This is a genomic window from Streptomyces sp. CBMA291, assembly GCF_014596525.1.
Lineage (GTDB): Bacteria > Actinomycetota > Actinomycetes > Streptomycetales > Streptomycetaceae > Streptomyces.
In genome coordinates, this window is sequence record NZ_MSJP01000041.1 from 1 (window position 1) to 57,527 (window position 57,527).

Below are 57,527 nucleotides of genomic sequence, written 5' to 3' on the forward strand. Positions count from 1 at the left end.
GCCGGGCCTGGTGCCGAGCAGCGCGGCGCGTGCCGCCTCGGCCGGCGGGACCCCCGAGGCGGTCAGACGGCACATCTCCCGGACCACCGCCACGTCCTGCGGGCTCCACCGCCGGTGACGGCCGCTCTCCCTGGCGGCCGGACCGATGCCGTAGCGCCGGTCCCAGGAACGCAGGGTCGTGGGGGCGACACCGAGGCTGCGGGCCACCGCCCCGCTGGTGAGACCGGGTACGGGTTCGGGCATGCCGCCACGCTACGCCGATTCGACGCACGATCGGTGCGATTGGTGCCGACCCGACGGCGGGACGGACCCTGGAAACGCCCCGCGCGGCACGCCGCGCCAGCCGACCGGGCCTCCCCGGCCAGGCCAGAGGAGCCGTTCCCCCATGACCGCGACCATCGCCGCCACCCCGCCCCCGCTCTCGTCCCCACCCCCCGGGGAACGGGCCGAACACGACCTCGCCGCCGGATTCGTCCGAGGCGACGAGAGCTGTCTCACGGTCGTGTACGTCCGGTGGGCAGGCCTCGTGCGCACCCTGGCCGCCCGCGCCCTCGGCGACCCGGGGGAAGCCGAGGACGTCACCCAGCAGGTCTTCCTCGCCGCCTGGCGCGGCCGGGCAGGCTACCGGCCCGAGCGCGGCCCGCTCCCCGGCTGGCTCGTCGGCATCGCCCGCCGCAAGACCGCCGACGCGCTCGCCGCCCGCACCCGGCGACGGGACCTTCTCGCCGCCGTCGGGGCCGGACTGTCCGGGGGCGGCGCCCAGGACCCGGGCCCCGAAGACGTCCTCGACCGGCTCGTCGTCATCCGTGAGCTGGCGAAACTCTCCGCCGCCCAGCGCGAGGTGCTCGCCCTTGCCTTCTACGGGGACCTCACCCAGGTCCAGATCGCCGAGCGCACCGGACTGCCCCTCGGCACCGTGAAGAGCCACACCCGGCGGGGCCTCGACCGGATGAGCCGCTCCCTGCGCGAAGCCGACCGCACACGACGCCCACCGACTGGTCAGCCCCTTCCGGCAGGCCCGTCCCTTCCGGCCGGGCCGCTCGCCCCCGGGACCGCGCCTCCCGAGGGCCCGGCCGGGGCGAACCCCGCACGGGGATGAACCCGGCACGGGCTGCGCGCCCCCCTTCGGCCGCCGCCGTCCTCGCCGCCGGGCAACCGGAAGCACCGGCCCCACCCACAGGGCCGAACCCGGAAGCACCGGCCCCGCACACCGGGCCGAGCCCATAGGCGAGACCCCCGCGCGCGGAGGCGGACCGGCGGGAAGGCCCGCGCCCCCAGGGACCCACCCGGGCCCGAAAGCCCCGTAACCAGGGCCGTCACCCGGTCGAGGCTCCGTAACGAACGCGCGCCGAAGGCCCGTTCATCGCACCACGTGAGGGAGACTGCATTCGTGCGTGGACATCTGCCGGACGAGAACCCCGGTTTCGTGGGACGCCGAACGGAACTGGAGCGTGTGTCCGCCGCGTTGGCGGAGCACCGCCTCGTCACCGTGACCGGCGTCGGGGGAGTCGGCAAGACCAGACTCGCGCTGCGCGCCGCCCACCGCGCCGCCGACCGGCACCCCGACGGCGCCTGGTGGGCCGACCTCGGCCAACTCGACGGCGAACGGCTCCTCGTCCCCCTCGTCGCCGACGCCGTCGACCTCGCCGACCACGCCACCGGCACGGCCGCCGCCGGACTCCGCCGCAGACTCGCCGACACCCGGCTGCTCCTCGTCCTCGACTCCTGCGAGCACCTCGCCGAACCCTGCGCCCGGCTCGTCGCCGAACTCCTCGCCGCCGCCCCCGGCCTCACCGTCCTCGCCACCAGCCGTCGGCCACTCGGCATCGAAGGCGAGCGGATCATCGCCCTCGACCCGCTGCCACCCGCCGGACGCGACGCCCTGGAACTGCTCCGCGAGGCCTCGGGCGAGCGGTTCCCCGCCGCCGGGCCCGCGAGTGAGATCTGCGTCCGCCTCGAAGGCATCCCGCTGGCCCTCGAACTGGCCGCCGCGCAGATCCGCCTCCAAGGCGCCGAAGCCGTCAGGGAACAGCTCGGCACCCGCATCGACGCCCCCGCCTCCGCCCGCTTCGACCTGCTCGCCCACCCCGAGCGGGTCTGGCCGAGCCGTCACCAGACCCTGCGCGCCGCCATCGGCTGGAGCCATGAGCTGAGCAGCCCGCTGGAACGACTCCTGTGGGCCCGCCTCTCCGTCTTCCGGGGCCCCTTCGACCTCGCGTCGGCGACCGCCGTCTGCGTCGGCGGCCCCCTCGACGACACGACCCTTCCGGCCGCGCTCGACGGTCTCGTCCGCGCCTCCGTCGTCCGTCCGCCCGACGCGGCGGGCCGCCACCGGATGCTCGACACCATCCGCGCGTACGGGGCGACCTGGCTGGACCACACCGGCGGGACCGGCGCCGTCGCCGACCGGCACGCTGCCCATTTCCGGGGGCTCGCCCGCCGGGCGGAGACCGCGTGGCACGGCCCCCGCCAACTGCGCTGGTACCGCACCGTCGACGCCCACCACACCGATCTGCGCACCGCCCTCGACCGGCTCCTTCGCACCGACCCCGACGCCGCACTCGACCTCGTCGGCTCGGTCGCCTTCGCCTGGTCCTGCCGGGGCCGCCTCCACGAGTCCCGCGACGGCCTCGAACAGGCCCTCCTGCTCAGCACCGCACGCGGCCGTCCCCGGGCCCGCGCCCTGTGGGCCCTCGGCATCACCCTCGTCCTCCAGGGCGAGGGGGAGAAGGCCCGGGAGATCAGCGAACGATGCGCCCGCGAGGCCCGCTACGCGGAATGGACGGAACACCTCGAAGGGACCGGCCGGCCCACCGTACGCACCGGAAGCACGGAGACCGGGGAGCCTTCCGGAAGGCACGGAGACGCCTCCGCTGGATACGGGGACGGCCCCGGGCGGTACGGGAGCACGCCCGAGCACCACCCCGGCGCGTACCCCGGCGTGGATTCCGGCGCGCACCCCGGCGTGGGCTCCGGTGTGAACCCCGGCGTGGACCCCGGCACGGACCCTGACGCGCACCGGGGCCGCGTGGACGGGTTCCGGGGCCGTCCCGACACCCACCCCGGCGAACTCCGGGAGCACCCCGACCGGCCCGGTCACCCCGACGGACCCGGTCACCCCCACGGACACGACGGCCCGGAACAGGACCACGGCCCGGACCTGCCGCAGTCTCGCCCCGACCTTCCCCAGCCCCGGGACCGCCCGAACCGGCCCCGTGACCCCGCCGGCCTCCACCGCCCCCCTCGCTCCCACCGCCCCGGTGAGCTGACGCTCGACGCCGCCGCCCTCACCGGGCTGCTCGCCCTGACCACCGGCCGCCCCACGGCCGCGCACCTCGTCGTCGGGCACGTCCTCGACTCCGCAGAAGCTCCCGCCGGAGCCCCCGAGGGAGCCCCCACCGGCCCCACGACGCGGCCGGACCACGTCTCCATCGCCACCATCGCCCCCACCGAAGCACCGGACACCGCCCCCGACGCCCCCACCGAAGCACCGGACGTCGCCCCCGACACCGAACACGCCCCCCCCGTCTCCGCCGCCCGGCTGCGCTGTCTGCTCGTCCGGGTCTTCGCCCTCACCGGTCTCGGCCGGGTCGCCGAGGCACGGGAGGAGGCCCTCGCCCTGCGCGCGCTGTGCGAGGAGCTGGACGAGCACTGGACCCGTACCGCCCTGGAGTACCACCTCGCCCTCACCGGTCTCCTGGAGGGCGACCCGGTGGGAGCGGCGGGCCACGCGCGGGCCATGCTCGAAGGGACCCGGGGTCTCGGCGCGATCCTCGGCGTCGCCCTCGGCCTCGACGTCCTCGCGACCGCCCTCGCGGCGGCGGGCGACGGTGCCCGAGCCGCCGACGTCTCCGGCACCGGGGAGGCGTACTGGCGCTCCACCGGCCAGCCCCGGCGCGGACTGCCCGGTCTGCGGGCGCTGCACGAGAAGTACACCGACACCGCCCGCGCCGCCCTCGGCGCACCCGCCTACGAGGAGATCTTCGGCCGCGCCCTCTCCGGCCTCCCGCAGGACGGCCTCGACCGGGCGCTGCGCGGCCCCCGGCCGCCCTGACCCCGAGGTGCCGGGCCCCCGGCCCCGGCGCACCATGAGGACATGGACGGATCGCCGATCGGCCTGGGCGACATCAGCGCACCAGGACGCCTGGCGGGCCCCGAGGAAGGCGTCACCGCCCAGGAACTGGGACTGGCCACCCGCAACCACGGACTGCCCCTGGAAGCCCTGCGGTACGAGGTCACGCCGCCTGGCCTCCACTACGTCCTCGTCCACTACGACATCCCCGCCACCGACCCCGACACCTGGCGGCTCACCGTCGGCGGCCGGACCCTGCGCACGCTCACCCTGGACCTGGCCGCCCTGCGCGCCCGCCCCGCCGTCACCCGCCGGGTCACCCTGGAGTGCGCGGGGAACGGCAGGGCGCACCTCGCCCCGCGCCCCGTCAGCCAGCCCTGGCTGGTCGAGGCGGTCGGCACCGCCGACTGGACCGGCGTACCCCTCGCCGCGCTCCTCACGGAGGCGGGGACGGCCGAGGAAGCCGTCGAGGCCGTGTTCACGGGCGCGGACCACGGGGTGGAGCGGGGCGTCGAGCAGGACTACCGGCGGAGCCTCCCGCTGACCACGGCGGCCGACCCGGCCCGGGACGTGCTCGTCGCGTACGAGATGAACGGGGCGCCGCTGCCCCCGCAGCACGGCAGCCCGCTACGGCTCGTCGTCCCCGGCTGGTACGGCATGGCCCACGTGAAGTGGCTCCACGACATCACGCTCTCCGCCACCCCGTACGAGGGCTTCCAGCAGAGCGCCGCCTACCGGGTCCGGCGGGCCGCCGCCGAACCGGGCGAACCGGTGACCCTGATGGCACCCCGCGCCCTGATGGCGCCGCCCGGCTTCCCCGACTTCATGTCCAGGACCCGGGTCGTCCGCCCGGGGCCCGTACCGCTCGCCGGGCGCGCCTGGTCCGGGCACGGGCCGGTCGTACGCGTCGAGGTCAGCGAGGACGGCGGGGCGGTCTGGACCGACGCCGAGCTGGTACGGGACCCCGCGCACCCCTGGGCCTGGGCGTCCTGGCACACCACCTGGACGGCGACCCCGGGCCTGCGCCACCTGACCGTACGGGCCACCGACGCGGCGGGTCACACGCAGCCCCTCGCGGCGCCCTGGAACCGCGGCGGCTTCGTCAACAACCTGGTCCAGCGCGTCGAGGTCCTCTGCCTCCCGTCTCCGCAGGCCCCCACCCCCACAGCGGCCACGGGGCCCCGGCCGGGCCCCTGACCAGCGCCGGAGTCGGGCCGGAGCCGTAGGGAAGCCGGGCGGGGCGGTCCGGGGCGGGGCGACGGGCGCGGGCCCCGGTGCGTACAGTCGTCCTTCGGGAGCGACCCCGACGCGCGGACCGACCACGCGCGGTCCACCCCCACGCGCGGTCCCACCCCGACGTGCTGACCGACCCCGACGAGGAGAACCCCGTGACCGACCCGGCGTCCACCGCCCTCCAGCAGCAGATCGCCCGGGAACTCCAGGTGTCCGGGACCTTCGACCCGAAGGCGGAGATCGAGCGCCGGGTGGCCTTCCTCACCGAGCGGCTGACCACCACGGGACTGCGCTCCCTCGTCCTCGGCATCAGCGGCGGCGTCGACTCCACCACCGCCGGGCGGCTCTGCCAGCTCGCCGTCGAGCGCGCCCGCGCCGCCGGTCACGACGCCACCTTCCACGCGATGCGCCTGCCGTACGGCGTCCAGGCGGACGAGGCCGACGCGCAGAACGCCCTGGCCTTCATCCAGGCCGACGAAGTGCTCACCGTGGACGTGAAGGCGGCGAGCGACGAGGCCCTGAACGCCTGCCTGGCGGGCGGGGTGGTCTTCCGGGACGCGCACCACCGGGACTTCGTGCAGGGCAACATCAAGGCCCGGCAGCGGATGATCGCCCAGTACGCGGTGGCCGGCGCCCACGACGGGCTCGTCGTCGGCACCGACCACGCGGCCGAGGCGGTCTCCGGCTTCTTCACCAAGTTCGGCGACGGCGCCGCCGACGTCGTCCCGCTCACCGGTCTCACCAAGCGCCGGGTCCGCGCCGTCGCCGCCGAGCTGGGCGCCCCCGCCGACCTGGTGTGGAAGGTCCCCACCGCCGACTTGGAGGACCTGGACCCGGGCAAGCCCGACGAGGACGCGCTCGGCGTCACCTACGACGACATCGACGACTTCCTTGAGGGCAAGCCGGTCGGGGAGGCGGCGTTCGCCTCGATCGTGCGCCGCTACGAGCTGACCGCGCACAAGCGGCAACTGCCGATCGCGCCCTGACCGCTCCCGCGAGGACCGGGGAGGGGGCCGCCCGAACGGCCCCCTCCACATGCGCCCCGCCCCCGTACCGCCTCGAATGGTGAGGTGACCGCGCCGCCCGGGGACTGCCTCGCCCGCAACGAGTGGATCTGCGGCGCCTACCTCTCCACCCGGCGCGGAATCCTCGCCGACGCCGTCGTCGAACACGTCCAGCTGACCGTCGTCTCCGTCGCCCTCGGGCTGCTGCTCGCGCTGCCCCTCGCGATCGCCGCCCGCCGTTGGCGCCGGGTCGCCGGGCCCGTCCTCGGGATCACGACCCTCCTCTACACGATCCCGGCGCTCGCGATGTTCTCGCTGCTCCTGCCGGTGTACGGGCTCTCCGCCACCCTGGTCGTCGCCGGGCTCGTCCTCTACTCGCTCACCCTCCTCGTCCGCAATCTCCTCGCCGGACTCCGGGCAGTCCCCGAGGAGACCCGGCAGGCGGCGCGCGGTCTCGGCTACGGGCCGGTCCGGCTGCTGCTCGCCGTCGAACTGCCGCTCGCGCTGCCTGCGGGGATGGCCGGGCTCCGGATCGCCACCGTCTCCGCCGTCTCGCTCGTCACCCTCGGCGCCATCGTCGGCCACGGTGGTCTCGGCAACCTCATCTGGTCCGGGATGAACACCTACTTCAAGGCCCAGGTCCTCACCGCCTCGGTGCTCTGCGTCCTCATCGCCGTCGCCGCCGATCTGCTCCTGCTCGGCGCGCGGCGGCTGCTCACCCCCTGGGAGCGGGGGCGGAGCGCGTGACGACCCTCGCCGCCACCTGGTCCTGGCTCACCACGGCCGCGCACTGGTCGGGCGAGGACGGCGTCTGGCACCGGCTCGGCGAACACCTCTACCTCACCGGCGTCAGCCTGGTGATCGGCTGTGCGCTCGCCCTGCCCGTCGGGCTCGTCCTCGGCCACCTCGGCAGGGGCGGCACGCTCGCCGTGAACCTCTCCAACGCGGGCCGCGCCGTCCCCACCTTCGCGGTGCTCGTCCTGCTCCTGCTCAGCCCGATCGGAACGCATGGGTCCTGGCCGACGGTCATCGCCCTCGTCCTGTTCGCCGTACCACCGCTGCTGACCAACGCCTATGTGGGGATGCGGGGCGTCGACGCCGATGTCGTCCGGGCCGCCCGGGGCATGGGCATGACGGGCGCTCAGACCCTCGCCCGGGTGGAACTCCCGCTGGCGCTGCCGCTGGTCCTCACCGGAGTGCGGATGGCCGCCGTCCAACTGGTCGCCACCGCCACCGTGGCGGCCCTCGCCGGAGGCGGCGGGCTCGGCCGGATCATCACCGCCGGGTTCAACCTGGCCTCCACCCCGCAGGTCGTCGCGGGCGCCGTGCTCGTCGCCGCCCTCGCCCTCCTGGTGGAAGGCCTCTTCGAAGCCGTCCGCCGACTCGCCTCCGGCGGGGCGCGGGGGAGCGGCGCGTGAACCGGCGCGTGCGTGTGAACAGGTACGTGCGCGCGGACCGCCCCCGCCGCAGCGCCCGTCCCCTCCGCCCCCTCGGCGTCCTCCTCCTGCTCCTGGCCCTCGGTCTCGGCAGCTGCGTCGCCGGTCCTTCCCTCGAAGAGCGGGGCGCGGTGACCACCGAGCCCGGCGACAGCAGGCACCTGACCGTCGGCTCGGCCGGATTCACCGAGAGCGACCTGCTCGCGCAGTTGTACGCGCTGCTGCTCCGGGACGCCGGATACCGTACGAGGATCCTCTCCGTCACCAACCGCGAGCTGTACGAGCCCGCCCTGGAACGCGGCCAGATCGACGTCGTGCCGGAGTACGCGGCGACCTTCGCCGACTGGCTGAACGCCAAGGTCCACGGGGCGGACGCGCCGACCGTCGGCTCTCCCGACCTGGCCGCCACCATGACGGTCCTCCGCGCGCTCGCCGCCCCGCGCGGTCTCACCGTCCTCGACCCCGGGCGGGCGGTGGACCAGAACGCCTACGCGGTGACCGCCGCCTTCGCCGCCGAGCACCGGCTGAAGACCCTCAGCGACCTGGGCGCCACCGGGCTCCCCGTACGGCTCGCGGCGGGCGACGAGTGCGTCAGACGCCCCTACTGCGCCCCCGGGCTGCGGAAGGTCTACGGGATCGACGTGACCGCCGTCGACCCCAGGGGAGTCGGCACCGTCCCGGCCAAGCAAGCCGTCCGGGACGGGACGGACGACCTGCTGCTGACCACGACGACCGATGCCACGCTCGACGCCTTCGGTCTCGTCCTGCTCGCCGACGACAAACGGCTTCAGAACGCCGACTACGTGGTCCCCGTCGTGAACCGGGCGCGCGCCGGGGGCGCACGGATCGTCCGCGCGCTCGCCCGGCTCAACCGGGTCCTGACGACGGAGGACCTGGCCGCCCTGGACACCCAGGTGGACGTCCGACGGCTCCTCCCGGAGGACGTGGCCCGCGCCTATCTCCAGGCCAAGGGGCTCATCGGGGGTTCCTGAGGGGTGACGGGGGATCAGCCGCCGGAACGGCACCGTCACCCCGCCGGAACGGTACCGGTCACCCCGCCGAAACGGTCCCCCTCGTTCCGGCTCTTGCGGGCTCTTCCGAGGCCCTGCTATCCATCCGACAGGAAGGTTTCCTTCCGGTCCCGTCGGGCCCGGCTCCCGGGTCCGGCCGCTCGTTTCGTCGCCCCGTGGAGACTCCATGACCTCGGCACGATCCGTACGCGCGGCGACCCGCCGCCCCGGCCTCACCGGCACCGTCCTCGCCGCCCTCCTCCTCGGCCTCACCACCGCCCCCTCGGCCGTGAACGCCACCCCTTCCGGGGCGGGCGCCGCCCCCGCCACCCCCGTCTCCGTCAACGGCCGGCTCACGGTCTGCGGCACGAAGCTCTGCAACCGGCACGGTCGGCCGATCCAACTGCGCGGCATGTCCTCGCACGGCACCCAGTGGTACGCCCAGTGCCTCACCGACGGCTCCCTCGACGCGCTCGCGCACGACTGGAAGGCCGACGTCCTGCGGGTCTCCACATACGTCCAGGAGGACGGCTACGAGACCGACCCGCGCAAGTACACCGACCTCGCCCACTCCCTCATCGAGCAGGCGACCGCGCGCGGGATGTACGTCATTGTCGACTGGCACATGCTCGACCCGGGCGACCCCCGCCACAACCTCGCCCGCGCCAAGACCTTCTTCACCGAGATCGCCGACCGCCACAAGAACAGGACCAACCTCCTCTACGAGATCGCCAACGAGCCCAACGGCGTCTCCTGGTCCACGATCAAGGGCTACGCCGAACAGCTCATCCCGGTGATCCGCGCCAAGGACCCGCACACCCCGGTCCTCGTCGGCACGCGCGCGTGGTCCTCGTTCGGCGTCTCGGAAGGCGCGACCGAGACGGAGGTCGTCTCCAAGCCGGTGAACGCCCCCAACGTCATGTACACCTTCCACTTCTACGCGGCCTCGCACCGCGACGAGTACCTGCGGACCCTCTCCCGCGCCGCCGACAAGCTGCCGGTCTTCGTCACCGAGTTCGGCACCCAGAACCACGCGGGCGAAGGCGGAAACGACTTCACCACGGCGCAGAAGTACCTGGACCTGATGGCCGAGAAGAAGATCGGCTGGGTCAACTGGAACTACTCCGACGACGAGCGCAGCGGCGCGGTCTTCAAGACCGGCACCTGCGACCGGGGCGGCCCCTGGACCGGCACCGGCCCCCTCAAGCCCGCCGGAGTCTGGGTCCGCGACCGGATCAGGACCCCGGACGACTTCCCCACGTCCTGATCCGACCGACCGGCCTCCCGCCCCGACCGGCCTCATGATCCTCCCGGCCTCCCGGCCTCCCGGCCTCCCGGCCCGCGAGGCCGCCACCCCCGATTGGCCTTACCTCCCCTCCCGCCCCTGACCTGGTCCGATCGGCCCGGCCCGGTCCCGGTGCGCCCCCGCCGTGTGATCCACTGTCCTCGCGGGGGCGTAGCGAACAGGAGCAGCGACAGCGTGACCACCTACCGGCAGCCGGGACTCGTCCTCACCGACCACCGCTTCCCCGTCCCCCTCGACCACGACCGCCCCGAAGGCGAGCGGATCGAGGTCTTCGGCCGTGAGGTCGTCGCGAGCCGGCACGCCGGAGCGAGCCGCGAGAAACTGCCCTGGCTGGTCTACCTGGAGGGCGGTCCCGGCTTCGGCGCCCGCCGCTTCATCGGCCCGCAGGCCTGGCTCGGCCGGGCCGTGGAGGAGTTCCGCGTCCTCCTGCTCGACCAGCGCGGCACCGGCCGCTCCACCCCCGCCAACCGCCAGACCCTGCCGCTCCGGGGCACCCCCGCCGAACAGGCCGACTATCTGACCCGCTTCCGCGCCGACTCCATCGTGCGGGACTGCGAAGTCATCCGCCGCAAGCTCACCGGCGGCGCCCCCTGGACCGTCCTCGGCCAGAGCTTCGGCGGCTTCTGCGCCACCCACTACCTCTCCGCCGCCCCCGAAGGCCTCGAACGCGTCCTCATCACCGGCGGACTGCCCTCCCTCGACGCCACCGCCGACGAGGTCTACCGCGCGGCCTACCCCCGTATCCGGCGCAAGAACGAGGCCCACTACGCCCGCTACCCCCAGGACTCGGGACGGGTCCGCGCGATCCTCGCCCACCTCCTGGAACACGAGGTCACCCTCCCCGGCGGCGGTCTCCTCACCCCCGAGGCCTTCCAGTCCCTCGGCATCCTCCTCGGCTCCGGCGAGGGCACCCACCAGCTCCATCTGCTCCTGGAAGGCGCCTTCGTCCCCACCCCGGGCGGCCGTCTGCTGGCCGACGCCTTCCTCGAACAGGTCCAGGCCCAGCTGTCGTACGCCGGACATCCCCTGTACGCCGTCCTCCACGAGGCGATCTACGCCCAGGGGCAGGGCCCGACCGACTGGGCCGCCGAGCGGGTCCGCGCCGAGTACCCCGAGTTCGACGTCCGCGCCGCGCTCGCCGAGGACCGCCCGCCGCTCTTCACCGGCGAGACCGTCCACCCCTGGCACTTCACCACCGACCCCGCCCTTCGCCCGCTGCGCGAGACGGCCCGGCTGCTCGCCGCCCGCACCGACTGGACCCCGCTCTACGACCCCGAGCGGCTCGCCGTCAACGAGGTGCCGGTCGCCGCCGCCGTCTACCACGACGACATGTACGTGGACACCGCCCACTCCCTCGACACCGCCCGCGCCGTACGCGGTCTGCGCACCTGGGTCACGGACGAGTTCGAGCACGACGGGGTGCGGGCCGGTGGCCCCAGGGTCCTGGACCGGCTGCTCGCACTCTCCCGGGACGAAATCTGACGGGACGAAATCTGACGGGACGAGGTCGGGCGGGGCGAGGTCCGGGTCCACCGGCTCCCCGGCGCGGCGGCCCGTATCCTGCGGGCATGACCGCTGGACAGGACCCCGAGGCCGCCGAAGACCCCGAGGCCACCGCGCCCGCCGAGGACACCGGCCTCGCGGAGATGCCGGGCGACTGGCGGCGCGCGCTCGCCGTCGTCGCCCACCCCGACGACCTGGAGTACGGCTGTTCGGCGGCCGTCGCCGCCTGGACGGACGCCGGGAAGGACGTCGTCTACCTCCTGGCCTCCCGGGGCGAGGCCGGGATCGACACCCTCGCGCCGGACGCCTGCGGCCCGCTGCGGGAGGAAGAGCAGCGGGCCGGTGCCGCCGCCGTCGGCGTGGACACGGTCGAGTTCCTCGACCACCGCGACGGGGTGATCGAGTACGGGATCGGGCTGCGCCGGGACATCGCGGCCGCGATCCGCCGCCACCGCCCGGAACTCGTGGTCACCCTCAACCACCGGGACACCTGGGGCGACGGCCCCGGCGCCCCCTGGAACACCCCGGATCACGTGGCCGTCGGCCGCGCCACCCTCGACGCTGCGGCCGATGCGGGCAACCGCTGGATCTTCCCCGAACTGGCCGACCGGGGCCTCACGCCCTGGAACGGGGTGCGGTGGGTCGCCGTCGCGGCCTCCGCGCACCCCACCCACGCCGTCGACGCGACCCCCGGTCTCGAACGGGCCGTCCGCTCGCTGCTCTGCCACCGCGCCTACATCGAGGCCCTGACGGACGAGGACCCGGAGCGGTACGTCCGCTCCTTCCTCACCTCCGCCACGGGCCGCGCCGCCGACCGCTTCGGCGGTCGGCCCGCCGTGACCTTCGAGCTGTTCACCCGCTGACCCGCCGGCCCGCCGGGGCCCGCGAACGACCCCGGCTCACCCGTTCGGCTCAGCCCCTCGGCGCGGGCTTCAGCACCGCGAACGGCGCGCCGAAGGGGTCGGTCAGCGCGGCGATGCGCCCGACGTCCGGGACGTCCGCCGCGGGCATCAGGACCGAGCCGCCGTTGCCCCGTACGGAGTCCACGAAGGCGTCGGCGTCCGCGACCGCGAAGTAGGGGATCCACTGCGCGGGTTCGGCCGGGCCCTGAAGCTCGGTGGCGCCGCCGAAGGAGGCGTCCTGCTGGTCGCCCTCGGCGGTGGAGAGCACCCGGTACGTCATGCCGCCCCCGCCCAGCTCCGCCCACCGCCAGCCGAACAGGTCCCGGTAGAAGCCGAGCGTGGCCTCCGGGTCGGCCGTGTGCAGCTCCACCCAGACCAGGGTGTTCGTCGCCGAGGTCCGTTCGAGGCCCCGGGTGGTGCCGGGCTGCCAGATCGCGAAGCGGGCACCGGCCGGGTCGGTGAGCGCGGCCATCCGCCCGGCGTCCATGACATCGGAGGCCGGTGCGCGCACGGCGCCGCCCGCGGCCTCCGTCGCCCGCTGGGTCGCGTCCGCGTCCGGTGTGCCGAAGTACACCGTCCAGGCGCTGGAGGCGCCCTCCTCGGTGAGCGGTCCGAGCGCGGCGACGGTCAGTCCGTCCTGTCGGAAGAAGCCGTACCCCCCGGCCTCGGGGCCCGCCGAGTGGAACTCCCAGCCGAGGACGGCGCCGTAGAAGGCCGCCGAGGCTCCGGTGTCGGGACTGCCGAGATCGAGCCAGACGGGCGAGCCCTTGACGAACTGTGTGCCGAGCATGAGTTCTGTCCTTCCGTGGCCGGGGCCGTGGTGTGGAGGAGGAGCGGCGGGGGAGGGTGCGAGCCGGAGCCGGAGCCGGAGCCGGGGCGCGGTGCGCGTGACCGGGCCGGGTGGCCGTGGCCGCAGCCGTGGCCCGCCAGTGCGCCGGGCGCGCACGCCCAGCACGTTCACCCGCGCGTACGCCGGCACCAGCACCCCGGCCTGTGACCGGTCCCAGGCCTCGACCCGTATCCAGGCCTCGGCCCGTACCCGGTCCGGCCCGTACCGTCTCTCCCGCCACCCTCACCGATGCCCGCCCTCCGGGGCGGGCGGCCACGGCCGCAGGGGGCGGGGGTTCATCCGACCGGCCGACCGGCCACCGCCTCCTCCAGAGCGCCGAGCAGCAGTTCGTTGTTGATCGCCACCCCCGCCCGGTAGCCCCGGCTGACCGCGTTGACCACCTGTTCCTGCGGTCCGGTGACGTTTCCGGCGGCCCACACCCCGGGCACGCTCGTCCGCCCCGTCTCGTCCACCGCCACGAACGCGCCGAAGGGGGTGGTGCGCAGCTCCGCGCCGAGCTGCCGGAGCACCGCGTCCCGGGGCGCGAGCCGGGTGGCGGCGGCGAAGACCACCGAGCGGTCCACGGTCCTGCCGTCGGCGAGCCGGACCCCGGTCAGCCGGTCGTCCGTCACCGCGAGCCCCGTCACCTCGCCCCGCTCGATCCGGACGCCCGCCGCGTCGAGCAGCGCCTCCTCGTGGCCGGTCGGCTCCCGGGCGGTGTGGGTGAAGAGGACGACGTCCTTCGACCAGTTCGCCACCATCAGCGTCTGGTGGGCGGGCGACTCGGCGTGGGCGATCACCCCGAAGGCCTGGTCGCGGACCTCCCAGCCGTGGCAGTACGGGCAGTGCAGCACGTCACGGCCCCAGCGTCCGGCGAGCCCTTCGATCGCGGGCAGTTCGTCGACGAGTCCGGTGGTGACGACGAGACGGCGGGCGCGGAGGGTGCCGCCGTCGGCGAGGGCGAGGACGAAGCCGCCGTTTCCGTCGGGCTCCGCGCCCGTCACCTCGCCGTCCCGCAGCCCGACCCCGTACGCGGCGACCTCGGCGCGTCCGGCGGCCAGGTACGCGGCCGGGCTCATGCCGTCCCGGGAAAGGACGCCCTGCATGTGGGCGGCGGGGGCGTTGCGCGGACGGCCGGAGTCGACGACCAGGGTCCGGCGCCGCGAACGGCCCAGGACCAGGGCGGCGCTGAGTCCGGCGGCACCCCCTCCGATCACCACGGCGTCGTACGGGTCGGTGTCCTCACGGTGTGCGTTCATGCCGGGAGAGTGCTCCGAAAGTCGCGCTACCGGCAAGCAATCTTGCCTTTTCTGCAAGAATGGGGGCATGGCCGAAGACGAACGCATCGATGCCGTCCTGAACGAGGTCGGTCCCCGCCTCCGCCGGGTCCGCCGCGACCGGGGGGTGACCCTCGCCGAACTCTCCGCCGACACCGGGATCTCCGTGAGCACCCTCTCCCGGCTGGAGTCCGGGCAGCGCAAGCCCAGCCTCGAACTGCTCCTCCCGCTCGCCCGCGCCCATCAGGTCCCGCTCGACGAGCTGGTCGGCGCGCCCGCCACCGGCGACCCCCGGGTGCGGGCCAAGCCGATCGTGCGCGGCGCCCGCACGATGTTCCCGCTCACCCGCCAGCCCGGCGGTCTCCAGGCGTACAAAGTGATCCAGGAGGTGACACAGGGGGAGCCGGACCCTCGGGTGCACGAGGGGTACGAGTGGCTGTACGTGCTCTCCGGCAGGCTCCGGCTCGTCCTCGGCGACCACGATGTGATCCTCGGGGCGGGGGAGGCGGCCGAGTTCGACACCCGGGTCCCGCACTGGTTCGGCCCGACGGCGGAAGGCCCGGTGGAGTTCCTGAGCCTCTTCGGCCCCCAGGGCGAACGGATGCACGTACGGGCCCGCCCGAAGAAGTCGGGGTGACCGGGCGCGAGAAGCCTCCCCACCCGTGCGTGGCGGCTCCCTCACCCGGGCGTGGTGGGTCCCTTCGCCCGGCGCGAGAGGCCCCGTCCGTCCCGGCGTAAGAAGTCCGGCCAAGTCGTTCCCCTTCAGGCAAGCGACCGCTTAGTATGCCACCGACCGCTCGGTACGGAGGAGGCTTCCGGATGCAGGCTTGGCGTGTGTACGAGAACGGGGAACCGCGCGCGGTGATGCGCCGTGAGGAGGTGGCCCCGCCCGCCCCCGGCGAAGGCCGGACCCTCCTCAGAGTGCGCGCCGCCAACGTCAACTTCCCCGACGCGCTGCTCTGCCGGGGCCACTACCAGGTCCGCCCGCCGCTGCCCTTCACCCCCGGCGTGGAGGTCTGCGCGGAGACCGAGGACGGGCGACGGGTCCTCACCACCACCGCCCTCCCGCACGGCGGCTTCGCGGAGTACGCCCTCGCCGACACCGCCGGACTGCTCCCCGCCCCCGAGGCGCTGGACGACGCCGAGGCCGCCGCCCTGCACATCGGCTACCAGACCGGCTGGTTCGGACTGCACCGCCGCGCCGCCCTCAAGGAGGGCGAGACCCTGCTCGTCCACGCGGCGGCCGGCGGCGTCGGCAGCGCGGCCGTCCAGCTCGGCAAGGCCGCGGGCGCCACCGTCATCGGGGTCGTCGGCGGCCCCGCCAAGGCGACCGTCGCCCGCGCGCTCGGCTGCGACGTGGTCGTCGACCGGCACACCGAGGACGTCGTCGCCGCCGTCAAGGCGGCCACCGGCGGACGCGGCGCCGACGTCGTCTACGACCCGGTCGGCGGCGAGGCCTACCAGCAGTCCGCCAAGTGCGTCGCCTTCGAGGGCCGGATCGTGGTCGTCGGCTTCGCGAGCGGCACCGTCCCCGCCCCCGCGCTCAACCACGCCCTGGTGAAGAACTACGCGGTCCTCGGACTCCACTGGGGCCTCTACGCGGCCAAGGACCCGGCCGCGGTACTCCACTGCCACGAGACCCTCACCGACTACGCCGCCAAGGGTCTGATCAAGCCGCTCGTCGCCGAGCGCGTCCCCTTCGCGGGCGCGGCGGACGCCGTCCAGCGCGTCGCCGACGGCACCACCACCGGCCGCCTCGTCGTCCTCCCGGAAGGAGCCCGCGCATGACCGGCGCCGAGGAACTCCGCACCCGCACCCGGGCCCTGCTCGCCGCGCACCCGCCCGCCACCACGGACCGCACCGACTTCCTGCGCGCCCGCTTCGACGCCGGACTCGCCTGGGTGCACTACCCCGAGGGCCTCGGCGGACTCGACGCGCCCCGCGCGCTCCAGAGCGTCGTCGACGCCGAACTGACGGCGGCGGGCGCCCCCGACAACGACCCGCGCAAGATCGGCATCGGTCTCGGCATGGCCGCCCCGACCCTGCTCGCCCACGGCTCCGACGAGGTCAGGCGCCGCTTCCTCCGGCCGCTCTGGGTGGGGGAGGAGGTGTGGTGCCAGCTCTTCAGCGAACCAGGCGCGGGCTCCGACCTCGCCGCGCTCGCCACCCGGGCCGTCCGCGACGGCGACGACTGGGTGATCGACGGTCAGAAGGTGTGGACCTCCAGCGCGCACCTCGCCCGCTGGGCCATCCTGATCGCCCGTACCGACCCGGAGGCGCCCAAGCACCGGGGCGTCACCTACTTCGTCTGCGACATGACCGCCCCCGGCGTCGAGGTCCGGCCGCTGCGCCAGATCACCGGCGAGGCCGAGTTCAACGAGGTCTTCCTCACCGGCGTCCGCATCCCCGACGCACACCGGCTCGGCGAGGTCGGCGACGGCTGGCGGGTCGCGCAGACCACCCTGATGAACGAACGGGTCTCCATCGGCGGCGCCCGGATCCCGCGCGAGGGCGGCATGATCGGAAAGGCCGCCGCCACCTGGCGCGAGCGCCCCGAGCTGCGCACCCACGACCTGCACCGGCGGCTCCTCGGGCTCTGGGTCGACGCCGAGGTGGCCCGGCTCGCCGCCGAGCGGCTGCGTCAGCAGCTCGTCGCGGGGCTGCCGGGCCCCGAGGGCAGCGCGATGAAGCTGTTCTTCGCCCGGCTCAACCAGGACATCAGCGGTCTGGAGGTCGACCTCCTCGGCGACGAGGGCCTGCTGTACGGGGAGTGGGAGACGAGCCGCCCCGAACTCGTCGACTTCACCGGCCGCGACGCGGGCTACCGCTATCTGCGCTCCAAGGGCAACTCGATCGAGGGCGGTACGAGCGAGGTGCTGCTCAACATCGTGGCCGAGCGGGTCCTCGGCCTGCCCCCGGAACCCCGCACCGACAAGGACGTCCCCTGGAAGGACCTCACCCGATGACCGAGCAGACGGAGCAGACGGAGCAGACGGAGTTGGCGGGGCAGTCGGAGCTGACCGAGCAGGCGTTGCTGGCGGGGCTGACCGAGCGGACGTTGCTGGCGGGGCAGGTGGGGCAGGTGGCGCGACCCGCCCCGGCCGCCCTCGCCGCCCTCGCCGCCCCCGCCGAGGCCGATCGGCCGCTGGACCTGCTCCACTCCGAGACCGAGGAGGAGCTGCGGGCGGCGGTCCGCGCCCTGCTCGCCGACAAGGCGGGACACCGGGTGGTCCTGGACCGGACGGAGGCGGAGCACCCGTACGTCCCCGGCCTGTGGAAGGCGCTCGCCACCGACATCGGCGCCGCCGGGCTGCTGGTCCCCGAGCGGCTCGGCGGCCAGGGCGCGAGCCACCGCGAGGCCGCCGTCGTCCTGGAGGAGCTGGGCCGGGCGGTGACCCCGCTGCCGTATCTGACGAGCGCGGTCATCGCCACGGAGACCCTGCTCGCGCTCGTGGAGGACAGCGAGAGCGACGAGAACGACGAAGCCCGGGAGAACGCCGAAGCCCACGAGGACGGTGAAGACCGTGTGACCGGCGTGACCCGCGTGACCGCCGAGACCGCCGAAGCCCGCGAGTCCGGCGGGAACCCCGCACACGCCGGCGGTACGGCGGCGGTCGTCGCGCTGCTCGCGGACCTGGCGGCCGGTCACACGGTCGCGGTCCTCGCCGTCCCGCTGGGGACGGCGCCGGACCGGGAGCCGGTGCCCGCCCCCTCGGTCGCCGGGGTCGCCGACGCGATCGCCGCCGACGTCTTCCTCGTCCCACGCGCCGACGGGCTGTACGCCGTACCGGCGGGGGAGGCGCGGATCGAGCCGTGCAGCTCCCTGGACCTCACGCGGCCGCTCGCCGTGGTGACCCCCGGGGACGGCGGCACCCGGCTCGCGGGGCCCGGGGCGGCTCGCGCCGCCGTCCGGCGCGGACTGCTCGCCGGGGCCGGGCTCCTCGCCTCCGAACAGCTCGGTCTCGCCGAGTGGTGCCTTGAGGAGACCGTCCGCTACACCCGCGAACGCCACCAGTTCAACCGGCCGGTCGGCTCCTTCCAGGCCCTCAAGCACCGGATGGCCCGGCTCTGGCTTGACCTCGTCGGGGCACGGGCGGCGGCCCGCGCCGCCGCCGACGCCCTCGCCACCGGGAACCCGGACGCCCCGCTCCTGGTCGCGGTGGCCCAGGCGTACTGCGCGAAGACCGCCGTACGGGCCGCAGAGGAGTGCGTCCAGCTGCACGGCGGCATCGGGATGACCTGGGAACACCCCGCCCATCTGGCCCTCAAACGGGCCAAGTCCGCCGGGATCGCCCTGGGCTCGACCGGCCGCCACCAGGACACCGTCGCCGCCCTGACGGGCCTGGAGCCGCCCCGGTAAGGGCCCCCTATGTTCGCACTCCCTTACATACTGTTTAATTGCAATCTGTTCGCAATAACAGTTGATCTCCAAAAGGGGTGTGGACACGATGACCGCCCGATCCTTCCGCCGCGCCGCCGTCGCGATACCCGCGACGGCCGTCGCGCTCACCGCCGCGGCCTGCTCGAACCCGGGCGCGGCCGGTGGAACCGGCGGCGCCCGGGACTCCGCGGTCGTCGGCATCGCCTACGAGCCCGACACCCTCAGCCCCCTCCTCGGCTACGGCAAGGACGGCAACTCCAAGATCTTCGACGGGCTCCTCGGCCTCGACGCCGACATGAAGCTCACCCCGGCGCTCGCGACCGCCCTGCCCCGCGTGAGCGACGGCGGTCTCACCTACACCTACACCCTCCGCCACGGCGTGACCTTCAGCGACGGCGTCCCCTTCACCGCCAAGGACGTCGTCTACACCTACCGGACGATCCTCGATCCGAAGACCAACAACGCCTCCCGCACCGAACTCGACGCCCTCAAGAGCGTCGACGCGGTCGGCGACGACACCGTGGTCTTCCGGCTCAAGTACCCCTACGCCCCCTTCGCCCAGCGCACCGTCCAGGCCATCGCGCCCGAGCACGTCGCCGCCAAGCAGGACGTCAACACCGGCGCCTTCACCACCAAGCCCATCGGCACCGGCCCCTACGTCCTCACCGGCTGGTCCAAGGGCGAGAAGCTCACCTTCAAGGCCAACCCCACGTACTGGAACGGCGCGCCCCAGGTGAAGAAGTTCACCATGGCGGTCATCAAGGACGACGACGTCCGCGCCACCCGGCTGCGCGCCGGAGACCTCGACGGCGCCATCCTGCCGCCCAACCTCGCCGCCGGGTTCAAGGACGACAAGGCCAAGAAGACCTGGACCGCGAAGACCTACGACTACCGCACGGTCACGCTCCCCACCCACAACCCGGTCGCGGGCGACACCGCCGTCCGCCGCGCCCTCGACCTCGCCGTCGACCGGCAGGCCATGGTCGACAAGATCCTCGAAGGGGCCGGAAAGCCCGCCTACGGGCCCGTCCCCACCGACAGCCCCTGGTTCGCGAAGGGCACCGAACGCCGTCACGACCTCGACGGCGCGCGGAAGATCCTCGACGAGGCCGGCTGGAAGCCCGGTCCCGACGGCGTCCGCGTCAAGGACGGCGTCCGCGCCGCCTTCCCGCTCTGGTACCTCTCCGGCGACAAGCTCCGCCAGGACCACGCCCTCGCCTACGCCTCCGACGCCAAGAAGGCCGGCATCGAGATCACCGCCCAGGCGGGCACCTGGGAGGTCATCGAACCCCGGATGAAGACCGATGCCGTCCTCGCGGGCGGCGGCACGCCCGGCGACCCCGACTTCGACCAGTACCTGCTGCTGAAGTCCACCCTCGCCGGAGACGGCTTCAACAACATGGCCTGGTACGCCGACCCGACGGTCGACCGCGCCCTGGAGGACGGCCGCCGCACCGACGACCCGGCCGCCCGCCGCGCCGCGTACGACACGATCCAGCGCGAACTGGCCAAGAACCCCGCCTACACCTTCCTCACCCACATCGACCACCTCTACGTCGTGAACGACGCCTGGGACGGACTCTCCACCCAGACCGAACCCCACGACCACGGTCTGGCCTCCGGCCCCTGGTGGAACGTCGAGAGCTGGAAGCCGAAGAACACCGGAGCGGCACAGAAGTGAAGCGCCGCCTCCCCTGGGGGGCCATGGCCCGGATGACGGGACGGCGCGCCCTGGCCGCCGTCCCCGTCCTGCTCGCCGTCACCCTCGCGGTGTTCGCCGTCGCCGAGGCCTCCCCCTTCGACCCCGTCAAGGCCTACGCGGGCACGGCGGGACTCACCGCCTCCCAGGAGAACCTGGACCAGATCCGCGCCAACCTCGGCGTCGACCGGCCCCTCCTCACCCGCTGGTGGGACTGGCTCACCGCCGCCCTCACCGGCGACTTCGGAGACTCCGCCGTCATGCGCCGCCCCGTCGCCGAGGTCATCGGCGAACGGCTCGGCTGGTCCGTCCTCCTCGCCGTCACCGCCTTCCTCGTCGCCATCGCGCTCGGCACCTTCCTCGGCGTCCTCGCCGGACGCCGCAGGGGCGGCCTCGTCGACCGGGCCGTCAGCTCCGTCGCGTACACCCTGGAAGCCGCCCCCGCCTTCTGGCTCGGCCTCCTCGCCATCTGGTTCTTCGCCCTGCGGCTCGGCGCCCTGCCGGCCGGCGGCCTCACCGACACCGCGAGCGACACCGTCACCGCCGACCAGGTCGCCCGGCACCTCGTCCTGCCCGCGCTCGTCCTCGGCGTCTCCCAGCTGCCCTGGTTCTTCCTCTACGTCCGCCAGGGCGTCGGCGACGCCCTCGACGAGGACCCCGTACGCGGCGCCCGCGCCCGGGGACTGAGCGAACGCACCGTCCTCACCGGCCACGCGCTCCGCTCCGGGATGCTGCCCATGCTCACGCTCGTCGGCTCCCGCGTCCCCGAACTCATCACCGGAGCCCTCCTCGTGGAGACCGTCTTCAGCTGGCCCGGCATCGCCGCCGCCACCGTCCAGGCGGCGACCTCCGTCGACTTCCCGCTGCTCGCGGCGCTCACCGTCCTTGCCACCGCCGCCGTCCTCCTCGGCAACCTCCTCTCCGACCTGCTGTACGGTCTCGCCGACCCGAGGGTGGGCTTCGATGGCTGACCCGCGCACCCACCGGCTCCGGCTGTGGAGTTCCGCCCTCGTCGTCGGCGCGGTCCTCCTCGCCGTCCTCCTCGTCCCCCCGCTGGTCCACCTCGACGAACAGGCCGTCGACCTCTCCCGCAAGCTCCTCCCGCCCTCCTGGGACCACCCCTTCGGCACCGACGACCTCGGCCGCGACCTGCTCCTGCGCTGTGTCTACGGGCTGCGGATCTCCCTGCTCGTCGGCCTCGTCGCGGCGCTGGTCGCCACCGTCGTCGGCACGGCCGTCGGCGCGGCGGCCGGAGCGCTCGGCGGCTGGACCGACCGCTGCCTGATGCGGCTCGTGGACGCCTTCTCCTCCGTGCCCCACCTGCTCCTCGGCATCTTCGTGGTCGCCCTCTTCCGGCCCGGCGTCTGGCCCGTCATCGCCTCCGTCGCCGTCACCCACTGGCTCTCCACCGCCCGGATCGTGCGCTCCGAGGTCCTCTCCCTGCGCACCCGGCCGTTCATCGACGCCGCCGTCTCCGGCGGCGCCACCCGGTGGCGTGTCGCCGTCCGGCATCTGCTCCCCGCCGTCCTGCCGCAGGCCGGACTCGCCGCCGTCCTGATGATCCCGCACGCCATGTGGCACGAGTCCGCGCTCTCCTTCCTCGGCCTCGGACTCCCCAGCCATCAGGCCAGCCTCGGCAACCTGGTGCAGAACGCGCGCTCCTCGCTCCTCGCCGGACACGGCTGGCCCACGCTCTTCCCCGGCCTCCTGCTCATCGTGCCGACCCTCGCCATCGCCGGACTCGCCGGAGTCTGGCGCGACCGGCTCAACCCGCGCCGCCGATCGGAGCTGATGCTGTGAACGGCCCCACCAGCCCCACCGGCCCTGTGAACGGCACCGGTCCTGTGAACTCCACCGGCATCACCGGCTCTGTGAACCGCACCGGCCCCGCGGAACCTGTGAACCGCACCAGTCCGGCGGATCGCGCGCGCCACGAGGAAGGCCCCGCCCACGCGGGCGACCTCCTGCGCGCCCTCGACGCCGTCTCCGCCGAACGCGCCGAGGACGCCGTCCTCAGCGTCCGCGACCTCACCGTCCGCTTCCGGCTGCGCGGCGGCCGGAGCGTCGCCGCCGTCACCGGCGCCGACTTCGACCTCGGCGCGGGGGAGTGCCTCGCCCTCGTCGGCGAGAGCGGCTGCGGCAAGTCCGTCCTCGCCTCCGCCCTCCTCGGCCTGCTCCCCGGCAACGCCGAGGCCTCCGGCACCGCCCGGCTCACCGGCACCGACGGCACCCCGGACGTCGACCTGCTCGCCGCCGACGAGAAGACCCTCGCCCGCACCGTACGAGGCCGCCGCGTCGGCCTCGTACCGCAGAGCCCCGCCGCCCACCTCACCCCCGTCCGCACCGTACGGTCCCAGCTGGAGGAGACCGTCCGCGCCCTCACCGGCACCGCCCGGCGCGCCCGCCGCGCCGCCGCAGAGGAAGCCGCCGACCGCGCCGCCTTCCCCGCCGGACACCTCGACCGGTACCCGCACGAACTCTCCGGCGGCCTCGCCCAGCGCGCCGCCACCGCCCTCGCCCTCATCGGCGACGCGCCCCTGCTGATCGCCGACGAACCCACCACCGGACTCGACCGCGACCTCGTCGAACGCACCGCCGACGAACTGCGCCGCCACGCCGACGACGGCCGCGCCCTGCTCCTCATCACCCACGATCTGACCGCCGCCGCCCGCATCGCCGACCGCGTCGCCGTCATGTACGCGGGCCGCATCGTCGAGATCGCCCCCGCCCACCGCTTCTTCGGTGCCCCCGGCCCCCGCCACCCCTACGCCCGCGGCCTCCTCGACGCGCTCCCCGACCGGGCGTTCACCCCCATCCCCGGCATGCCCCCCGAACTCTCCGCACTGCCCGAAGGCTGCGCCTTCGCCGCCCGCTGCCCCCGCGCCGACGACCGGTGCGCCGTCTTTCCGGAGCCCGTCGCGGGCGTCGCCTGCCACCACCCGGAGCGCCCCCGTGCTTGAACTCGACTCCATCACCGCCGGATACGAGCGCCGTGCCCCCGTCTTCCGGGGCGCCTCCCTCACCCTCGCCCCCGGCGAGTCCGTCGGCCTCCTCGGCCCCAGCGGCTGCGGCAAGTCCACCCTCGCCCGGGTCGCCGCCCTCCTGCACCGCCCCGACGCCGGCCGGCTCGTCCTCGACGGCACCGAGGTCACGGCCTGGCGCCACCGCGCCCCCCGCGCCCTGCGCACCGCCGTCGGCGTCGTCTTCCAGCAGCCCCGCACCGCCGCCGACCCCCGTCTCACCCTCGCCGACCTCCTCGTCGAACCGCTGCGCGCCACCGGCAGACGCGCCGAGGCGGCCGGGCGCCTCGCCGCACTCGCCCCCGCCGTCGGCCTCACCCCCGACCTGCTCTCCCGCCGCCCGCACGAGGTCAGCGACGGACAGCTGCAACGCGCCTGCCTGGGCCGCGCCCTGGCCCTGCGCCCCCGCTGGCTGATCTGCGACGAGATGACCGCCATGCTCGACGCCTCCACCACCGCGGCCCTCGTCGCCGCCGTCGAGAGCTACCGGGCCGAGACCGGCGCGGGACTCCTCGCCGTCGGCCACGACCGCGTCCTGCTGAACCGCTGGTGCGACCGTACGGTCGAATGGCAGGACTGCCTGCCCGTCAAGGCCCCCTGACCCCGCCGCCCGGCCCGCCGGGCATCCCGCCCGGTACCCCTCGCCAGTTGGCCCCCGCGACACCCCCGCACCGGCATCCGGGCACCCATGGCGAGCCCCGTACCGCTCGCCGATCCGCAGCCGACAGCGGGCGCGCGGACCGGTCGTCGCGCGGCCCCGCGAGGCCCTCGCCGACCGTGCCCGCCCGAATCTCACTCGTATGGCCGCCCCGCCTGGCGCCCGCGCACGGCCTGTGTTCCGCCACACTGTCCGCCGAAAGCCGCGATTCCGGCGCGGCGCGAGGAGGACACGAGGCCGATGGTCATCTCCCTTTCCGTCGTGGTGCTGCTGCTCATCCTGGTCACGATCTGCATGCGGGGCGGCGGGCTCAAGCTGAGCCACGCCATCCTCTCCGCACTCCTCGGCTTCTTCCTCGCCGGGACCAGCCTGGCCCCCACCATCCACAACAGCGTCGCCGCCACCGCCGACGTCGTCTCCGGCATCAGGCCGTGACCCCCGCCCGCCGTGTTCAGACCAGTTCGGGCAGCTCGCCCACGGTGGTCCGCATGTCGATCACGGCGAAGGGCGCGCCCTGCGGGTCGAGCAGCGCCGCGAACCGGCCGAACGGGCTGTCCATCGGCCCGAACACCTTCCGCCCGCCGAGGCTCTCGGCCGCCTCGACGGCCTTGTCGCAGTTGTCGACGGCGAAGTACAGCTGCACGTACGACGGCACCTCCGGCGGGAAGTCCTCCGGCGACATCACCATCCGGCCCAGCACCGGCTGGGGACCACCGAGGTCGAACAGGCGGTAGTCCATGTGCTCGTCCTTGATCTTCTTGGAGCCGTAGCCGAAGACCGTCGTGAAGAACGCGTCGGACTTGGCCGGCTCCCGGGTGAAGATCTCGGCCCAGGCGTACGAACCGTCCTCGCCCTCCAGCTCGAAACCCTCGTGCCGCCCCGCCTGCCAGACGCCGAAGGCCACGCCCGCCGGGTCCTGGGCGATGCACATCGAGCCGAAGTCGCCGACCTGGAGCGGCTCCATCAGGATGGTCCCGCCCGCGCTCCGGATCTTCTCCGCCGTAGCGGCGACGTCCGGCGAGGCCAGATAGAGACACCAGGCCGACCGTGTCGCCCCCTCCTGACCCGGCATCGGGGGCACGACGGCGGCCACGGCCTTGCCGTTCCGGAACGCCTGCGTGTAGTTGCCGTATTCGGTGGAGGACTCGCCGAAGGTCCAGCCGAGCACGTCCCCGTAGAACGTCTTGGCGCCTTCGAGGTCGGTGTACATCGCGTCGGTCCAGACCGGTGTGCCTTCGGGTCGTGCGGCCATGACGGTGATCCCACTTCCGGTTCGATGACGTGGTCCTGGGAACCACGCTAATCACACCGCCCCCGGCGCGCTCGGTGACGGCACGCGCCCCTCTCGGTACGTACGGGGTCCGGCCCGCCCGGCTCAGTCCAGCGGCTCGGCGGGGACCACGGCGACCGGACAGTGCGCCTCCCGCAGCACCTCGTGGGCGACCGAACCCAGCAGCAGGGACCCCAGCCGGTGCCGACGGTGACGGCCCACCACCACGAGACCGGCCTCCCGCGAGCCCTCCACGAGCCGCCCCGCCGCGTGCCCCGGCACCACCACCGGGTCCACCTCGACGTCCGGCCGGCGCTTCGCGAACGGCGTCAGCCGTCCGGCCTGCTCCCGCTCCGCCTCCCGCAGCAGCTCCTGCGAGCCCTCGTCCGGGGGAAGCGGCGGCGGCACCTGAAGCGCGGGGGAGGGGGCGGCGAGCAGCGCGCCCATCTGCGGCGGGAAGCGGAAGGCGGTCATCGCCCGCAGCGGTACGCCCCGGTGGTGCGCCGCCTCGAAGGCGAAGGCGATCACCTCGTCCGGGGTCTCGTCGGTCTGGAGGCCGAGCAGTACCCGGCCCGCTCCGGCCCCGCCCTCCAGGGCCGCCGCACGCGCCTCGTGCGGCACGACGACGAGCGGACAGGGCGCGCTCGCGGCCAGTGTCCGCCCGGTCGAACCGAGCAGCAGGGTCGCGAAGCCGCCGTGCCCCCGGGAACCGGTCACCAGGAGCCGGGCGCCGCGCGCCTGCGAGGCGAGGGCGTCGGCCACGGTCCCGTAGGGGGACTCGTACCGCACGGGCACCCGGTGCCCGCGCTCGTCGACGATGATCCGTACGGCGTTCAGCACCGGGTCCGGCGGGCCGAGGGCCGTGCCGGACCGCACATGGGTCACGACCAGCGGCGATCCCAGGTGCTCGGCGGTGCTCAGGGCCCATTCGAGGGCGCGCAGACTGTGCTGGGACCCGTCCACGCCGACGACGACCGGCTGCTCGGGCGCGGTGCTCGTGTCATTCATGGGGAGATGACTCCCGCGCGCGCCCGCGCGCCACACCGGTCAGGACCGGCGGGGACCGGTCCGGAGGAAGGACGTCAGGCGCTCTCGCCGTGCGCGGCACGCTCCGCGTCGCGCTCCTTGATGCGCAGGGTCTCCTTGCGGACCTCCGACTGGGTGTTGCGCTCCTTGCGCAGCCACTCGGGGAACTCCTCCTTGAGCGCTTCGATCTGCTCGGTGGTGAGCGGCTCGGTGATGCCACCGCGCGCGAGACCGGCGATGGACACGCCCAGCTTCTGCGCGACCACCGGGCGGGGGTGCGGGCCGTTCTTGCGCAGCTCCTGGAGCCAGGCGGGCGGGTTCGACTGGAGCTCGTTCAGCTCGGTGCGCGAGACGACACCCTCCTGGAACTCCGCGGGGGTGGCCTCAAGGTACACACCCAGCTTCTTCGCCGCGGTGGCGGGCTTCATCGTCTGGGTGCTCTGGTGCGACGTCATGGGACAAGGGTATCGAGCATGCGGACGAACTCCGACCACGAAGGCCGCCGGCGTACGGGCGGACCCCGGCGGGGACGGCTCCGGGCCTCGCGGGCGGGCTCCGGTCCTGAGGGCACCCGGCACGCGAGCGGGCTCCGGTCACGAGGCCGTCAGGCGTGCGTGCGGGATCCGGTGTGGCGAAGGCCGTCGGCTTGCGGGCGGGCTCCCGGTCGCGAGGGCCACCGTTTGTGGACGGGGTCCCGGTCGCGAGGGCCACCGTTTGCGGGCGGGATCCCGCCGCGAGGGCCACTGCTTGTGGACGGGGTCCCGCCGTGACGGCTACCGGTAACCTGGCGGGGTGACAGGCTCGGACGTTCCCTCCTCAGACCTCGCCTCGGATTCCCCCTCCGGCGCCCCTTCCTTCCGGCTGGCGTACGTGCCCGGGGTGACGCCCGCGAAGTGGGTGCGGGTCTGGCGCGAGCGCCTGCCCGACGTGCCCCTCGGCCTCGTCCAGGTGACACCCGCCGAGGCCTTCGGCGCGCTGCGGGAAGGCACGGCGGACGCCGGTCTGGTCCGGCTTCCCGTCGACGGCGACGACCTCAGCGCGATCCCGCTCTACACGGAGACCACGGTCGTGGTCGTCCCCAAGGACCACACGCTGACCGCCGCCGAGGAGGTCACGGTGGAGGACCTCGCCGAGGAACTGGTCCTGCACCCGCTCGACGACACCCTGGGCTGGGAGCGACCGCCGGGCCTGGCGGCGAACGAGCGCCCGGAGACCACCGCCGACGCCATCGAGCTGGTCGCGGCGGGAGTGGGCCTGCTCGCCCTCCCGCAGTCCCTCGCCCGGCTGCACCACCGCAAGGACCTCACCTACCGGACGCTCGTCGACGTCCCCCAGTCGCGGGTGGCCCTCTCCTGGCCGACCACCGACGAGGCGCCCGACCTGGTGGAGGAGTTCATCGGGATCGTGCGCGGCCGTACGGTGAACAGCACCCGGGGCCGCCGCGCCGAGGCTCTGAAGGGCCAGAAGCAGCCGAAGGACCAGAAGGGCGGCGACCGCAAGCAGGCCAAGCCCGCCCGCTCGGGGAAGACCGGTGGCGGCGCCCGGACGGGGGGCCGCCCGGCGGCCCGCAAGAGCGGAGGCTCCGGTGGCGGCTCCGGCAGGGGCCGTACCGGCGGGAAGCCGCGCCGGTAGTCCTGAGGGCGGGACCCGCCGGAAGGGGATCCGCCGGAGGGCGGCCCGTCGGAAGGCGGTCCGTCGGAATGGGATCCGTCGGAATGGGATCCGTTTGGAACGGTGTCCGGGGTCTCGGGCCTGGTGTCCGGGTCTGACGTCCAGTGCCTGGTGTCCGGGGTCTGAGGCCCGGGGCCGTTCGAGGGCGGGCCTCCCCGCGATCGCCCCGCCCCACTCGGCCGCTCGGCCCCGCCCGCTCCGGCATTCGCCCGCTCCGGCATTCGCCCGCTCCGGTATTCGTCCGCTCAGCCGCCCGTCCGCCACCTGCTCGTGCGGGCCGCCGCTCTCAGTTCCGGGACCGTGGCCAGCTTGACCCGGGGGCGGCCCGTCGCCCGGCCCCGGGCGCGTTCGGTCCGTTCGATGGCCGCGAGGCCGCGCGCGTCGACCAGCGGCCCGCTGCGGCTCCGCAGCAGCGCGCGGAACGCGCGGGAGGTGCCCGAAGGCGTCGGGAGGGTCCCCGCGATCGCGTCCGCGAGCAGTGTGCCCACCGTCTCCTCGGCGCAGGTCCGGTTGGCGCCGATGCCTCCGGTGGGGCCGCGTTTGATCCAGCCGACGACATAGCTCCCGGGCATCCCGGTGATCCGGCCGCCCTCGTGCGGCACCGTTCCGGTGGTCTCGTCGAAGGGCAGTCCGGGCAGCGGGATCCCCCGGTAGCCGATGGCGCGGACGAGCAGGCCCGTCCCGATCCCCGTACCGGAGGGGGTGCCCGCCCCGGTGACCTCGACCGCGCGGACGGAGTCTTCGCCGAGCACTCCGGTGGGGGCCGAGTGGAAGCGCAGGACGATCCGGCGCCGGTCCGCCGGGGGAGGCGCGGTCCAGTCCACCGTCTCCCGGGCGAGTCCGGCGAGCAGCGCCGCCTTCTCCCCGGTACGGGCGGCGTCGACGGCCGCACCGGTGCGCGGGTCGTGGGCGTCGACGACGAGGTCCACGCCCGGCAGGTGCTTCAGGGCGAGGAGTTCGGAGGTCGTGTACGCCGCGTGTCCGGGGCCCCGGCGGGCCAGCAGGACGACCTCGCGGACCGGACGCCCGCGCAGCGCCGCGAGGGCGTGGTCGGCGATGTCCGTACGGGCGAGTTCCGCCGGGTCGGAGAGCAGGACGCGGGCGATGTCGAGGGCCACGTTCCCGTTGCCGACGACGACCACCCGTTCGGCGGCGGGCGGCAGCCGGACGGCGTCCGGGCCCGTCTCGGGGTGCGCGTTGTACCAGGAGACCAGGGAGGCGGCGGAGACACTGCCCGGCAGGTCCTCGCCGGGGATGCCGAGCCGCCGTTCGGCGGGCGCGCCGACCGCGTAGACCACGGCGTCGTGGTGGGCGGACAGCTCCGCAGGGGTGACGTCCCTGCCGACCTCGACGCCGAGCCGGAGCTTCACCCGGGGGTGGGAGTGGAAGCGGGCCAGGCTCTCCCCGGCGCCCTTGGTGGCGGGGTGGTCGGGCGCCACGCCGTACCGGAGGAGACCGCCGGCCACCGGCAGCCGGTCGATCAGCGTCACCTCGGATTCCGTGTGCAGGAGCAGGTCCTCGGCGGCGTACATGCCGGCCGGTCCCGTGCCGACGACGGCGACCCGCAGCGGGGCGAAGTCGGCGGGCAGCGAGCGGGGGAAGGAGGGCGCGCCCCAGGGATGGAACAGGGGCGAGGCGACCGGGGGCGCGGCGGGCCGGTCGGCGTAGTGGGCGGCGTTGATCTCCTCGTAGTCGCCGAGTGGTCCGGTGAGCCGGTCGGCCGGGAGGATCGCGTCGACCGGGCAGGCGTCGGCGCAGGCGCCGCAGTCGATGCAGGCGCGGGGGTCGACGTAGAGCATCTCGGTGGTGCCGAAGTCGGGTTCCGCGGGCGTCGGGTGGATGCAGTCGACCGGGCAGACGGCCACGCAGGTGGCGTCGGAGCAGCAGGTCTGGGTGATGACGTAGGTCATGGCGGCGGCTCGGCTCTGCTCGTCGGGGCGTCAGGGCTCGTCTGGTCCGGACCGCTCTGGGGGTAGACCGGTCCGGACTGGTCTGCGGGGTCAGACGAGATGGGCGCGCTGGTAGAAGAAGAGCGCGGGGCGGGTCAGCATGCCGACGTCGGAGAGGAACTCCATCAGTCCGGCGCAGCTGGCGCGCAGCCGTGACTTGTAGTGCTCGTTGGCGGCGGCTTCGCGGCGGGCGCGCTCGGGGTCGAGCCCGGCGCGCGTGTACACCTCGGGGTTCACCAGGCTGGTGATGATGTAGTACGCGGCGATGGCGACGACGAGCGCCTGGACGTGGCGGCGGGCGCGGCTCGCGCGGGCGAGGCGACGGCGGGTCTCGTCCCGGGCGAACTTCATGTGCCGGGATTCCTCGACGACATGGATGTTGTTGATGGTGCGGACGAAGGGCACCACCCGCTCGTCGCGCATCCAGTCGCGCTGCATGACGTCGAGGACCTCCTCGGCGACGAGGATTCCCGCGTACGCGGCTTCGCCGAAGCCGACGGTCTTCATGAAGCGGCCGAGTTCGAGGACGGAGCGACGGGGCCGGTAGGCGGGCGCGCCGAGCTTCCGCGAGCCCCGGGCGAACATGATCGAGTGGCGGCACTCGTCGGCGATCTCGGTGAGGGCCCACTGGAACCGGGGGTCGGTGTGGTCCAGGAGGTAGATGTCACGGAGGACCATCTGCTGGAGGATCATCTCGAACCAGATGCCGGTGCTCGCGACCGAGGCGGACTCCTGCCGGGTCAGCTCCTTGCGCTGCTCCTCGGTCATCTCGTGCCAGTACGCGGTGCCGTAGAGGCTGTTCCACTCGGGGCTCTGCCCGTGGAAGTCCTTGTCGAGCGGGGTGTCCCAGTCGACCTCGACGGCGGGGTCGTACGAGAGCCTGGCGGCCGATCGGAGCAGCCGCGCCGCGACGTCGTCCTGGTCCTGGTCGTCCGGGCGAGCGGTGCTGCTGGCCATGGTGCGGCTCCTGGGGCGCGGGTGGCTGCTCCGGCTCTTGCTAGACAGTTCGTCTAACAAGCTTGCTGGACGGAACGTACAACAAGGGGGTGGCGCGGGCCTAGACCCCGGCGAGGACTTGTCGAGCGACCGTCCATGCCGCCTGCGCACCGGGTCGTCCCGCGCGCGATCTCGACCGTCCGGGGAAAGTTACCAATGGAACGGTAAATTTCGAGAGGGACGAAAATATCGGGATACTGGGGGTATGGGAAGCTCACGAGGTTCGTACCGCACGGGGCGCGAGCGCGCGGCACGCATCCTCGACGCCGCACACGTCCTGTTCATCGAGAACGGATACCGGGCGACGTCACTGCGCGACGTCGCCGCGGCGTCCGGCATCTCGCACCCCGCGCTGCTGCGCCACTTCGGCTCCCGCGAGGAGATCCTCACGGCCCTGGTCGAACGGCTTGAGGCCGCGCACGGCGACTGGCCCCTGCGGCAGAGCGACGGCACCGCCCTCACGGCCGCCGCGATCGCCCGGCACAACGAGACGGTCCCCGGCTGGATCGAGCTGTTCACGGCCCTGCTCGGGGAGGCGACCAGCCCCGAGCACCCCGGGCACGACCTCATGTGCCGCCGCCGCGACACCGGCAACGAACTCGCCGCACGCCATCTGCTGCCAAGGGGAGTCGACGCCCGCTCCGCCGAACTCGCGGTCCTGCGCCTCGGCGCGCTCTGGGACGGTTTGCAGATACTTTCGCTCTACTTCCCCGGCGAGATCGACATCCCCGGCCAACTGGCCGCCTACGAAGCGGAAGTGGCCCGCGAGGGCATCCCGAAGGCCCCGGCCGCCCCGGTGAAGGCCGGTGAGCCGAGGACCGGTGGGCCCGGGGGCCCTGCCCCCGTCCCCGAATCCGCCCCGCCCGTGACCGGCAACCGCCGCCGCGCCCTCGAAGCCGCCGCGCGCCGCTACGCCCGGCAGGGCTACTACGAGGCGTCGATACAGTCGATCGCCGACGACGCCGGGCTGACGAAGGCGGCCCTGGTCCATGTCGCCCGGACCAAGCGCGACCTGCTCGACGCCGTCCTCGCCGAGGTCGTCGACGCCCCGAGGCCGGAGGGCGGGAACCCTGCCCTGTGGCTCCGCACCCTGCCGCAGCGCCCCCGTTGGGTCACCGCCGCGCGTGTGGTCCTGCTGTGCGAGGCGACCGTCCCCGCGCATCCGGCCCACGCCTTCATGTCCAGGCGCCTCGCCGAGGCCCGACGGAGCGTCGTCTCCGCCCTGGTCGGGGCGGGCCGCCCCCCGGTCCTGGCGGCGCCCGAAGCGGACCGGGCCGTCGCCATGGCCCTGGGAATCGTCATCGCCTGGCTCTACGACCCGGACCGCTTCGACCCCCGGACGCTCGTCGACGGGATCGTCCCCCGCCCCCGGCAGACCACCACCTGACCGGACGCCGCCCCGGACGGACCGTCACCCGGAGCGGGGTCCGCCCCGGGCGACGGTGTGATCGGTCCGGGCGGGCTAGAAGGCAAGCCTCCAGGCGCCGATCGCGGCCGGCACGCTGCTCACGGCCTTCAACGCGTCGACCGAGCCCTCACCGAAGAAACCGTTCTTCGTGGTGGTGCCCTTGCAGCGGGTGTCCGAAGGGCACGCCCGGTCGGTGGCCTGGAGGGCGAGTCGGTCCCGGATCTGCGCCGGGGTAAACGTCGGGTTGACGCTCGCGATCAGCGCGGCGACCCCCGTGACGTGCGGGGAGGCCATCGACGTACCGCTCATGGTGCCGTACTTGCCGCCCGGGAGCGTGGAGTAGACGCCGGTGGCGCCGTCGCCGCCCGGGGCCGCGATGTCGATCACGCCGTTGCCGAAGTTCGAGTACGAGGCCTTCGCGCCGCCGCTGGCCTGCGCGGCGACCGTCACCACGCCCGGCAGCTCCGTCGGGATGTCGACGCAGGCGTTGGTCAGGGTCCGGGTGACCGGCGTCGAGTCGTTGGGGCTCTCGGAGTCGGTCGTCTTGTTCGCCAGGTCGTAGTTGGCGTTTCCGGCGGCCGCCACCTGGAGCGAGCCCTTGCCCTCGGCGTACTGCTGCGCCCTGCGGACGCCCTCGATGATGGCCGCCTGGTCCACGTTGTCCGGGCAGTTGAACTGCCACGGGTCCGTGTAGTAGCTGTTGTTGGTGACCTTGAAGCCGTGGTCGCCGGCCCACACGAAGCCGCAGATCGTGTTCTCCGCGAAGAACAGGGTGCTGCCCGGCTCGGCGATGCGGACCGAGGAGATCCGTACGCCCGGCGCGACGCCGACGACGCCCTTGCCGTTCTTCGCCGCCGCGATCGTCCCCGCGACGTGCGTCCCGTGGGTGGCCACGTCACGCCAGGCCCCGGTGCGGGTGTCCGCCTTGCCGTAGGCGCAGGAGGCCGAGTCGGCGGCGTTGAAGTTGGGGGCGATGTCCTGGTGCCGGTCGTCCACGCCCGTGTCGAGGACGCCGACCTTCACCGCGGCGGAACCGGTGGTGACGGCCCAGGCCTGGTCGGCCTTGATCTGCGTCATGTCCCAGCGGTTGGACTCGGTGAGCGTCGTCGTCGACTGCGTCGGGTTCGCCGGGAGCGCGGGGTTGTAGGCGTCGGCGGGAACGTCGGAGGTACGGGTGGCCCCGACCTGCTGCACTCCGCCGACCGCGCGCAGGGCGGAGGCGAACGTCGCCGAGGCCGAGTGCGCCACGATCACGCCGATGGCGTCGTACGTGGCGAAGACCGAGCCGCCGTTGGCCGCCACGGCGCCGCTGACGGCGGACGTGCCGCCGGGCGCGGTGACGACCAGATACGCGCGGGTACCGGCGGCCCAGGCGGCGGGCACGGGCGCCGCGTTCACCGGTGTCGTCTGTTGGGGTGCCGTCCGTACGGGGGCGGCGCCCGTGGTCGGCGCCGCCGGGACCGCGACGGGCGCGGTGTCCGAAGGCGTGGCCTGGGCGAATCCCGTGGGCGCGGCGAGTGCCACGATCGTCCCGAGGGTCGCGGCGGCCAGGACGGACGTTCTCGACCTGCTGGATATGAGGGAAAGCAAGGCGTCCTCCGTCGACCCGGCGACACGGGTGGCGCCCACCGGGCCCTGTGGTGTGTGGGGTGGACGCAAGATCCCAGACCGGGCGCCCGGAGGGAAGGGGTCGGTACGAATTCCGTTCCCGCGGTGGTCCGCGGGGGCTTCCGCACCCCGCGTCGAGGAGCCCGCCGCGATGTGCTCTGCTTCGGTGATCGACTGCCGACCGAAGGGGACCACCCGATGAAGTTGCCCGGCCCGCTGCGTGTGCTCAACGAGGGGCTCGCGTTCTTCCTGGAGCTCGCGGCGCTCGCCGTCCTCGCCTGGTGGGGGTGGCGCAGCTCGGACGCCCTGTTCGTACGGCTGCCGCTCGCGGTGGCGGCGCCGCTCGCCGCTGCCCTCGTCTGGGGTCTCTTCGCGGCGCCGAAGGCACGGATCCGGCTGCCCCTGGCGGGCGTTCTGGCGGTGAAGGCGCTGGTGTTCGGCGCCGCCGCACTGGCCCTGCTGGCCCTGGGAAGGCCCGGCTGGTCCCTGGCCTGCGCCATCGTCGCGGTGCTGAACACGTATCTTGCGACGGGGGACCGGCGGGCCCGCACGACGGTCTGAGACCGGGCCGGAGGCCGGGGAGCGCCAGGGGCGGACCAGGGGCCGGGTAGTACCGGGGCCGGACCGGGGCGGCCGGAGCGCTCGGGAGGCGGGCCCGTATCGCCTCAGGGGCGGGGCCAGGGGCGGCCTTCGAGACGTTCGACGTCCCGGTTGAAGCGTTCGAGGTAGGCGGCGAACACGGCCACGTCCTCGGGGGACCAGTGCTCGACTACGCGCTCGACCCCGGCGATGTTCGCGGCGCGGTCGGCTTCGAGGCGTCGCTCGCCCTCCTCCGTGATGCGGAACTTGCGGGCGATACCGCCGTCCGGGTCGGGGATGCGCTCGACGATCCCGGCGCGCAGCATCGCCGCCGTCTGCCGGTTGAGGGTCGAGGCGTCGAGGGCGAAGGCCTCGCTGAGCTGCCCGATGGACATGGGGCCGTCGATGAGGATGCGGCTCAGCAGGAGATAGGCGCTGCGGTCGAGGTGGCCGCCGGAGGCCCGGGGGCGGGGCGCGTGGAGATGCGCGTGCCGACTGAGCAGCATGCTCTCGAACTCGACCAGCCGGGTGGGCCGGCTCATGGCCGTCTCGCCCGGCTGGTCGGCGGGGCTCCCGCCCGGTTTCTCCACGGGGCTGTCCACAGGCTTGTCCACGGGGTTGTCCATAGAGGCATTCTCTCCTGCGATGATCCTTTATGCACCATACACAACTTGTGTATCCATCCATCGATGTGCATTATGCATATAGTCATTGTGAAAGTACTCAAGGGAGAACACGTGGACGTCACCAAGCCCGATGCCCGACCCGGAGGCGTCGTAGGCGTCCTCGCCCTCGCGGGAATCGTGGCCGCACTCATGCAGACCCTGGTGGTGCCGCTCATCGGCGACCTGCCCAGGCTGCTCGACACCACCGCGTCCAACGCGTCCTGGGTGATCACCGCCACCCTGCTCGCTGGCGCCGTCGCCACCCCCGTCGCCGGCCGTCTCGGCGACACCCTCGGCAAGCGGCGCGTCCTGCTCGCCTCCGTGATCCCGCTGGTCCTCGGTTCCGTGGTCTGCGCGCTCTCCTCCTCCGTCGTCCCGATGATCGTCGGGCGCGGACTCCAGGGCATCGGCATGGGTGTCGTACCGCTCGGCATCAGCCTGCTGCGCGACGTCCTCCCGCCGCAGAAGGTCGGCGGCTCCATCGCTCTCATGAGCGCCTCCATGGGCGTCGGCGGCGCCCTCGGCCTGCCCTTCGCCGCCGCCGTCGCCGAGAACGCCAGCTGGCGCGTGCTCTTCTGGGTCGCCGCCGCTCTGAGCGCCCTCGTCGGCGTCCTCATCTGGCGCGTCATCCCCGCCGGTCGCCGTACCCCCACCACCGGACGCTTCGACTACGTCGGCGCCTTCGGCCTCGGCATCGGCCTCGTCTCGCTGCTGCTCGCCGTCTCCAAGGGCGCCGCCTGGGGCTGGGGCAGCGCCACCACCCTCGGCCTCTTCGCCGTCGCCGTCGTCGTCCTGATCGGCTGGGGAATCTCGGAGCTTCGCACCGCCGAACCCCTCGTCGACCTGCGCGTCACCGCCCGCCCCGTCGTCCTCATGACCAACCTGGCGTCGATCCTCGTCGGCTTCGCCATGTACGCCCAGTCCCTGGTCGTCCCCCAGCTCTTCCAGCTGCCCGAGGCCACCGGCTACGGCCTCGGCCAGTCGATGATGGCCATGGGCCTGTGGATGGCCCCGGCGGGCCTGATGATGATGGTCCTCGCCCCGCTCGGCGCCAGGCTCTCCGCCGCCCGCGGCCCCAAGGTGACGCTCGCCCTCGGCTCCCTGGTCATCGCCATCGGATACGGCTCCGCGTTCGCCCTCATGGGCTCCACCTGGGGCCTCCTGGGCGTCACCCTCATCTGCAACACCGGCGTCGGTCTCGCCTACGGGGCCATGCCCGCCCTCATCATGGGCGCCGTCCCGGTGGAGGAGACCGCCTCCGCCAACAGCTTCAACACCCTGATGCGGTCCATCGGCACCTCGGTCTCCGCCGCCGTCATCGGCGTCGTCCTGGCCCAGATGACCACCGACCTCGGCGGCCACGTCCTGCCCTCCGAGGGCGGCTTCCGGGTCGCCATGGCCATCGGCTGCGGCGTCGGCATCGTCGCAGCGGTCGTCGCCGCCCTCATCCCCGCCAAGGCGCCCGCGTCCGGCATGGACGTCGTGAGCGAGGAGTCCGACTCCGCCCCGCTCGCCACCACCGAGGCCACCGCCTGACCTGCCCAGGCGGTGTGACCGGCCGCCGGCCGGTGCGGAAACAGGGCCCCCGCCCGTGACCGCACCGACCGGCGGTCAGTCCGTTCCGGCCCCGGCGTCCTCCCCGGCCCCGGCCTCGTCCCCAGCCCCGGCCTCGTCCGTTTCCAGTGCGAACAGCGCCCCGTCCGGGTCCCGCACCATCACGACCCCCCGCGTCTCGGCCTCCGCCGGACCGCGTACCCCGCCCCAGTCGCCGCCCGGCACCACCGACCCGCCGTGCGCCAAGGCCGCCTTCGTCGCCGCCGCCGTATCCGGCACCCGGAACCGCACCAGCCAGCGGGGCCGCAACTGCGGCCGGGGCGAGGCGGGCTCCACGGGGCCGCCGTTCAGCCGGGCGACCGCCTCGCCGTCCTGCCGCAGCACCACGGTGTCGTGCTCGTACGACACCTCGAACCGCCCGGAACCACCGTCCGCCCAGCGGAACACCTCCCCGTAGAACACGGCCGCCTCGAAGGCGTCCCGGGTGTGCAGCTCCAGCCACGCGGGCGCGGTCCGCTCGCCCAACTGCCAGCGGGACTCCGTCCGCCCCTCCCACAGTCCGAACGACGCCCCCTCCCGGTCCGTGGCAAGGGCGGCCCGCCCGCGCGGCGGATAGGGCACGGGGCCGACGCCCACGGTGCCGCCCCGCTCCCGGACCCGCGCCACCGCCGCGTCGGCGTCGTCCACGGCGAAGAACGCCGTCCAGGACACCGGCACCGAAAGCTCCGTCGCCACCGCCGCGATCCCGGCCACCGGCACGCCCGCCCGCTCGCCCACCGCGTACCCGCGCGCCCCGTCGCCCCGCCGGAACGTCCAGCCGAGCACCGCCCCGTAGAACCGCTCCGCCGCGTCCAGATCGTGCGCGGTCAGGCTCAGCCAGCACGGCGCTCCCGCCGTCTGCCCGTTCATCGGCCCCGACACCGGCACCACCTCCTCGTCACCGCACGCACAGCGCGCGCCGTGCGCCCCTTCCCCCACACCTCCCTCGTATGCCCCCGTTCACCCGACTGCCGACCATCACCACCCGGCCGGGTGCGCACGCGAGCCGAAGCGCCCCGGGCGCCCGCCGCGAGCCGCCCTCTCACGGACAGCCCCCCATATCACGTATTGCACATAATGATCATTATGCGGTGAAACCATGATGATCAACACTCTCTCCGTACCCGACGGCGAGTGTCGGCGGCGTCGCCCCCGCCCCGAGAGCACTACGCCACGAGCCCGAGGAACGGCGCCCCGGACCCGTATGACGACCGAAGTGCCCGTCGCCCGTCTACCGCTCGATCCGGTGCTGGTTTTCGACCAGGCGCAGGCGCAGGCGCAAGTGCCTGAACTGGCGGAGTTCGTCGGTGGTGAAGCCCTGGAAGACGGCGGACATCGCGCGCTGCGTCGGCCGACGGAACGCCTCCAGCCATGCGTGGCCCGCCGGTGTGATCACGGCCCGAACCGCTCGGCCGGGTCACGCCGGTGCACGCCGGTCCGCGCCCGGTGAAGAATCCCGTCGATCACCTGCCGGTGCTCCCGCCACCGGCCGCAACGCCTGTTGCCTACCGGCGGGAACGGCCGAAGCCGTTCCCGCTCGGCATCCGTCGGATCACCCGGCCCCATGCCCAAGACCAAATGCCCAAGGCCAACGACCGGGGCCGGGTGACAACCATGTGATCAATCGGACAAGTCCCGGACGCCTGGCCGGGGTTACCGGCCGAGCGTCCGCATGTGGCCCACCCGCGAACGCCGTCGTTCCATCGGACCGGGGCGCGTCGGCGCCGTCGCGGTCCGCGCGACGGACAGGTGGATGGCGGGCCTCGGAAGGGCCGGAGTCTCGGTTATCCGGACCGCCCTACCCGGGCGACTTACGCCGTGACGACCTTGAAGGTCACCGAGCCGTCGGCGCTGATCTCAAGTGAGAGCTTGTCTCCGTCCTTCACATCGAGAACGTTCTTGTAGTCCTGGGGCGCGTTCTCCGACAGCCAGATCTTCTGGTCGAGGTCGTAGAAGAAGTACGTGGTCTTCTTCGTCGAGATGACGTCGGGAGAGTCGTCGTCCCCGCTCAGCACGGGTCGCTTGCTGATCACTGTCGGCGCGTGCTTGGGCTTGTAATAGCCCCCGTAGTCCGATTCCGACAGCACGGCTGTGGCGTAGGCGTTGGACTGGTTGTTGACTTGAGCAAGGTGCGTGGCCATGGTGCCTCCACTTTCTCTGAGGGTGGTGGGTGCGAGGCCGGATCCGCAGGTCGCCTGCGGGCCTCGGGCGCAACGGAACGTCACGAACCGAACCCGTTGAGCTACCTTCAGTGTCCGTTGGCGTACGCCCCATCGCATCTCAGGGCCCGTACTCCATCCGGGCGGGATGCGGGCACGGCCGAGAGCGGAAGCCCCGTCGCGCCACCGGCGACCGGAACGACAGCAGGCCCGGACCGCGAATGATCCGGGCCTGCTGCTCTCGCTCTCCGAAACGGCCTCATGAGCCCGTGGCGGAGACCTGCTTCGACAAGCTCGATCGCCCGGACGGCTCCTAGACGGTCGGCTCCCCGACCCGTGCCCGCAGGGACGTCGAGAGTTCATGGTGGAGAAGGCCGAGGACCGGTTCGTCCGGGCCGAACAGTGGGGCGGCGAGCTTCCAGTAGCGGACCAGGAGGGGCCCCTCGTGCGCCGCGAGCAGCTCCGTCAGGCGTCGCCGGAAGGCCGGGGTGTCCCGGCGGCCGAGCGCCCGGCCGTAGACGGCGACGAACCCGTCGAGCACCCCCGCCTCCGCCACACCCCGCCCGGCCCGCATCGCCTCCCAGGCCGCCCCGTACACCTCGGCGAGCCCCTCGTACAGCACGACGGGCCGGTACTCCCCGTCCGGCAAGGGCCGCGCCGCCCGCACCTGGTCCGGGCCCTGCCCCGGACCCGACACCAGCGCGTGCAGCCGGGCGAAGGCCAGTACCTGCGCCGGAGTCGGCTCGGCGGGCGGCCCCGGCACCACCGCGTCGAGCACCGAGGCCACCACCGGGCCCGGCAGCCGCACCGGCAGCACCCGCCGCCAGAACCGCACCAGTTCCCCGGTGCCCGGCGGCATCGCCACCGCTCCGAGCAGCCGCAGCCGCTCGGCCCTTTCCCCCTCCGGCGAGTCGCGTACGAGCCGCAGGGACGCCTCCCGCCAGCGCAGCGCGGCCAGCCGCTCGCCCACCTCGCGCAACCGCCCCGACACGACCTCCGCCAGCGCCTCCCCGTCCTCCAGGACCCGGCCGACCTCGGCGACCGGCAGATCGAGGGCCCGCAACGAGCGGATGAGCCCCAGCCGGTCCAGGGCCCCGGGCCCGTAGCGGCGATGCCCTCCCGCACTGCGCCCCGCCTCGGGCAGCAACCCTCGGTCGGAGTAGTGCCGCACGGTCTTCACCGTCACCCCGGCCCGCTCGGCGAGTTCCCCGATGCTCCACAGCCCGTCGCCCGGCACGCCCGCTCCCCCTCGCGTCCACCTCCGCTGGTCGGGTCCAGTGTGCGCTACGGCTCCGGCCTTGAATCTCCCGCAGGGGGAGTTCCTACGGTGGCCCGGACACGGTCCCCGCAGGAGACGAGGAGACGCACATGACCACGTTCGTACTGGTACCGGGAGCCTTCACCGGCGGCTGGGTCTGGGACGAGGTCGCCACCCTGCTCAGGGCGGCGGGAGCGGAGGCCCACCCGGTGACCCTGCCGGGACTCGGGGGAGGAGAAGCGGGGGAGACGCCGGGCGCCGGGCCGGGTATCACCGGCACCGCCCGTACGGAGGCCGGAGACGGCGCCCCGGGGCAGATCGGTCCCGAGACGCACGTCGACTTCCTCGTACGGCTCCTCGACCGCCTCGCCGCCCCCGACGTGGTCCTCGTCGGGCACGGCTACGGGCTCCACCCCGCGTACGCCGCCGCCGGACTGCGCCCCGGACGCGTCGGCCGCATCGTGGCTGTCGACACGCCCCTGCCCCAGGACGGCACGGCGGCGGGGGACACCCTGCCCGACCCCCGCGCACGGATGGCCGTCGACGGTGGCACCGTAGCGCCACCCGGGCCGGGCGGATGGGAGCGCCGGGGCAGTACGGAGGACATCCCCGCCGCGGCCCTGGAACGGCTGGAGCGCCGGGCCGTCCCCCACCCGGCGGACACGCTCACCCGGCCGTTCCGCCCGGCGGGGGAGGCCGCCGGGCTGCCGGTCACCGGGCTGCTGTGCACCGCCAACGGATCGAGCCTCGATCTGGTGCGGATGCTCGTCGAGTCCGGGCCCCCGCAGTTCCGGGCGCTCGCCGACGCACGGGTGTCCTTCCTCGAACTCGCCACCGGTCACTGGCCGATGCTCGCCGACCCCGCCGGGCTCGCCGACGCGCTGCTCCGCGCGGCGGTCGGGGAGGGCGAACGGATGACCGCGCCGGAGTGCGGGCCCGGCACGGACCCGTACGACCTGCCGTTCCTCTTCGAGGTGCCCGAAGGACCGCGCGAGCGCCGGGGCCGTTTCGACCTCCATCTGCCCGCCGGGGCGCGGCCCGGCGACCCGCCCCGGCCCGCGATCGTCTTCGTCCACGGCGGTCCCGTCGCGGCCGACCGGCGGCCCACCCCGCGCGACACGCCGTTCTACCTCGGGTACGGCCGCTACGCCGCGTCCCTCGGCGCGATCGGCGTGACCCTGGACCACCGGCTGCACGGCCTCGCCGACTACCCGCTCGCCGCCGACGACCTCGCCGGGACCGTCGCCGCCGTCCGCGCGGACCCCCGGGTGGACGCCGACCGGATCGCGCTCTGGTTCTTCTCGGCGGGCGGGCTCCTGATGGCGGACTGGCTCGCCGCGCCCCCGCCGTGGCTGCGGTGCCTGGCCGCGACCTATCCGGTCCTGGGCCCGCTGCCCGGCTGGCGGGCCGTCGAACCCCGCTTCCACCCGGCCGCCTTCCCCGGCACGGCGGACGGCCCGCCGCTCGTCCTGACCAGGGCGGGCCGCGAACACGCGGTGTTCGCGGAGCGGGTGGAGGAGTATCTGACCGCCGCCGCGCGCACTGGGGCCGAGGTCGAGATCGTCGACGTACCCGAAGGCCGTCACGGCTTCGAACTGCTCGACCGCACCGAGGAGTCCCGAGCCGCCGTGGAACGGGCGATGCGCTCGGTCCTCGCCCGGCTCGCCGCCTGAGCCGGACCGGGCGGGGCGTCCGAGCCGGACCGGGCGGGGCGCCTGAGCCGGACCGGGCAGGGTGCCGCCGGCCCATGACGCCCCCGTATCCCACGCCTGGTTGACTTCCGCCCATGCGTTCCCTCCGTCGCCTCCGCCTCCCCACGTCCCTTCCCGTCGTCGCCGGGGCCCTGTTGCTCGCCGTCTGCGGCACCGGGTGCACCGGCGCCCCTCCCGAGCCGCCGCCGCTCTGCGGGCCGGGGGCGACCGAAGCGGACGGGGAAGTGCCCTCCGGGGGCGCGGCGGAGGCGTCGGCGCGGCCCGCCGAGGACGGCGTCACGGTCCTCGGCACCGGGCGGACCGGGACGCCCTGCGCCGTGTACCAGGTGACCGGCGATCCCCGGCAGGACGTCACCCATGTCGTCACCCTCGACTTCCTCTCGGCGGGGGGCCGGACGCTGACCACCGTGGAGGACACCGTCCGGGTCGCCCCTGGCCGTACCCTGCGGCGTACCGTCACCGCCGAGGGGCTGCCTCCGGACGCGGCTGCGGGCGGGCGGGCCCGGCTGGTCAAGGCGCGCAGCTTCCCCACCGCCGAGGCGTGGTCGAAGGGCGGCACCTGCCCGCCCTCGGGTCTCCGGGTGTACGCCGACGAGGGCGACGCCGCCATGGGACTGCGGGTCGTCGGCCTCCACCTGGAGAACTGCGGCACCCGGCCCTATCCGCTGCACGGCTACCCCCGGGTCGAGATCCAGGACGAGGAACACCGGCGCGTCGACAGCGTGAGACTCCTCCAGGGCGGCGACGCCGTCGCCGGGGGAACCGGCGCCGACGGCCCGGCCCTGCCCATGGTCCTGGCACCCGGCGAGCGCGCCGTCTCCGCCCTCGTCTGGCGGAACACCGTCGAGGGCGGGATGGGCGACCCGGTGAACGCCCCCTACGCGCGGATATGGGCGAAGTCCGGCGCCGGGCCGGTGACGGTCCTGCCCGAACTGGACCTCGGCACCACGGGGAAGCTCGCCGTCGGGCCCTGGAAGAAGGACGACACACGCTGAGCCCGTCCCGGACGGCGGGGGCCGAACTCGCCCTTCCCGGGCGGGGCAGGCTGCCTCACCCCGCCCCGCCCCGCCCCGTCCTGTCCTGGACGGCGTGGGTTGACGCCGTCCCGTCAGGAGCCCCGCCGCGAGGCACCCGTCGCGTGCGAGCGGGGCCAACGTGGGGGCCCGGACCGCCGGTTCACTCGATCGGAGGGCATCGGGGGGCGCGTTAGCGGAACGTGAGCGGGACGTGAGTGGCGGCCGGAAGACTGTGACCCGGCGGCCGGTCCGGTGGCTGGTTACCGCCGATCGGCCCGGTGCTCGGCTCTCGTCGAGCACCAGGGGGGGCCGTGTCCCGTCCTTCCCCCAGGACGGGACACGGAACCGGCTGCGGAGAACGGCCACCGGACCGGACGCTCCGGACGGAGCCTCGCGTCACCGTCCACGCCGACCGGGTCCGGGGCGTGCCGTGGGGGCTCGCCCCGGACCCACGCCGTACGGCCCGGAACGCTCAGGGGGCACTCCGGGGCCCGTCCGGTGCCGACGCGCCGACCCACCCCAGGAGACACCATGCAGCGACGGACGTTCCTCAAGAACTCCCTGCTCGGCGCGGCGGTCGCCGCCGTCCCCCTTCCCCCGCTCCTCGCGGGCGGTGCGTCCGCCGCCCCCGCCGCCCCGGTCACCTCCCTCGAAGCCCTCCAGAGCGCGATCGACGACGCCGTCCCCGGCGACACGATCGTGGTGGCCGACGGCACTTACACGGTCCCCTCCGGCGGCGCCATCCGCGTCTCCGGACGCAGCGGCACCGCCGAGTCGCCCATCGCCATCGTGGCCCAGAGCAGGGGCGGCGTCGTCCTGCAAGGGGCGCGCGGCTTCCTCTTCGAGAACTCCCGTCACATCACGGTCGGCGGCTTCGCCTTCCGGCAGAGCGGCACGCTGACGATCCCCGCCGACAGTGCGCACATCCGGCTCACCCGCAACGACTTCCGGTTCGTCGAGACGACCCCCGTCGACTGGCTGGTGGTGCGCGGCGACGACACCGTGATCGACCACAACCACTTCCACGACAAGGCCACCGAGGGCATCTTCGTCGTCCTCGACGGACCCGGCACCACGGCGATCGCCCAGCGCACCCGGATCCTCCGCAACCACTTCTCCGACCACAGCTACAGCGGGGCCAACGGCGGCGAGTCGATCCGGCTCGGGGTCAGCTCCCGCGCCCTGTCCACCGCCGACGCCCTGGTGGCGGAGAACCTGTTCGAGCGGTGCGACGGCGACCCCGAGGCGATCTCGGTGAAGTCCTCCGGCAACACCGTCCGCCACAACACGATCCGCGTCAGCCGGGGCGGCATCGTGCTGCGCCACGGCAACCGCACCACGATCGACGGCAACTACCTGCTGGGCGGCAAGGACGGCATCCGTCTGTACGGGAACGACCATCTGATCGTCAACAACCACCTCGCCGACCTGACCGGCAGGGCCCTCGTCGTGGGCAGCGGCAGCACCCGCGACCACACGCCCGGCGAGACCAGCGAGGAACGGCGCGGCAACGACGCCTGCGACCGGGCGGTCATCGCGCACAACACCCTGCGCGACAACAAGAGCGCGATCTCCGGCGAGACCCGGACCTACGAGCCCCGGGGCGTGGTCGTCGCCGACAACATCGTCGTGGGGAAGACCGGCAGCCTCGTCGCCCTGGGTGCCACCACCGACTTCACCTGGCAGAGCAACATCCTGTGGGGCGCCGCCGCGAACGGCACCCTCCCCGCCGGCGGATTCACCCGCGTCGACCCGCGCCTCACGCCCGGGACGGACGGCGTGCACCGCCTCGCGGCGGACAGCCCGGCGATCGGCGCCGCGACGCTGACCGGAGTGCCGGTCACCGAGGACATCGACGGCGACCTGCGGGGCACCACCCGTGACATCGGCGCCGACGAGTACTCCCCGCTGCCCCCGGCCCGTCGCCCCCTCACTCCGGCCGACGTGGGCCCGGACGCCGTCTGAGGCGGAGGGTCCGCTCACCTTCCCTTCCGGCGGGCGGGCCTTTCCGTCCCGTCTTTGGTCTGGACCGCTCGGGCGAAGGGCGTCAAGCTCTTTACATGGATTTGGAGTTGAGGCACCTCAAGACGATCCGGGCCATCGCGGACGCCGGGAGTCTCACCCGCGCCGCCACGGTCCTCGGGCTCGCCCAGCCGGCGCTCAGTGCTCAGCTCAAGCGGATCGAGCGGGCGCTGGGCGGATCCCTGTTCGAGCGCGGGCGGGAAGGCGTCAGTCCCACCGCCCTCGGCGACCTGGTGCTCGAACGGGCCCGGGTGGTCTTACCCGCCGTCTGCGAACTCCAGGAGGAGGCCGTACGGTTCGCCCGGGAGGGCGCCGAAGGATACCGCCTCGGCGGCACGCACGGCCCGCTGCTCGGCGGTCTGGTCGACCGGATCGCCCACACCGACCCGGGCGCCCCGGTCTCCACGTACATCTCCTGGTCGGAGCGGGAGATCGCCTGCGGAGTGGTCGCGGGCCGACTGGACTTCGCGCTCGTCGGGGTCTGCGGCGAGAGCGGTCCGCCCGAGGCGGGACGGCTCGCGTGGACCGAGATCGCCCGCGATCCGGTGTACGTGATGCTGGCCGCCGACCATCCGCTCGCCTCCCGAGGGGAGATCGACCTCGCCGAACTGGCGGCCGAGGCCTGGACCGACGTCCCGGGCGACGGCTGTTTCGGCGACTGTTTCGCCGCCGCCTGCGTCCGCGCCGGGTTCACCCCCGCCTGCGTCTACGAGACCGACACCGCCTCCTGTGTGCACCTGGTCCAGGTGGGCCGGGCCGTCGGGCTGTGCCGGGCGACCTTCCCCGTGACGCCCGGCATCGTGACCCGGGCCCTGGCCGGGGCCCCGCTCGTCTGGCGCCACCTCCTCGGCTGGCACCCCGAGGGCCGTGCGGCGGGCCGTGCGGCCACCGTCCTCGGGCACACCCGGGCGGCCCACGCGGCGGCCCTCGCGGGCAGCGCCGGACGCGTCGCCGACTCCGTACCCAGGGAGGGGAGTCCGCGGTGAACGGGCGCCCGGTGGTTCAGGCCGCCCGGTCCTTCCCGGCAGGTGCCGTCTGAACCATCGGACAGGCGGCCCGAATCGCCGGACGGGCCAGGCGCAGGGGCCGCCCGGCATAACACGATGACAGGGGCGGATCGATATCTGTCGTGATCCCGTCAAGGTCTTTACGGTTCGAGCATCCCCACCGGGACCGGGAGACCGGAACCGGGCATCCCGTACCGAGGAGACCCCCCATGCTCCGACGACACGCCCGCGCGGCGTGTACCGCCCTGGTCGCCGCCGGGCTGGCGATGGCCGGCCTCCAGGCCGGAACCGCCACCGCGGCCTCCTACGACCAGGACCCCCACGCCACCGCGCGCTCCGCCGCGAGCACGCTCGGCGTCGACGCCACCCGCCCCGAGGTGCTCCGGGCCATGGAGCGCGACCTGGGCCTGACCCGCTCCCAGGCCCTCACCCGGCTCGTCAACGAGGCCGAGGCGGGCGCCACCGCCGCCAGGCTCCGCCAGGACCTCGGCGGCGCCTACGCCGGAGCCTGGGTGGACGGCACCGAATCCGGCCGCCTCACCGTGGCCACCACCCGCGCCGCCGACACCGCCGTGATACGCGCCACCGGGGCGACCCCCCGGCTCGTCGGCCACACGCTCGCCACCCTGGAACGCGCCAAGGACGCCCTCGACCGGTCCGCCACCGCCGACGCGCCCGTCCGCTACGTCGACGTCCGCGCCAACGTCCTGGTCGTCGAGGAGACCCGGGCCGGAGCGGGCGCGCGGCTCCTCGGGGCCACCGGCGTCCCCGGCTCGCTCGTCCGGATCGTCCGCGCCGAGGAGGCGCCGCGCCCGCTGTACGACATCCGGGGCGGTGACGCGTACTACATGAACGGCAGCGGCCGCTGCTCGGTCGGCTTCCCCATCACCCGGGGCACCACCCAGGGCTTCGCCACCGCCGGTCACTGCGGCCGTGCGGGCACCACCACCACCGGCTTCAACCAGGTCGCCCAGGGCAGCTTCCAGGCCTCGGTCTTCCCCGGCAACGACATGGCCTGGGTCGCCGCCAACAGCAACTGGACCGCCACCCCGTACGTCAAGGGCTCCGGCGGCGCCAACGTGCAGGTGACCGGCTCGGTCCTGGCGCCGGTCGGCTCCTCCATCTGCCGCTCCGGCTCCACCACCGGCTGGAACTGCGGGACCGTCCAGCAGCACAACACCAGCGTCACCTACCAGGAGGGCACCGTCTCCGGGGTGACCCGTACGACCGTCTGCGCCGAGCCCGGCGACTCCGGCGGCTCGTACATCTCCGGCAGCCAGGCCCAGGGCGTCACCTCGGGCGGCACCGGCAACTGCTCCAGCGGCGGCACCACCTACTTCCAGCCGCTGAACCCGATCCTCCAGAACTACGGCCTCACCCTGAAGACCACCGGGACCGACCCGGGCCCCGGCCCCGGCGAGCCGCAGCCCGGCGGCACCTGGACGACCGGCAAGGTCTACGCGGCCGGTGACACGGTCACCTACGGCGGCGCGAGCTACCGCTGCCTCCAGGGCCACCAGTCCACCACCGGCTGGGAGCCGCCGAACGTCCCCGCCCTGTGGCAGCGCCTGTGAGGCGCGCCGCCCGGTGACCGGGGGTGCCGCGAGCCCGAGGGGGGTGTCGTGGCACCCCCCTCCGCCGTACCGAAGCGTCAGCCACCCTCTTCGCACGGGCCGTCCAGACCCGCCACGAAGGCGTGCGCCAGGGTCCGGGTGTGGGTGAGAGTGATCAGCCAGGACCGTATCCCGGCCTCCGCCGCCAGCGCGGCGGCCCGGCCCGTCAGCCGCAGCGACGGGCTCCCCGAAGCGGCCCGGACCACCTCGATCTCGGTGAGCACGGAGCCGACGAGCCCCACCCCCAGCGCCTTGAGGACCGCCTCCTTCGCGGCGAACCGCACCGCGTACCGCTCGGCGCCGTCGGCCGGAACGTCGCAGTAGGCGCGCTCCCGCTCGGTGAACACCCGCCGGGCGAAACGCGGTTGGCGCTCCAGGGTGCCCCGCATCTCGTCCACCTCCACCAGATCCGTCCCCACCCGCAGGACCCGTCTGCCGACCAGCGCCTCCGCCGCGCGGACGGCCGCCTCACCGACACCGCTCTCACCGACACCGCTCTCCCCGGGGCCCTGCCCGGTGCCCCCGCCGTCCGGCGGCCCGGTCCTCATGCCCTCACCCGCGCAACCGCCCTGCCGTCAGCAGGCCGAGGCCCACCGCCTCGTTGGGGCAGACGCCCCCGCAGTCGTCACCGGTCGACGTGACCCCCTCCGTGACCGGCAGACACGCGCCCGCCAGGTCCTCCGCCCGCAGCGCGCGGCCCCGGCCGACCCCCTGCTGCACGGCCAGCGCCACCACGCCCGCCGCGTACGCCGTCGCCCCCGAGGTCCCGCTGGACACCAGCCAGCCGTCGTCCGGCGCGGTCCCGTCGTAGGCGCTGTTGCGCCGGTCGAAGAGACAGCCCGGCTGGGTCGGGAAGACGATGTAGTCGCCGTTCGGCAACAGCCCGCACGGCCCCGACAGATCGGGGACGCTCCGGCCGGGGAAGACCGCCGACCGGTAGCTCGACGCCAGGTCGGAGGCGCGCGGCACGCCCCCGGGACCCTGATGCGCCCCGCCGACCGTGAGGGCGCCCGGCGTGGCCACCGACTGGAACATGGCCGTGGGCCGGTCCGTGGAGCCGTTGCCCGCCGCGAACAGCACGGTGACGCCCCGCCGGACCGCGTCGGCGACCTCCAGATGCAGCCGGGGCTCCGCGCGCAGGGTGCCCCAGCTGCACGAGAGGACGTCGGGGGCCAGCTGCACCGCCCGCTGGAACGCCACGAGCGGGAACGAGAAGGACTCGTTCGCCATCTTCACCATGGTCAGCTCCACCCGGGGCGCCACCGCGAGCAGCAGCGCCGACATGGCCGTGCCGTGCCCGCGCTCGTCGACGGCGGGATCGAAGACCGGCAGGGCGGGCACCACGGACGTGCGGTAGCCGTGCGCGCGGTGGTGCGGATGCGGGTAGAGCCCGGTGTCGACCATCACCACCCGGACGCCCTCGCCCCGGATCCCGGCGGCGTGCAGCGGGGCGGCGCCCGCCACCCGCACCGCGTCCTCGGGCAGCCGCAGATACCGGTCGGTGCGCGACGGCGGGGGAGTGGCGCTCGCCGCCAGTTCGAAGCCGGAGGCGGGGACCCGGACCTCGTCGACGAGACCGGGCAGGACCCGGGACCGCAGCGGCCCCGCGGCCTTCGTCTCGTACCGTACGGACCCCCGGATGTACTTGTTGCGGACCGGCCGGACGGGGTTGCCGAAGACCTCCGCGAGCAGCGCGTTCTCCCCGGCGACGGTGAGCCCTGCCCCGGTGCGCGCCTCGACGCGCAGCCCCTCGCGGGCGTACGCGTCGGCGAGCCGGTCGATCACCCCCGGGGGCGGCAGGAAGTCCGTCACGGGATGGCGCAGGAGCTGCCCGGGGTCGTCGCCGAGACTGCGCCCGGTGGCCGAGCGGGGAGCGACGCCGACCACGCCGTACTCCTCGAAGCGGGCGTACTCCTCCTCCACCATGGGGTGTCCCTCCCTTTCAGCTGGTCGCGAGCGCCCGCAGGCGGTGCCGGTCGAGCTTGCCGGACGGGGTCAGCTCCACGTCCTCCTCGGTGAGGAAGACGATCCGGGCCGGCAGCATGTAGTCGGGGAGCCGCAGGGCCAGCTCCCGGCGCAGTTCCGTCTCGCCGGGCACGGTGTCCGCCGGGCCGCTCCCCGCGCCCAGGACGAAGAGGGTGAGGGCCTTGCCCGTCAGGGGGTGCTCCGTCGGCACCGCGCAGCAGTCGTCGACCCCTGCCGAGGCGAGCGTCGCCGCCTCCACCTCCGACAGATGGACCAGATTCCCGTTGATCTTGAGGGCGTCGTCGCGGCGGCCCAGGAAGACCAGGGCGCCGTCGTCCCTGCGGCGGACGTAGTCGCCGGAGCGGTAGTAGCGGCCGCCGCCGGGACCGAGCGGCTCCACCAGGGCCCGTGCCGTGCGCTCGGGCTCGCCGCAGTACCCCGTCATCACCTGGGGCCCGCCGATGAGGAGTTCCCCGGTGGCCCCGTCCGGCACCGGTCGCAGCGCGTCGTCGACCACGAGCAGGTCCACCGAGGGCAGGGGCCCGCCGATCGGCAGGAACTCCTCCTCGTACCCGGCGATGTCGTCCACGAGGAAGAGCGTCGCGCTGTGCGTGGTCTCCGTCGGCCCGTACCCGTGGACGTAACGGAGCCCCGGCGCCAGCGCGGCGAACGCGCGGAGCACGGAGACCGGGCAGGACTCGCCGCCGAACCAGAGCCGCCGCAGCGAGGTCAGGTCCCGGCGGGAGGCGTCGCTGAAGCGGCCCACCAGCATCCGGATCACCGACGGCACGAGCAGCGTGTCCGTGATCCGCCACTCCTCCAGCGCCCGGGTGATCTGGGTGGCCATCCGCAGCCGGGGCAGCAGATGCACGCTGCCGCCGACGAGGAAGGTCGACCAGAGGTCGACGACGGAGGCGTCGAAGAAGAGCGGCGCCACGTTGAGGAACCGCATGCCCTCCTCGAAGCCGACCGTCCTCTGCACCCCTTCGAGCAGGGCGCACAGCGAACGGTGGCTGATCACGACCCCCTTGGGGGAGCCCGTGGAACCCGAGGTGAACACCACGTACGCGTCGTCCTCGGGGCTCCGCTCCACCGGGGCGGGCACGGAGGACGGGCCGGACTCGGCGGTCGGGTCCCACTCCCCGGGCCCGTCGCCGACGGTCACCACCCGGCCCGCCGGAGCCCCGTCGAGGAGCGGCCGGTGGCCGGGGTGGACGAGGGTGACGTCCGGAGCGCACAGACCGAGGAGCAGCGCGACCCGGGCGGCGGGCAGCGACTCGTCCACCGGCACGTACCGGGCGCCGAGCCGCAGCGCCGCCCACATCGCCGTCACCGAGGCGACGGACTTGTCCATCACCAGGGCGACGGTGGAGCCCCTGCCGACGCCGAGCCCGGCGAGGAGCCCGGTCAGCGCCTCCGTCCGCCGGGCGAGCGTCCGGTAGGAGACCGTCTCGCCGGTGTCGAGCGCCACCACGGCCGTGGCCCCGTCGGCGGACCGGCGCTCCAGGATCTCGTCGGCGTACGCCGGGACGCCGCCGTCCGCGTACCCGCTCATCGGTCCTCCTGCCAGGTGAGGGGGGAGTCGAGCCGGAGTCTGATCGCTTCGAGCAGCTCCGGGAAGGTGTCCATCCGTTGTTCGTACGAGCCGAAGTGGCCCATGCCTTCGAGGACGGTGAGGTCGCTGCCGGTCAGCCCGTGCAGCTCCTCGGCGACCGCGAGCGGCACCCAGGGGTCGTCCTCGGAGTGGAACTGCGCGATGAACCGCTGGTTGGCGCGGATGGCGTCCCAGTCCCACGGCCGGTCGAAGAAGCCGCTGCGGCGCTCCAGTTCGAAGCCGCAGTCGGTGTGGTGGCCTGCCACGGCGAAGGTGCCGAGCAGCGGCGCCGTCTCCGCGTACCGGAAGGCGGCGAGCGCGCCGGAGGAGTGCCCGACGATCACCGTGTTCTCGTCCGGCCGGATGACGTCGGCGAGGTACGGCAGCCAGAACCGCATCCGGCCCTTGATGGGGTCGGGGAAGGTCTCGGCCACCACCCGGTGGCCGAGGGCCGTCAGCTCCCTGCGCAGATAGGGGAACCAGATGCCCTCGACGCTGGCCCCGGCGTTCCCGTGGATCAGGACGATCCGCAGGTCCGCCCGGGAGCGGGGCCGGACGGGCCCCGCTCCCCGCGGCTCGGTCTCAGACAGGGGACACCTCGTCGTCCAGGAGTTCTTCGAGCAGCTCGGAGAGGGACCCCAGGGTCGCGAAGTTCTCGGTGGTCAGCAGCTCGGGTTCCAGCTCGATGCCGTAGAACGTCTCGAAGGCCAACGTCAGTTCGATCATCTGGGTCGAGTTCAGCGAGAGCCCGCCGTTGAACAGCGGGGTCGCGGTGGACAGTTCGACCTGCTGGTGGGGGAAGATCTCGGAGATGACCCCGCGCAGGTCGTCCTCGATGTCCGCCCGGGTCTTGCGGTCGCTCACCCTCGGTTCAGCTCCTCTCGGGTGCGGTGGAGCCCTCGTCCGCCGTCTTGGGACGGGTCTGGAGGAAGAGCGGGGTCCGCGGGATGTTCTGCGCGTCCTGGTGGAAGGGGTTGCGCTTGTTCTTCAGGGACAGGTACATGGTGCGGCGGGCCCGCGCCTTCTCCTCGTCGGAGTAGAAGAGGAAGGCGATGTTGCCCGCGTTCTCCCGGCCGGTCTCGGTGAGCGTCAGCTCCTCGTCGGTCTCGACCGCGTAGCCGCCGTCGACGAGCCAGTCGACCTCGCGGCGGTACTTCTCGAAGTTGGCGACGTCCGCCTTCCGTACGGTCCCGAAGACCGGGAAGAAGACCATGACGCGGTTCTCGACCTCGTCCTCGCTACAGATGCGGCCCTGCTCGATGGGGATGATCCCCTCCTCGACCTCCCGCATCCACCGCTCCACGTCGGTGTGGTTGCGGTAGCTGCGCTCGCCCATGTAGTTCTCGGCTGCGGGACCGATGCCCAGCGTGTAGCTGGCACGGTAACCATTGCCGCCGCAGGCGTGGTTGAGGCCGATCTCGCCCGCGTCGTCGAGGTGCGTGAAGAAGTTGATCAGAAGCTGCTTGTCGTAGCCGTACGAGGCGAGACCCTCCTTGATCCGCCGGTACTGCTCGCGCTCGATGGCGCCCGACGGCTTCACGTCGGCGACCTTGCCCGCCCGGATCTGCTGGTCGAGCCGGGTGCCCTCCCACTGGTTGAACCGGTACGTCTGCACGAAGCTGGGGCGCAGCTCGGCGCAGATGCCCTCCAGGTCCCGGGCGAGGACCTCCTCGTCCTGCCCCGGCAGGTTGTACATGAGGTCGAGGGCGAAGGTCCGGATGCCGGCCTTGCGGATGTTCTCCGCCGTCTGGTGGACCTGGTCGACGGTGGCCTTGATGGTGAGCTTGCGCCGGATCTGCTCGTCCAGGGTCTGCACGCCGAAGGAGATCCGGGTGATGCCGAGCGACTTCAGCATCTCGATGTAGCCGTCCTGGGAGAGCCCGAGCGGGCTGCCCTCCAGGGAGATCCCGTCGACCTCGCTCAGGTCGAACTCGCGGTGCACGGCCTCCAGGATGGCGGCCATGGAGTCCTGTTCGAGCGCGGAGGGCGTACCGCCGCCGAACTGGACGTACTTGATCTTCGTGCCCTGGAAGTACTTCGAGCGGGCGTTGCGCTCGATCTCCTTCACCATCGCCCGGACGAACCGCTGCTGCCGCTCGCCCTGGTACTTGGCCGCCGACTCCTTGAAGCAGGCGCAGAAGTTGCAGAACGCCTCGCAGAACGGGATGTGGAAGTACAGCAGGATCTCGGTCTGCTCCGGGTGGGACTGCCGGTCGAGGAAGGAGAAGTACTCGGCCTTCTTCGCCTCGTCGTCCAGGGAGTCCTGGAAGGCGCAGATCTTGGGGTAGAACCAGGTGACGTTGGTGCGCTTCTCGGGGCTCTCGAACTCGTCCTTCAGATAGAAGTTCGAGTCGAGCCCGAGCATGAAGGGGTTCTCGACAGAGGTCGTCATGGCCTCGGCTCCCACTCTCTGATCAGGAAGGCCGGCTGGTGGGCTCGCCTTGGGGACCCCGGCTCTCGAACAGAACCGGGTACTTCGCGCTCATCTCTCCGTTGATCTCGATCCACTGGAGCTTCTCCTCCGGCAGGTCGACATCCGCCCAGATGGCCTCGGGCGGGCACTCGGCGACGCACGCGTTGCAGTCGATGCACTCCTCGGGATCGATGTAGAGCATCTCGGGACCCTCGTGGAAACAGCTCACGGGGCAGACGTCCACACAGTCCGTGTACTTGCAGCCGATGCACTCGTCGGTGACGACGTACGCCATCTCTCTCCGTACCTCCGCGGTCTTCGTCCCGGCGTTGCCGCCGCGGTCCGTGTCACAGGGGGTGTGACGCCCTCACGCGTGGATCGGCGCGACCTCGGTCAGCCGCCGCATCCACCCGAAGCGGTCGACGGCCTCGCCCCGGTGGACACCGTCGAGCAGCCCCTGGAACCGGGCCGTCACCGGACCGGTCCCCCCGTCCCCGAAACGGTGCTCCCCGCCCTGGTGCCCCAGCGCCGTCACCGGAGCGACACCCGCCCCGGTCCCGGTCGCGAAGCACTCGGTGACCGTGCCGTCCGCGAGACCCTTCAGGACCTCGGCTAGCTCCACCGGCCGCTCCTCCACCCGCGCGCCGGAGTCCCGCGCCAGCTTGACGACCGAGTCGCGGGTCACCCCGGGCAGCACCGAACGGTCGAGCGCCGGAGTGGTCAGCACCCCGTCGATCACGAAGAAGACGTTCAGGTTCCCGATCTGCTGTACGTACCGGCCCTGCGGCCCGTCGAGCCACAGCACGTGGTCGTAGCCGTAGTTGGCCGCGACCTCGCCCGGCACCACCGCCGCCGCCAGCGAACCGGCGTCGTTGACGTCCCCGGTGCCGCCGGGCCAGGCCCGGACGTAGCCGTCGAGGGTCATCGCCCGCACCGGGCGGCCGGCCGCCGCCGGATCCGCGACGGACGCCAGGACGTAGAACAGACAGTGGTCGGCGGGGGCCGGGTCGAGCCCCGTCCCGTCGGCGGCGAGCACCGCCCGCAGGTGCAGTGCCCCGCCGGTCCCGGCCGGTATCCACTCCCGGTCCAGCTCCACCAGGGCCCGGACCGCGGTCCACACCCGGTCGAAGTCCACTTGCGGCAATGCCAGCCTGCGGGCCCCGTTGTTGAGCCGCTTGACATGACTGTCCGGCCGGAACACGGCGACCGAGCCGTCCGCCGTACGGTACGCGGTGAACGTGTCCACCAGCGACTGACCCGCGAGGACGGCGCCCGCGGTGGGCCGAAGGGCCGGGATCGCGTCCCGGTCGGCCACGGTCAGCCCCTGCCAGGTGCGGCGCTTCCCGGTCCGCATGAAGAAGGCGTGATCGGTCAGGACGGGCCCGGCCGGCCCGTCCGCCTCCGGCCTCGGGCGGGGGGTGGCGGTGGGTGTGACCACCAGTTCGTTGCTCATGCGCGGACACCTTCCTTGTCCTGGCGGCCGACACCGTCGATGTCGGCCCTGACGTCTCCGATGACCGAGGCGACGAGACGCTCGACCCGGTCGAGGGCTCCCTCGAAGTGCAGACGGGCGACCCGGTTGGCGAAGATGTCGCCCGGGTCGAGCACCGTGCCCGGCTCCGCCTCCGCGACCATCCCCCGGAACTCGGCCGCCCCGGTGAACGGCCCGGCGCCGCTCAGCGTCCCCGCGTACGGCCCCGGCCGGTCCGTCGTCACGAACGCGAGCCCCGCGCTCACCGGCGACAGCGGCCCCGGATCATGCGCGAGACCCCGGGCGGCGTCCACGGCGGCGGCGCACAGATCCACCCCGGGACCGGCGAGCACCAGCTCCGGAATGCAGTCCCCGGCGAGCCGCGCGCCGACCTCGATCAGCACCGGCCGCCCGTCGCGGTCGATCCGGGTCTCGATGTGGAACGGCCCCACCGACAGCTCGAAGGCCTTCACCACCTGCCGGGCGAACGCGTCGAGCACCACCCCGTGCGGCGAACACTCCGGCGCCGTCGCGATGTGCCCCGTCTCGAAGAAATCGGGCTCCGCCGAGAGGAACTTGGTGGTGACGCTCGCCAGACGCGGACCCGCCGCGTCCACCCAGCCGTCCAGGGAGAACTCGGGCCCCTCCACGTACTCCTCCACCAGCGCGGCCCGCCGGGGACTCGGATGGAACCGCACCTCGCCCGGCCCGTGCACCGCGGCGCACGCCCGCGCGTACTCCTCCTCGTCCCGGCACAGGCTCACCATCAGGCTCCCGCCGCAGTCGACGGGCTTCACCACCACCGGGAACGGCAGCGGACACGGCCCCGCCTCGCCCTGCGCCACGAGCACCGACCGGGGGAAGGCGACACCCCGCTCCGCGCACCAGCGGCGCATCACGTCCTTCTGCCGCACCGCGTCCGCCGCCTCCGCGCCGAGCGCGGGCAGCCCGAGGGCCCGCGCGAGCGCGGCGCTCTCCGGCACCACGTACTCGAACCCGGCGACGACCCCGGTCGGCTCCTGCCCGCACTCCGCCACGATGCGGAGCAGCTCCGCCACCCCCCGGTCGGGGCTCCAGTCGACGACGGTCGCGCCCGCCGCGACCTCCGGCGGCAGCAGCTCGGGGAACTGCGTCGGGATCAGACACGGCACCCCGGACGCCACCACCCGGGCGGCGAGCCGGACACCGGCCGACAGCGGCTGGACGACGATCAGCACGGAAGGACCTCCGACGACACTCCGGCGAGGAACCGCTCGTCGTCCCCGAGGAAGCCCCAGTCGGGCGCGGGAACGGGCAGCGGCAGACCGGCACGGGACATGAACAGGGTGCGGCGCGAGCGCAGTTCGGCGCCACGCAGCGACTTCGCGCGGTACGAGGTGACCCCGAGGTGGACCGCTTCGAGCCCCCGCCCCAGCGCGAACCGCAGCGGACCGTACACGGTGGCCTCGAAGTACTCGCCGGACGTGCCGTGCCCGGCGGCGTAGTCGCAGCCGAAGACCCGCATGTGCAGGGTCCGGCCGTGGACGATGCCCAGGGCGAAGGCGGCGAGCCGGTCCTCCGCGTCGAGGACCTCGGTGACCACCACGTCCTCGCCGTCGCCGATGCTCAGACAGCGCAGCAGATAACGCACCGCGCCCTCCTCGCTCAGCTCCTCGCCGTGCCGCGCCTGTACCTGGACCACCAGCGGCGCGTACCGCTCCAGGTCCGCCGGGTCCGCGACCACGCTCCGCGACCGGTAGCCGCTCCCCGCGAGCCGCCTCAGATCGCGCCGCACCAGCGAACGCCGGGACGAGGGCAGCGCCGCCACGTGCGCCTCGAAGTCCGCCCCGCGCGGCAGGACCACCGCCGTCGGCGGGCAGGGCGTGGCGACCGTCGCGAACCCCGGCAGCGCGGCCAGCTCACGCGCCTCCGCCTCGGGCAGGTACCACCAGGACACATGCCCGGCGCCCCGCTCCCCGGCCCGGTCGAGCAGCCGTCCGCAGAGCGCGGACAGCAGCCGGGCGCGGTCCTCGCCGGACAGCCCGGGGCCGAGCAGCACCCGGTTGTCGTAGCCGGTCCGCGAACCGGCGAGCACCTGCACCTCGGGGGTGTGACCGAGCAGGGTGGCCTCGTTGTACAGCGGGTTGCTGTCGCCGCCGGACGCCGTGTGGAAGGGCACCAGACCGCCGGTCCCGCCGCTGCGGTCGCGACCCACCAGATACG

The 57,527-nt window shown here is 73.8% G+C and carries 52 protein-coding genes and 1 pseudogene (1 of these 53 running past the window's edge); 29 read left to right on the forward strand and 24 right to left on the reverse strand.

Features of this window, described 5'->3' with window-relative positions:
* A partial coding sequence (locus BU197_RS11450) for a MerR family transcriptional regulator (RefSeq protein ID WP_188268136.1) occupies positions 1-243 on the reverse strand: 243 nt, incomplete at its 3' end.
* A gap of 142 nt (positions 244-385) precedes the next feature.
* Between BU197_RS11450 and BU197_RS11455 the strand changes: the two genes are divergently transcribed.
* The 10 genes from BU197_RS11455 (at position 386) to BU197_RS11505 (ending at position 12,427) form a co-directional block, all read left to right on the forward strand.
* Positions 386-1,099, forward strand: coding sequence for a sigma-70 family RNA polymerase sigma factor (locus tag BU197_RS11455; protein ID WP_188268137.1), 714 nt, complete (start codon positions 386-388; stop codon positions 1,097-1,099).
* A gap of 291 nt (positions 1,100-1,390) precedes the next feature.
* Positions 1,391-4,054 carry an ATP-binding protein gene (locus BU197_RS30395; RefSeq protein WP_317452183.1) on the forward strand — a complete coding sequence of 888 codons (2,664 nt, stop codon included), beginning with the start codon at positions 1,391-1,393 and terminating at the stop codon, positions 4,052-4,054.
* 42 nt (positions 4,055-4,096) lie between these two features.
* On the forward strand, positions 4,097-5,269 hold the full coding sequence (locus tag BU197_RS11470; RefSeq protein WP_188268138.1) for a sulfite oxidase: 1,173 nt from the start codon (positions 4,097-4,099) through the stop codon (positions 5,267-5,269).
* A 191-nt stretch (positions 5,270-5,460) separates the two neighbouring features.
* A complete protein-coding gene (nadE, locus tag BU197_RS11475; protein WP_188268185.1) occupies positions 5,461-6,291 on the forward strand; it encodes an ammonia-dependent NAD(+) synthetase in 831 nt (276 codons plus the stop codon).
* 84 nt (positions 6,292-6,375) lie between these two features.
* Positions 6,376-7,056 (forward strand): ABC transporter permease, encoded by a 681-nt coding sequence (locus BU197_RS11480; protein ID WP_188268139.1) that lies wholly within the window; start codon positions 6,376-6,378, stop codon positions 7,054-7,056.
* A complete protein-coding gene (locus tag BU197_RS11485) occupies positions 7,053-7,727 on the forward strand; it encodes an ABC transporter permease (protein WP_188268140.1) in 675 nt (224 codons plus the stop codon). The genes BU197_RS11480 and BU197_RS11485 overlap by 4 nt, the downstream gene beginning before the upstream one ends.
* Before the next feature lie 14 nt (positions 7,728-7,741).
* A complete protein-coding gene (locus tag BU197_RS11490) occupies positions 7,742-8,737 on the forward strand; it encodes a glycine betaine ABC transporter substrate-binding protein (RefSeq protein ID WP_411158476.1) in 996 nt (331 codons plus the stop codon).
* A 205-nt stretch (positions 8,738-8,942) separates the two neighbouring features.
* Entirely contained in the window at positions 8,943-10,022 is a 1,080-nt protein-coding gene (locus BU197_RS11495) for a glycoside hydrolase family 5 protein (RefSeq protein WP_188268141.1), read from the forward strand.
* A gap of 213 nt (positions 10,023-10,235) precedes the next feature.
* Complete coding sequence (locus tag BU197_RS11500; RefSeq protein WP_188268142.1) at positions 10,236-11,543, forward strand: alpha/beta fold hydrolase; 1,308 nt, start codon at positions 10,236-10,238, stop codon at positions 11,541-11,543.
* A gap of 164 nt (positions 11,544-11,707) precedes the next feature.
* Positions 11,708-12,427 carry a PIG-L deacetylase family protein gene (locus tag BU197_RS11505; protein WP_188268187.1) on the forward strand — a complete coding sequence of 240 codons (720 nt, stop codon included), beginning with the start codon at positions 11,708-11,710 and terminating at the stop codon, positions 12,425-12,427.
* Positions 12,428-12,476: 49 nt separating this feature from the next.
* Here the strand turns inward: BU197_RS11505 and BU197_RS11510 are convergent, their stop codons facing one another.
* Together BU197_RS11510 and BU197_RS11515 are read right to left on the reverse strand one after the other, a co-directional pair.
* Positions 12,477-13,256 carry a VOC family protein gene (locus BU197_RS11510; protein ID WP_188268143.1) on the reverse strand — a complete coding sequence of 260 codons (780 nt, stop codon included), beginning with the start codon at positions 13,254-13,256 and terminating at the stop codon, positions 12,477-12,479.
* Positions 13,257-13,591: 335 nt separating this feature from the next.
* Complete coding sequence (locus BU197_RS11515; RefSeq protein WP_188268144.1) at positions 13,592-14,554, reverse strand: NAD(P)/FAD-dependent oxidoreductase; 963 nt, start codon at positions 14,552-14,554, stop codon at positions 13,592-13,594.
* A gap of 67 nt (positions 14,555-14,621) precedes the next feature.
* On the opposite strand from BU197_RS11515, the gene BU197_RS11520 reads away from it, so the two are divergent.
* The 10 genes from BU197_RS11520 (at position 14,622) to BU197_RS11565 (ending at position 24,765) form a co-directional block, all read left to right on the forward strand.
* Complete coding sequence (locus BU197_RS11520) at positions 14,622-15,209, forward strand: helix-turn-helix domain-containing protein (RefSeq protein ID WP_188268145.1); 588 nt, start codon at positions 14,622-14,624, stop codon at positions 15,207-15,209.
* Positions 15,210-15,391: 182 nt separating this feature from the next.
* On the forward strand, positions 15,392-16,360 hold the full coding sequence (locus BU197_RS11525; RefSeq protein WP_188268146.1) for an NADPH:quinone oxidoreductase family protein: 969 nt from the start codon (positions 15,392-15,394) through the stop codon (positions 16,358-16,360).
* Positions 16,357-17,538 carry an acyl-CoA dehydrogenase family protein gene (locus tag BU197_RS11530; RefSeq protein ID WP_188268147.1) on the forward strand — a complete coding sequence of 394 codons (1,182 nt, stop codon included), beginning with the start codon at positions 16,357-16,359 and terminating at the stop codon, positions 17,536-17,538. The genes BU197_RS11525 and BU197_RS11530 overlap by 4 nt, the downstream gene beginning before the upstream one ends.
* On the forward strand, positions 17,535-18,932 hold the full coding sequence (locus BU197_RS11535; protein WP_188268148.1) for an acyl-CoA dehydrogenase family protein: 1,398 nt from the start codon (positions 17,535-17,537) through the stop codon (positions 18,930-18,932). The genes BU197_RS11530 and BU197_RS11535 overlap by 4 nt, the downstream gene beginning before the upstream one ends.
* A gap of 88 nt (positions 18,933-19,020) precedes the next feature.
* Positions 19,021-20,634 carry an ABC transporter substrate-binding protein gene (locus BU197_RS11540; protein WP_188268149.1) on the forward strand — a complete coding sequence of 538 codons (1,614 nt, stop codon included), beginning with the start codon at positions 19,021-19,023 and terminating at the stop codon, positions 20,632-20,634.
* Complete coding sequence (locus BU197_RS11545; RefSeq protein ID WP_188268150.1) at positions 20,631-21,623, forward strand: ABC transporter permease; 993 nt, start codon at positions 20,631-20,633, stop codon at positions 21,621-21,623. The genes BU197_RS11540 and BU197_RS11545 overlap by 4 nt, the downstream gene beginning before the upstream one ends.
* Entirely contained in the window at positions 21,616-22,452 is an 837-nt protein-coding gene (locus BU197_RS11550) for an ABC transporter permease (RefSeq protein ID WP_188268151.1), read from the forward strand. Before BU197_RS11545 ends, BU197_RS11550 begins: the two co-directional genes overlap by 8 nt.
* A 164-nt stretch (positions 22,453-22,616) precedes the next feature.
* On the forward strand, positions 22,617-23,612 hold the full coding sequence (locus tag BU197_RS11555; RefSeq protein WP_188268188.1) for an ABC transporter ATP-binding protein: 996 nt from the start codon (positions 22,617-22,619) through the stop codon (positions 23,610-23,612).
* Positions 23,605-24,273 (forward strand): ABC transporter ATP-binding protein, encoded by a 669-nt coding sequence (locus BU197_RS11560; RefSeq protein WP_188268152.1) that lies wholly within the window; start codon positions 23,605-23,607, stop codon positions 24,271-24,273. The genes BU197_RS11555 and BU197_RS11560 overlap by 8 nt, the downstream gene beginning before the upstream one ends.
* A 297-nt stretch (positions 24,274-24,570) precedes the next feature.
* The gene (locus BU197_RS11565; RefSeq protein WP_188268153.1) at positions 24,571-24,765 is read left to right on the forward strand and encodes a hypothetical protein; all 195 of its coding nucleotides are present in this window, start codon (positions 24,571-24,573) and stop codon (positions 24,763-24,765) included.
* 16 nt (positions 24,766-24,781) lie between these two features.
* On the opposite strand, the gene BU197_RS11570 is transcribed toward BU197_RS11565, so the two are convergent.
* From BU197_RS11570 to BU197_RS11580, 3 genes are all read right to left on the reverse strand, one after another.
* Positions 24,782-25,582 (reverse strand): VOC family protein, encoded by an 801-nt coding sequence (locus BU197_RS11570; RefSeq protein WP_188268154.1) that lies wholly within the window; start codon positions 25,580-25,582, stop codon positions 24,782-24,784.
* Between the two features lie 123 nt (positions 25,583-25,705).
* Positions 25,706-26,608 (reverse strand): universal stress protein, encoded by a 903-nt coding sequence (locus tag BU197_RS11575; protein ID WP_188268155.1) that lies wholly within the window; start codon positions 26,606-26,608, stop codon positions 25,706-25,708.
* 74 nt (positions 26,609-26,682) lie between these two features.
* Complete coding sequence (locus BU197_RS11580; RefSeq protein WP_188268156.1) at positions 26,683-27,081, reverse strand: DUF5997 family protein; 399 nt, start codon at positions 27,079-27,081, stop codon at positions 26,683-26,685.
* Positions 27,082-27,418: 337 nt separating this feature from the next.
* On the opposite strand from BU197_RS11580, the gene BU197_RS11585 reads away from it, so the two are divergent.
* On the forward strand, positions 27,419-28,258 hold the full coding sequence (locus BU197_RS11585; RefSeq protein WP_188268157.1) for a LysR family substrate-binding domain-containing protein: 840 nt from the start codon (positions 27,419-27,421) through the stop codon (positions 28,256-28,258).
* Between the two features lie 284 nt (positions 28,259-28,542).
* Here the strand turns inward: BU197_RS11585 and BU197_RS11590 are convergent, their stop codons facing one another.
* On the reverse strand, positions 28,543-30,207 hold the full coding sequence (locus tag BU197_RS11590) for an FAD-dependent oxidoreductase (RefSeq protein ID WP_188268158.1): 1,665 nt from the start codon (positions 30,205-30,207) through the stop codon (positions 28,543-28,545).
* 90 nt (positions 30,208-30,297) lie between these two features.
* Complete coding sequence (locus BU197_RS11595; RefSeq protein WP_188268159.1) at positions 30,298-31,203, reverse strand: AurF N-oxygenase family protein; 906 nt, start codon at positions 31,201-31,203, stop codon at positions 30,298-30,300.
* Positions 31,204-31,447: 244 nt separating this feature from the next.
* On the opposite strand from BU197_RS11595, the gene BU197_RS11600 reads away from it, so the two are divergent.
* On the forward strand, positions 31,448-32,629 hold the full coding sequence (locus BU197_RS11600) for a TetR/AcrR family transcriptional regulator (RefSeq protein ID WP_188268160.1): 1,182 nt from the start codon (positions 31,448-31,450) through the stop codon (positions 32,627-32,629).
* A 114-nt stretch (positions 32,630-32,743) separates the two neighbouring features.
* Here the strand turns inward: BU197_RS11600 and BU197_RS11605 are convergent.
* A pseudogene (locus tag BU197_RS11605) lies at positions 32,744-34,240 on the reverse strand (S8 family peptidase); the annotation flags it as partial.
* 216 nt (positions 34,241-34,456) lie between these two features.
* Between BU197_RS11605 and BU197_RS11610 the strand changes: the two are divergent.
* Positions 34,457-34,819 carry a YrdB family protein gene (locus BU197_RS11610; RefSeq protein WP_188268161.1) on the forward strand — a complete coding sequence of 121 codons (363 nt, stop codon included), beginning with the start codon at positions 34,457-34,459 and terminating at the stop codon, positions 34,817-34,819.
* A 104-nt stretch (positions 34,820-34,923) separates the two neighbouring features.
* Here the strand turns inward: BU197_RS11610 and BU197_RS11615 are convergent, their stop codons facing one another.
* Positions 34,924-35,379: a MarR family winged helix-turn-helix transcriptional regulator gene (locus tag BU197_RS11615; protein WP_188268190.1), complete on the reverse strand. Its 456-nt coding sequence runs from the start codon at positions 35,377-35,379 to the stop codon at positions 34,924-34,926.
* A gap of 195 nt (positions 35,380-35,574) precedes the next feature.
* Here BU197_RS11615 and BU197_RS11620 point away from each other — a divergent pair, with 195 nt between their 5' ends.
* On the forward strand, positions 35,575-37,038 hold the full coding sequence (locus BU197_RS11620; protein ID WP_188268162.1) for an MFS transporter: 1,464 nt from the start codon (positions 35,575-35,577) through the stop codon (positions 37,036-37,038).
* 75 nt (positions 37,039-37,113) lie between these two features.
* Here the strand turns inward: BU197_RS11620 and BU197_RS11625 are convergent, their stop codons facing one another.
* From BU197_RS11625 to BU197_RS11640, 4 genes are all read right to left on the reverse strand, one after another.
* Positions 37,114-37,977 (reverse strand): VOC family protein, encoded by an 864-nt coding sequence (locus tag BU197_RS11625; protein ID WP_317452182.1) that lies wholly within the window; start codon positions 37,975-37,977, stop codon positions 37,114-37,116.
* Positions 37,978-38,326: 349 nt separating this feature from the next.
* Positions 38,327-38,491, reverse strand: a complete 165-nt coding sequence (locus BU197_RS11630) for a hypothetical protein (protein ID WP_188268163.1) — start codon at positions 38,489-38,491, stop codon at positions 38,327-38,329.
* Between the two features lie 415 nt (positions 38,492-38,906).
* Entirely contained in the window at positions 38,907-39,236 is a 330-nt protein-coding gene (locus BU197_RS11635; protein WP_188268164.1) for a hypothetical protein, read from the reverse strand.
* A gap of 331 nt (positions 39,237-39,567) precedes the next feature.
* Positions 39,568-40,491, reverse strand: coding sequence for a MerR family transcriptional regulator (locus BU197_RS11640; RefSeq protein ID WP_188268165.1), 924 nt, complete (start codon positions 40,489-40,491; stop codon positions 39,568-39,570).
* A 131-nt stretch (positions 40,492-40,622) separates the two neighbouring features.
* Here BU197_RS11640 and BU197_RS11645 point away from each other — a divergent pair, with 131 nt between their 5' ends.
* The 5 genes from BU197_RS11645 (at position 40,623) to BU197_RS11665 (ending at position 47,843) form a co-directional block, all read left to right on the forward strand.
* Positions 40,623-42,185: an alpha/beta hydrolase gene (locus tag BU197_RS11645; RefSeq protein WP_188268166.1), complete on the forward strand. Its 1,563-nt coding sequence runs from the start codon at positions 40,623-40,625 to the stop codon at positions 42,183-42,185.
* Positions 42,186-42,298: 113 nt separating this feature from the next.
* Positions 42,299-43,219 carry a DUF4232 domain-containing protein gene (locus tag BU197_RS11650; protein ID WP_188268167.1) on the forward strand — a complete coding sequence of 307 codons (921 nt, stop codon included), beginning with the start codon at positions 42,299-42,301 and terminating at the stop codon, positions 43,217-43,219.
* Between the two features lie 552 nt (positions 43,220-43,771).
* Entirely contained in the window at positions 43,772-45,205 is a 1,434-nt protein-coding gene (locus BU197_RS11655; RefSeq protein WP_188268168.1) for a polysaccharide lyase 6 family protein, read from the forward strand.
* 95 nt (positions 45,206-45,300) lie between these two features.
* Positions 45,301-46,248 carry a LysR family transcriptional regulator gene (locus BU197_RS11660; protein ID WP_188268169.1) on the forward strand — a complete coding sequence of 316 codons (948 nt, stop codon included), beginning with the start codon at positions 45,301-45,303 and terminating at the stop codon, positions 46,246-46,248.
* 230 nt (positions 46,249-46,478) lie between these two features.
* Complete coding sequence (locus tag BU197_RS11665; protein WP_188268170.1) at positions 46,479-47,843, forward strand: carbohydrate-binding protein; 1,365 nt, start codon at positions 46,479-46,481, stop codon at positions 47,841-47,843.
* Between the two features lie 77 nt (positions 47,844-47,920).
* Here BU197_RS11665 and BU197_RS11670 read toward each other — a convergent pair whose 3' ends face one another.
* From BU197_RS11670 to BU197_RS11715, 10 genes are all read right to left on the reverse strand, one after another.
* Positions 47,921-48,430, reverse strand: a complete 510-nt coding sequence (locus BU197_RS11670) for a holo-ACP synthase (protein WP_188268171.1) — start codon at positions 48,428-48,430, stop codon at positions 47,921-47,923.
* A 4-nt stretch (positions 48,431-48,434) separates the two neighbouring features.
* The gene (locus BU197_RS11675) at positions 48,435-49,808 is read right to left on the reverse strand and encodes a S8 family serine peptidase (RefSeq protein ID WP_188268172.1); all 1,374 of its coding nucleotides are present in this window, start codon (positions 49,806-49,808) and stop codon (positions 48,435-48,437) included.
* A gap of 16 nt (positions 49,809-49,824) precedes the next feature.
* Positions 49,825-51,402, reverse strand: a complete 1,578-nt coding sequence (locus BU197_RS11680; RefSeq protein ID WP_188268173.1) for an amino acid adenylation domain-containing protein — start codon at positions 51,400-51,402, stop codon at positions 49,825-49,827.
* Positions 51,399-52,031 carry an RBBP9/YdeN family alpha/beta hydrolase gene (locus BU197_RS11685; RefSeq protein WP_317453383.1) on the reverse strand — a complete coding sequence of 211 codons (633 nt, stop codon included), beginning with the start codon at positions 52,029-52,031 and terminating at the stop codon, positions 51,399-51,401. Before BU197_RS11685 ends, BU197_RS11680 begins: the two co-directional genes overlap by 4 nt.
* Positions 52,024-52,305, reverse strand: a complete 282-nt coding sequence (locus BU197_RS11690; RefSeq protein ID WP_188268174.1) for an acyl carrier protein — start codon at positions 52,303-52,305, stop codon at positions 52,024-52,026. Before BU197_RS11690 ends, BU197_RS11685 begins: the two co-directional genes overlap by 8 nt.
* Before the next feature lie 7 nt (positions 52,306-52,312).
* Positions 52,313-53,833 (reverse strand): coproporphyrinogen-III oxidase family protein, encoded by a 1,521-nt coding sequence (locus BU197_RS11695; protein WP_188268175.1) that lies wholly within the window; start codon positions 53,831-53,833, stop codon positions 52,313-52,315.
* Between the two features lie 22 nt (positions 53,834-53,855).
* Complete coding sequence (locus BU197_RS11700) at positions 53,856-54,149, reverse strand: ferredoxin family protein (protein WP_188268176.1); 294 nt, start codon at positions 54,147-54,149, stop codon at positions 53,856-53,858.
* 72 nt (positions 54,150-54,221) lie between these two features.
* A complete protein-coding gene (locus BU197_RS11705) occupies positions 54,222-55,307 on the reverse strand; it encodes an aminotransferase class IV (RefSeq protein ID WP_188268177.1) in 1,086 nt (361 codons plus the stop codon).
* Entirely contained in the window at positions 55,304-56,542 is a 1,239-nt protein-coding gene (locus tag BU197_RS11710; RefSeq protein ID WP_188268178.1) for an acetyl-CoA carboxylase biotin carboxylase subunit family protein, read from the reverse strand. The genes BU197_RS11705 and BU197_RS11710 overlap by 4 nt, the downstream gene beginning before the upstream one ends.
* Positions 56,536-57,527, reverse strand: partial view of a GNAT family N-acetyltransferase gene (locus BU197_RS11715; protein ID WP_188268179.1) — the 3' portion only. It continues 148 nt past the right edge of the window; only the last 992 of its 1,140 coding nucleotides appear in the window; its start codon lies beyond the right edge, outside the window — the gene reads right to left on this strand; the stop codon is at positions 56,536-56,538. The genes BU197_RS11710 and BU197_RS11715 overlap by 7 nt, the downstream gene beginning before the upstream one ends.

Coding starts and splice junctions, on each gene's coding strand:
- BU197_RS11510 (WP_188268143.1), bottom strand. CDS start 13,256: ATGCTCGGCACACAGTTCGTCAAGGGCTCGCCCGTCTGGCTCGATCTC.
- BU197_RS11550 (WP_188268151.1), top strand. CDS start 21,616: ATGGCTGACCCGCGCACCCACCGGCTCCGGCTGTGGAGTTCCGCCCTC.
- BU197_RS11680 (WP_188268173.1), bottom strand. CDS start 51,402: ATGAGCGGGTACGCGGACGGCGGCGTCCCGGCGTACGCCGACGAGATC.
- BU197_RS11570 (WP_188268154.1), bottom strand. CDS start 25,582: ATGGCCGCACGACCCGAAGGCACACCGGTCTGGACCGACGCGATGTAC.
- BU197_RS11610 (WP_188268161.1), top strand. CDS start 34,457: ATGAAGTTGCCCGGCCCGCTGCGTGTGCTCAACGAGGGGCTCGCGTTC.
- BU197_RS11695 (WP_188268175.1), bottom strand. CDS start 53,833: ATGACGACCTCTGTCGAGAACCCCTTCATGCTCGGGCTCGACTCGAAC.
- BU197_RS11645 (WP_188268166.1), top strand. CDS start 40,623: ATGACCACGTTCGTACTGGTACCGGGAGCCTTCACCGGCGGCTGGGTC.
- BU197_RS11660 (WP_188268169.1), top strand. CDS start 45,301: ATGGATTTGGAGTTGAGGCACCTCAAGACGATCCGGGCCATCGCGGAC.
- BU197_RS11455 (WP_188268137.1), top strand. CDS start 386: ATGACCGCGACCATCGCCGCCACCCCGCCCCCGCTCTCGTCCCCACCC.
- BU197_RS11520 (WP_188268145.1), top strand. CDS start 14,622: ATGGCCGAAGACGAACGCATCGATGCCGTCCTGAACGAGGTCGGTCCC.
- BU197_RS11705 (WP_188268177.1), bottom strand. CDS start 55,307: ATGAGCAACGAACTGGTGGTCACACCCACCGCCACCCCCCGCCCGAGG.
- BU197_RS11595 (WP_188268159.1), bottom strand. CDS start 31,203: ATGGCCAGCAGCACCGCTCGCCCGGACGACCAGGACCAGGACGACGTC.
- BU197_RS11495 (WP_188268141.1), top strand. CDS start 8,943: ATGACCTCGGCACGATCCGTACGCGCGGCGACCCGCCGCCCCGGCCTC.
- BU197_RS11665 (WP_188268170.1), top strand. CDS start 46,479: ATGCTCCGACGACACGCCCGCGCGGCGTGTACCGCCCTGGTCGCCGCC.
- BU197_RS11650 (WP_188268167.1), top strand. CDS start 42,299: ATGCGTTCCCTCCGTCGCCTCCGCCTCCCCACGTCCCTTCCCGTCGTC.
- BU197_RS11675 (WP_188268172.1), bottom strand. CDS start 49,808: ATGGTGGAGGAGGAGTACGCCCGCTTCGAGGAGTACGGCGTGGTCGGC.
- BU197_RS11575 (WP_188268155.1), bottom strand. CDS start 26,608: ATGAATGACACGAGCACCGCGCCCGAGCAGCCGGTCGTCGTCGGCGTG.
- BU197_RS11515 (WP_188268144.1), bottom strand. CDS start 14,554: ATGAACGCACACCGTGAGGACACCGACCCGTACGACGCCGTGGTGATC.
- BU197_RS11470 (WP_188268138.1), top strand. CDS start 4,097: ATGGACGGATCGCCGATCGGCCTGGGCGACATCAGCGCACCAGGACGC.
- BU197_RS11590 (WP_188268158.1), bottom strand. CDS start 30,207: ATGACCTACGTCATCACCCAGACCTGCTGCTCCGACGCCACCTGCGTG.
- BU197_RS11655 (WP_188268168.1), top strand. CDS start 43,772: ATGCAGCGACGGACGTTCCTCAAGAACTCCCTGCTCGGCGCGGCGGTC.
- BU197_RS11615 (WP_188268190.1), bottom strand. CDS start 35,379: ATGAGCCGGCCCACCCGGCTGGTCGAGTTCGAGAGCATGCTGCTCAGT.
- BU197_RS11525 (WP_188268146.1), top strand. CDS start 15,392: ATGCAGGCTTGGCGTGTGTACGAGAACGGGGAACCGCGCGCGGTGATG.
- BU197_RS11540 (WP_188268149.1), top strand. CDS start 19,021: ATGACCGCCCGATCCTTCCGCCGCGCCGCCGTCGCGATACCCGCGACG.
- BU197_RS11580 (WP_188268156.1), bottom strand. CDS start 27,081: ATGACGTCGCACCAGAGCACCCAGACGATGAAGCCCGCCACCGCGGCG.
- BU197_RS11565 (WP_188268153.1), top strand. CDS start 24,571: ATGGTCATCTCCCTTTCCGTCGTGGTGCTGCTGCTCATCCTGGTCACG.
- BU197_RS11700 (WP_188268176.1), bottom strand. CDS start 54,149: ATGGCGTACGTCGTCACCGACGAGTGCATCGGCTGCAAGTACACGGAC.
- BU197_RS11530 (WP_188268147.1), top strand. CDS start 16,357: ATGACCGGCGCCGAGGAACTCCGCACCCGCACCCGGGCCCTGCTCGCC.
- BU197_RS11535 (WP_188268148.1), top strand. CDS start 17,535: ATGACCGAGCAGACGGAGCAGACGGAGCAGACGGAGTTGGCGGGGCAG.
- BU197_RS11635 (WP_188268164.1), bottom strand. CDS start 39,236: ATGGCCACGCACCTTGCTCAAGTCAACAACCAGTCCAACGCCTACGCC.
- BU197_RS11505 (WP_188268187.1), top strand. CDS start 11,708: ATGCCGGGCGACTGGCGGCGCGCGCTCGCCGTCGTCGCCCACCCCGAC.
- BU197_RS11600 (WP_188268160.1), top strand. CDS start 31,448: ATGGGAAGCTCACGAGGTTCGTACCGCACGGGGCGCGAGCGCGCGGCA.
- BU197_RS11670 (WP_188268171.1), bottom strand. CDS start 48,430: ATGAGGACCGGGCCGCCGGACGGCGGGGGCACCGGGCAGGGCCCCGGG.